The organism is Bacillus sp. ISL-39 (genome assembly GCF_018613295.1).
In the GTDB taxonomy this organism is placed as follows: Bacteria; Bacillota; Bacilli; order Bacillales; family Cytobacillaceae; genus Mesobacillus.
Genome location: NZ_JAGGQM010000003.1, coordinates 1 through 57671 on the forward strand (window position 1 = coordinate 1; position 57671 = coordinate 57671).

At 44.2% G+C, this 57671-nt stretch carries 55 protein-coding genes, 2 tRNA genes, 1 rRNA gene and 1 pseudogene (1 of these 59 running past the window's edge); 55 read left to right on the forward strand and 4 right to left on the reverse strand.

Going from position 1 to position 57671, the window contains the following annotated elements:
• The first annotated feature begins 29 nt into the window (after positions 1-29).
• The 11 genes and pseudogenes from rrf (at position 30) to rsmI (ending at position 8916) form a co-directional block, all read left to right on the forward strand.
• A 5S ribosomal RNA gene (gene rrf, locus J7E37_RS05610) occupies positions 30-145 on the forward strand.
• A gap of 1308 nt (positions 146-1453) precedes the next feature.
• A complete protein-coding gene (locus tag J7E37_RS05615) occupies positions 1454-1657 on the forward strand; it encodes a sigma factor G inhibitor Gin (RefSeq protein ID WP_214782092.1) in 204 nt (67 codons plus the stop codon).
• An 83-nt stretch (positions 1658-1740) separates the two neighbouring features.
• The gene (locus J7E37_RS05620) at positions 1741-3162 is read left to right on the forward strand and encodes an aminotransferase class I/II-fold pyridoxal phosphate-dependent enzyme (protein ID WP_214782206.1); all 1422 of its coding nucleotides are present in this window, start codon (positions 1741-1743) and stop codon (positions 3160-3162) included.
• A 2-nt stretch (positions 3163-3164) separates the two neighbouring features.
• A complete protein-coding gene (tmk, locus tag J7E37_RS05625) occupies positions 3165-3815 on the forward strand; it encodes a dTMP kinase (protein WP_214782096.1) in 651 nt (216 codons plus the stop codon).
• Between the two features lie 211 nt (positions 3816-4026).
• Positions 4027-4356, forward strand: a complete 330-nt coding sequence (locus J7E37_RS05630; RefSeq protein WP_079504170.1) for a cyclic-di-AMP receptor — start codon at positions 4027-4029, stop codon at positions 4354-4356.
• A gap of 27 nt (positions 4357-4383) precedes the next feature.
• Positions 4384-4811: pseudogene (locus J7E37_RS05635) on the forward strand (YaaR family protein).
• Between the two features lie 13 nt (positions 4812-4824).
• Positions 4825-5832, forward strand: a complete 1008-nt coding sequence (gene holB / locus J7E37_RS05640) for a DNA polymerase III subunit delta' (RefSeq protein WP_215022930.1) — start codon at positions 4825-4827, stop codon at positions 5830-5832.
• Positions 5825-6655, forward strand: a complete 831-nt coding sequence (locus tag J7E37_RS05645) for a PSP1 domain-containing protein (RefSeq protein ID WP_214782103.1) — start codon at positions 5825-5827, stop codon at positions 6653-6655. The genes holB and J7E37_RS05645 overlap by 8 nt, the downstream gene beginning before the upstream one ends.
• A 13-nt stretch (positions 6656-6668) precedes the next feature.
• The gene (gene yabA / locus J7E37_RS05650; RefSeq protein ID WP_102264786.1) at positions 6669-7040 is read left to right on the forward strand and encodes a DNA replication initiation control protein YabA; all 372 of its coding nucleotides are present in this window, start codon (positions 6669-6671) and stop codon (positions 7038-7040) included.
• 227 nt (positions 7041-7267) lie between these two features.
• On the forward strand, positions 7268-8011 hold the full coding sequence (locus tag J7E37_RS05655; RefSeq protein ID WP_214782105.1) for a tRNA1(Val) (adenine(37)-N6)-methyltransferase: 744 nt from the start codon (positions 7268-7270) through the stop codon (positions 8009-8011).
• A 23-nt stretch (positions 8012-8034) separates the two neighbouring features.
• Positions 8035-8916 carry a 16S rRNA (cytidine(1402)-2'-O)-methyltransferase gene (rsmI, locus tag J7E37_RS05660; RefSeq protein ID WP_214782107.1) on the forward strand — a complete coding sequence of 294 codons (882 nt, stop codon included), beginning with the start codon at positions 8035-8037 and terminating at the stop codon, positions 8914-8916.
• Between the two features lie 59 nt (positions 8917-8975).
• On the opposite strand, the gene J7E37_RS05665 is transcribed toward rsmI, so the two are convergent.
• Complete coding sequence (locus J7E37_RS05665) at positions 8976-9263, reverse strand: transition state genes transcriptional regulator AbrB (protein WP_102264789.1); 288 nt, start codon at positions 9261-9263, stop codon at positions 8976-8978.
• A gap of 699 nt (positions 9264-9962) precedes the next feature.
• On the opposite strand from J7E37_RS05665, the gene metG reads away from it, so the two are divergent.
• From metG to spoVT, 19 genes are all read left to right on the forward strand, one after another.
• The gene (gene metG, locus J7E37_RS05670; RefSeq protein ID WP_214782109.1) at positions 9963-11918 is read left to right on the forward strand and encodes a methionine--tRNA ligase; all 1956 of its coding nucleotides are present in this window, start codon (positions 9963-9965) and stop codon (positions 11916-11918) included.
• A gap of 348 nt (positions 11919-12266) precedes the next feature.
• Positions 12267-13034 (forward strand): TatD family hydrolase, encoded by a 768-nt coding sequence (locus J7E37_RS05675; RefSeq protein ID WP_214782111.1) that lies wholly within the window; start codon positions 12267-12269, stop codon positions 13032-13034.
• A 238-nt stretch (positions 13035-13272) separates the two neighbouring features.
• Positions 13273-14457: a resuscitation-promoting factor gene (locus J7E37_RS05680; RefSeq protein WP_214782209.1), complete on the forward strand. Its 1185-nt coding sequence runs from the start codon at positions 13273-13275 to the stop codon at positions 14455-14457.
• A gap of 411 nt (positions 14458-14868) precedes the next feature.
• Positions 14869-15429, forward strand: a complete 561-nt coding sequence (gene rnmV / locus J7E37_RS05685) for a ribonuclease M5 (protein WP_214782113.1) — start codon at positions 14869-14871, stop codon at positions 15427-15429.
• Complete coding sequence (rsmA, locus tag J7E37_RS05690; protein ID WP_215022932.1) at positions 15422-16300, forward strand: 16S rRNA (adenine(1518)-N(6)/adenine(1519)-N(6))-dimethyltransferase RsmA; 879 nt, start codon at positions 15422-15424, stop codon at positions 16298-16300. Before rnmV ends, rsmA begins: the two co-directional genes overlap by 8 nt.
• Before the next feature lie 235 nt (positions 16301-16535).
• Positions 16536-17414: a sporulation peptidase YabG gene (gene yabG / locus J7E37_RS05695; protein WP_214782212.1), complete on the forward strand. Its 879-nt coding sequence runs from the start codon at positions 16536-16538 to the stop codon at positions 17412-17414.
• 196 nt (positions 17415-17610) lie between these two features.
• Positions 17611-17874, forward strand: coding sequence for a biofilm formation stimulator Veg (gene veg, locus J7E37_RS05700; protein ID WP_023613322.1), 264 nt, complete (start codon positions 17611-17613; stop codon positions 17872-17874).
• Between the two features lie 387 nt (positions 17875-18261).
• The gene (locus J7E37_RS05705) at positions 18262-18441 is read left to right on the forward strand and encodes a small, acid-soluble spore protein, alpha/beta type (protein ID WP_041967995.1); all 180 of its coding nucleotides are present in this window, start codon (positions 18262-18264) and stop codon (positions 18439-18441) included.
• A gap of 384 nt (positions 18442-18825) precedes the next feature.
• Positions 18826-19695: a 4-(cytidine 5'-diphospho)-2-C-methyl-D-erythritol kinase gene (ispE, locus tag J7E37_RS05710; protein ID WP_483297200.1), complete on the forward strand. Its 870-nt coding sequence runs from the start codon at positions 18826-18828 to the stop codon at positions 19693-19695.
• A gap of 55 nt (positions 19696-19750) precedes the next feature.
• Positions 19751-20575, forward strand: coding sequence for a pur operon repressor (gene purR, locus J7E37_RS05715; RefSeq protein ID WP_214782122.1), 825 nt, complete (start codon positions 19751-19753; stop codon positions 20573-20575).
• Between the two features lie 32 nt (positions 20576-20607).
• Complete coding sequence (locus J7E37_RS05720) at positions 20608-20982, forward strand: RidA family protein (protein WP_214782125.1); 375 nt, start codon at positions 20608-20610, stop codon at positions 20980-20982.
• Positions 20983-21513: 531 nt separating this feature from the next.
• Complete coding sequence (gene spoVG, locus J7E37_RS05725; RefSeq protein ID WP_023613316.1) at positions 21514-21804, forward strand: septation regulator SpoVG; 291 nt, start codon at positions 21514-21516, stop codon at positions 21802-21804.
• Between the two features lie 283 nt (positions 21805-22087).
• Positions 22088-23461: a bifunctional UDP-N-acetylglucosamine diphosphorylase/glucosamine-1-phosphate N-acetyltransferase GlmU gene (gene glmU, locus J7E37_RS05730; protein ID WP_214782129.1), complete on the forward strand. Its 1374-nt coding sequence runs from the start codon at positions 22088-22090 to the stop codon at positions 23459-23461.
• An 18-nt stretch (positions 23462-23479) separates the two neighbouring features.
• Entirely contained in the window at positions 23480-24436 is a 957-nt protein-coding gene (locus tag J7E37_RS05735; protein WP_214782131.1) for a ribose-phosphate diphosphokinase, read from the forward strand.
• A gap of 456 nt (positions 24437-24892) precedes the next feature.
• Positions 24893-25525, forward strand: coding sequence for a 50S ribosomal protein L25/general stress protein Ctc (locus tag J7E37_RS05740; protein WP_214782133.1), 633 nt, complete (start codon positions 24893-24895; stop codon positions 25523-25525).
• A 123-nt stretch (positions 25526-25648) separates the two neighbouring features.
• Positions 25649-26209 (forward strand): aminoacyl-tRNA hydrolase, encoded by a 561-nt coding sequence (gene pth, locus J7E37_RS05745; protein ID WP_215022934.1) that lies wholly within the window; start codon positions 25649-25651, stop codon positions 26207-26209.
• Positions 26210-26356: 147 nt separating this feature from the next.
• Complete coding sequence (gene fin / locus J7E37_RS05750) at positions 26357-26587, forward strand: anti-sigma-F factor Fin (RefSeq protein WP_167834220.1); 231 nt, start codon at positions 26357-26359, stop codon at positions 26585-26587.
• Between the two features lie 101 nt (positions 26588-26688).
• A complete protein-coding gene (gene mfd / locus J7E37_RS05755; RefSeq protein WP_214782137.1) occupies positions 26689-30225 on the forward strand; it encodes a transcription-repair coupling factor in 3537 nt (1178 codons plus the stop codon).
• Positions 30226-30557: 332 nt separating this feature from the next.
• Positions 30558-31094: a stage V sporulation protein T gene (spoVT, locus tag J7E37_RS05760; RefSeq protein WP_214782139.1), complete on the forward strand. Its 537-nt coding sequence runs from the start codon at positions 30558-30560 to the stop codon at positions 31092-31094.
• A 210-nt stretch (positions 31095-31304) separates the two neighbouring features.
• Here spoVT and J7E37_RS05765 read toward each other — a convergent pair whose 3' ends face one another.
• The gene (locus tag J7E37_RS05765; protein ID WP_215022936.1) at positions 31305-31484 is read right to left on the reverse strand and encodes a hypothetical protein; all 180 of its coding nucleotides are present in this window, start codon (positions 31482-31484) and stop codon (positions 31305-31307) included.
• Between the two features lie 212 nt (positions 31485-31696).
• Here J7E37_RS05765 and J7E37_RS05770 point away from each other — a divergent pair, with 212 nt between their 5' ends.
• From J7E37_RS05770 to J7E37_RS05800, 7 genes are all read left to right on the forward strand, one after another.
• On the forward strand, positions 31697-33301 hold the full coding sequence (locus tag J7E37_RS05770; RefSeq protein ID WP_215022939.1) for a putative polysaccharide biosynthesis protein: 1605 nt from the start codon (positions 31697-31699) through the stop codon (positions 33299-33301).
• Positions 33302-33330: 29 nt separating this feature from the next.
• Positions 33331-34794 carry a bifunctional methyltransferase/pyrophosphohydrolase YabN gene (gene yabN / locus J7E37_RS05775; RefSeq protein WP_214782146.1) on the forward strand — a complete coding sequence of 488 codons (1464 nt, stop codon included), beginning with the start codon at positions 33331-33333 and terminating at the stop codon, positions 34792-34794.
• A gap of 204 nt (positions 34795-34998) precedes the next feature.
• Positions 34999-35271 (forward strand): RNA-binding S4 domain-containing protein, encoded by a 273-nt coding sequence (locus J7E37_RS05780; protein ID WP_214782149.1) that lies wholly within the window; start codon positions 34999-35001, stop codon positions 35269-35271.
• Positions 35272-35358: 87 nt separating this feature from the next.
• Positions 35359-35661, forward strand: a complete 303-nt coding sequence (gene yabP / locus J7E37_RS05785; protein ID WP_192473397.1) for a sporulation protein YabP — start codon at positions 35359-35361, stop codon at positions 35659-35661.
• On the forward strand, positions 35658-36293 hold the full coding sequence (gene yabQ, locus J7E37_RS05790) for a spore cortex biosynthesis protein YabQ (protein WP_215022940.1): 636 nt from the start codon (positions 35658-35660) through the stop codon (positions 36291-36293). The genes yabP and yabQ overlap by 4 nt, the downstream gene beginning before the upstream one ends.
• An 80-nt stretch (positions 36294-36373) precedes the next feature.
• Positions 36374-36772 (forward strand): FtsB family cell division protein, encoded by a 399-nt coding sequence (locus J7E37_RS05795; RefSeq protein WP_214740331.1) that lies wholly within the window; start codon positions 36374-36376, stop codon positions 36770-36772.
• A 74-nt stretch (positions 36773-36846) separates the two neighbouring features.
• On the forward strand, positions 36847-37302 hold the full coding sequence (locus tag J7E37_RS05800; protein WP_192473394.1) for a S1 domain-containing RNA-binding protein: 456 nt from the start codon (positions 36847-36849) through the stop codon (positions 37300-37302).
• Between the two features lie 793 nt (positions 37303-38095).
• Here J7E37_RS05800 and J7E37_RS05805 read toward each other — a convergent pair.
• Both J7E37_RS05805 and J7E37_RS05810 read right to left on the reverse strand, forming a co-directional pair.
• Positions 38096-38167 (reverse strand) — tRNA-Glu (locus J7E37_RS05805).
• A gap of 133 nt (positions 38168-38300) precedes the next feature.
• Positions 38301-38374 (reverse strand) — tRNA-Met (locus J7E37_RS05810).
• 276 nt (positions 38375-38650) lie between these two features.
• Here J7E37_RS05810 and spoIIE point away from each other — a divergent pair.
• The 18 genes from spoIIE to dusB form a co-directional block, all read left to right on the forward strand.
• A complete protein-coding gene (gene spoIIE, locus J7E37_RS05815) occupies positions 38651-41125 on the forward strand; it encodes a stage II sporulation protein E (RefSeq protein ID WP_215022941.1) in 2475 nt (824 codons plus the stop codon).
• Between the two features lie 383 nt (positions 41126-41508).
• Entirely contained in the window at positions 41509-42246 is a 738-nt protein-coding gene (locus tag J7E37_RS05820) for a vWA domain-containing protein (protein WP_214782162.1), read from the forward strand.
• A complete protein-coding gene (locus tag J7E37_RS05825) occupies positions 42215-43243 on the forward strand; it encodes a protein kinase domain-containing protein (RefSeq protein WP_215022950.1) in 1029 nt (342 codons plus the stop codon). Before J7E37_RS05820 ends, J7E37_RS05825 begins: the two co-directional genes overlap by 32 nt.
• Before the next feature lie 176 nt (positions 43244-43419).
• Complete coding sequence (gene tilS, locus J7E37_RS05830; protein WP_215022942.1) at positions 43420-44805, forward strand: tRNA lysidine(34) synthetase TilS; 1386 nt, start codon at positions 43420-43422, stop codon at positions 44803-44805.
• A gap of 24 nt (positions 44806-44829) precedes the next feature.
• Positions 44830-45372: a hypoxanthine phosphoribosyltransferase gene (hpt, locus tag J7E37_RS05835; RefSeq protein ID WP_214782171.1), complete on the forward strand. Its 543-nt coding sequence runs from the start codon at positions 44830-44832 to the stop codon at positions 45370-45372.
• Between the two features lie 136 nt (positions 45373-45508).
• Complete coding sequence (gene ftsH, locus J7E37_RS05840) at positions 45509-47485, forward strand: ATP-dependent zinc metalloprotease FtsH (RefSeq protein ID WP_214782174.1); 1977 nt, start codon at positions 45509-45511, stop codon at positions 47483-47485.
• A gap of 452 nt (positions 47486-47937) precedes the next feature.
• A complete protein-coding gene (locus J7E37_RS05845; protein ID WP_214782215.1) occupies positions 47938-48714 on the forward strand; it encodes a type III pantothenate kinase in 777 nt (258 codons plus the stop codon).
• Positions 48715-48764: 50 nt separating this feature from the next.
• Positions 48765-49643, forward strand: a complete 879-nt coding sequence (gene hslO / locus J7E37_RS05850) for an Hsp33 family molecular chaperone HslO (protein ID WP_215022943.1) — start codon at positions 48765-48767, stop codon at positions 49641-49643.
• Between the two features lie 21 nt (positions 49644-49664).
• A complete protein-coding gene (locus tag J7E37_RS05855; RefSeq protein ID WP_215022944.1) occupies positions 49665-50549 on the forward strand; it encodes a peptidyl-prolyl cis-trans isomerase in 885 nt (294 codons plus the stop codon).
• 257 nt (positions 50550-50806) lie between these two features.
• On the forward strand, positions 50807-51733 hold the full coding sequence (cysK, locus tag J7E37_RS05860; RefSeq protein WP_214782180.1) for a cysteine synthase A: 927 nt from the start codon (positions 50807-50809) through the stop codon (positions 51731-51733).
• 221 nt (positions 51734-51954) lie between these two features.
• A complete protein-coding gene (locus tag J7E37_RS05865; RefSeq protein WP_251009504.1) occupies positions 51955-53325 on the forward strand; it encodes an anthranilate synthase component I family protein in 1371 nt (456 codons plus the stop codon).
• Positions 53322-53912 carry an aminodeoxychorismate/anthranilate synthase component II gene (gene pabA, locus J7E37_RS05870; RefSeq protein ID WP_214782182.1) on the forward strand — a complete coding sequence of 197 codons (591 nt, stop codon included), beginning with the start codon at positions 53322-53324 and terminating at the stop codon, positions 53910-53912. The genes J7E37_RS05865 and pabA overlap by 4 nt, the downstream gene beginning before the upstream one ends.
• Entirely contained in the window at positions 53912-54787 is an 876-nt protein-coding gene (gene pabC / locus J7E37_RS05875; RefSeq protein WP_215022946.1) for an aminodeoxychorismate lyase, read from the forward strand. The genes pabA and pabC overlap by 1 nt, the downstream gene beginning before the upstream one ends.
• Entirely contained in the window at positions 54784-55617 is an 834-nt protein-coding gene (gene folP, locus J7E37_RS05880) for a dihydropteroate synthase (RefSeq protein ID WP_215022948.1), read from the forward strand. The genes pabC and folP overlap by 4 nt, the downstream gene beginning before the upstream one ends.
• The gene (gene folB / locus J7E37_RS05885; protein WP_214782191.1) at positions 55610-55969 is read left to right on the forward strand and encodes a dihydroneopterin aldolase; all 360 of its coding nucleotides are present in this window, start codon (positions 55610-55612) and stop codon (positions 55967-55969) included. Before folP ends, folB begins: the two co-directional genes overlap by 8 nt.
• Positions 55970-55971: 2 nt before the next feature.
• On the forward strand, positions 55972-56499 hold the full coding sequence (gene folK, locus J7E37_RS05890) for a 2-amino-4-hydroxy-6-hydroxymethyldihydropteridine diphosphokinase (protein WP_214782194.1): 528 nt from the start codon (positions 55972-55974) through the stop codon (positions 56497-56499).
• Entirely contained in the window at positions 56451-56654 is a 204-nt protein-coding gene (locus tag J7E37_RS05895; RefSeq protein ID WP_214782197.1) for a helix-turn-helix domain-containing protein, read from the forward strand. The genes folK and J7E37_RS05895 overlap by 49 nt, the downstream gene beginning before the upstream one ends.
• Positions 56655-56689: 35 nt before the next feature.
• Positions 56690-57671 carry the 5' portion of a tRNA dihydrouridine synthase DusB gene (gene dusB, locus J7E37_RS05900; RefSeq protein WP_214782200.1) on the forward strand. The gene runs 20 nt beyond the window's last position, so only the first 982 of its 1002 coding nucleotides appear in the window; it begins with the start codon at positions 56690-56692; its stop codon lies off the right edge, out of view.

Below are 57671 nucleotides of genomic sequence, written 5' to 3' on the forward strand. Positions count from 1 at the left end.
TTGAGGGTGCAAAAACCTCAATCAAATAGTCTGGTGGCGATGGCGAGAAGGTCACACCCGTTCCCATACCGAACACGGAAGTTAAGCTTCTCAGCGCCGATGGTAGTTGGGGGTTTCCCCCTGTGAGAGTAGGACGCCGCCGGGCACGCAAAAGAACAGCTGTAATGGCTGTTCTTTTTTTGTATGCTGATTTATAAATGATGTGTGAAATATGGCAGTAACTGAATATATTTGGCCTGACTTCGGACAAGTTTGGAGGTAATGAACGAAAAGTTGTCTGAACCTGAGTCAACTTCAGACAGGTTTGGTGGAAAAACACGAAAAGTTGTCTGAACTTGAGCCAACTTCAGACAGGTTTGGTGGAAAAACACGAAAAGTTGTCTGAACTTGATGCAACTTCAGACAGGTTTAAGGAAAAATAACGAAAAGTTATCTGAACTTGATGCAACTTCAGACAGGTCTGAAGGAAAAACACGGAAAGTTGTCTGAACTTGATGCAACTTCAGACAGGTTTGAAGGAAAAACACGAAAAGTTGTCAGAACTTGAGCCAACTTCAGACAGGTTTGATGGAAAAACACGAAAAGTTGTCAGAACTTGATGCAACTTCAGACAGGTCTGAAGGAAAAACACGAAAAGTTGTCCGAACTTGATGCAACTTCGGACAGGTTTGGAGGAAAAGCACAAAAAGTTGTCAGAACCTGAGCCAACTTCAGACAGGTTTAAGGGAAGATAACGAAAAGTTGCCTGAACTTGAGCCAACTTCAGACAGGTTTGATGGAAAAACACGAAAAGTTATCTGAACTTGATGCAACTTCAGACAGGTCTGAAGGAAAAACACGGAAAGTTGTCTGAACTTGATGCAACTTCAGACAGGTTTGAAGGAAAAACACGAAAAGTTGTCAGAACTTGAGCCAACTTCAGACAGGTTTGATGGAAAAACACGAAAAGTTGTCAGAACTTGATGCAACTTCAGACAGGTTTGGTGGAAAAGCACACAAAGTTGTCTGAACCTGAGTTAACTTCAGACAGGTTTAAGGGAAAACAACGAAAAGTTGTCAGAACCTGAGCCAATTTCAGACAGGTTTGAAGGAAAAACACGAAAAGTTGTCTGAACTTGATGCAACTTCAGCCAGGTTTGAAGGAAAAACACACAAAGTTGTCTGAACTTAATACAACTTCAGCCAGGTTTGGAGGAAAAGTCCGAAAATTTGTCCCAACCAAAACAAACCTTTCATCAATCGTAATATAATCCTAAATCCCTGATCTAAACCATCTAAAAATCAACAACCATTTCTTCTCAAATAATAAACCAACCTAAATTGTTATAAGACATACAAGGAATCCGAATGTCAATCATAAAATATAAAACAACTAAACTTTCTAAAATATTATTCGAAAAATTGTATACAAAAAAACGCTCCTGGCAACAATAGGTGTACGGAGGTGGAGAATTTGGGTTCGCTTTTAGCTAAGAATCAAATCGGGGAAACGTGTGTGATTTGCGAGCAGAAAAAAAGTGCTGGCATACACCTGTATACTTCTTTTATATGCACAGACTGTGAGAGCATCATGATCAAGACAGATACGAGTGATCCTAAATATAAATATTATGTAGAAAAGCTAAGGAAAGTAACAAAGCCTGGCATTTACAGTTAAAAGCTCATTTCGAGCTTTTATTTTTTTTGCTGAAAAACAGTGTTAGAATAGATAGGTGTGAATTTATAGATATAGGTGAGATTATGGATCAATCCAAAACACCCTTGTACTCTCAATTGGTTAACCATTCAAATGGAAACCCTCTATCGCTTCATGTACCGGGGCACAAATATGGGTCTTTTTTTTCCGTAGAGGGCCAAATCTTCTTTCAGCAGATTTTGAAATTGGATGCAACCGAAATAACAGGATTGGATGACCTTCATTCGCCCGAGGGAGTTATTTTCGAAGCTGAGGTTTTACTTAGCGATTTATATAAAACAAAAAAAAGCTTTTTTTTAATAAATGGATCAACTGTCGGGAATCTTGCGATGATCATGGCGGCAATCAATGAAGATGATTTGGTGCTTGTCCAGCGTAATTCCCATAAATCCATTATGAATGCTATAAGACTCGCAAAAGCAAAACCAGTATTCATAAGCCCGGAGTACAACGAAGAGTTCGGAGTGGCTGCCGGGTTAAGTATTGATGGTGTCAAATCAGCCATTAGCCAGTATCCGGATGCAAAGGCACTTATTTTAACCTACCCAAATTATTACGGACTGACTTATGATCTCAAAAGCATTATAGATTTGGCTCATGAGCATAGCATTCCTGTATTGGTGGATGAGGCTCATGGTGTACATTTTATCGCAGGGGATTATTTTCCGGAGTCTGCCGTTGAACTTGGGGCCGATATTGTCGTACAGTCTGCTCATAAAACATTGCCGGCGATGACAATGGGAGCCTTTCTCCATTATCAGTCGAACTCGGTATCACTCAGTAAGCTAAAGTTCTATTTACAGGCCCTACAGTCAAGCAGCCCTTCCTATCCGCTGATGGCATCCCTCGATTTGGCACGGAGCTTCCTGGGTACTTATAAACAGGAAGACTTGTCATATTTGAAAACAGAACTGCAGGAATTCAAAGAAAAACTAGAGAAATTGGCATCCATTCGGGTTTTGCCAGGGGCTGATCCATTAAAGCTGACCATTCAATCCTGGTCTGGTTTCGAGCTGCAATCCAGGCTTGAATCGAAAGGGATTTATACGGAAATGGCTGACCCTTATAATGTGCTGCTCGTTCTTCCATTGCTGAAGCATGGCATGGAGCATCGCTTGCTGGAAGCTGCTGAAAAGATTGCTGAGGTAGTAAGCACCATTCCGGATGAGAAAAATAAACCTGAGTCAAAAGTCATCCAAAAAAGTATTTCAACTTTGGAAGTCAGCTATAAAGAGATGGAGAATCAGCAGACAGAATACGTCCTGTTACAGGATTCCGCAGGCAAGGTCTGTGCGGAACAAATCATTCCTTATCCGCCAGGAATACCACTTTGTCTCCCTGGTGAAGTTGTGACGGAAGCCGATATTGAAACAATCTTTTTCTTAAAAGCAAAACAAGCAAAAATCCAGGGCGGAGAATCTTTGCATGCTGGTAAAATAAAAGTGTTTAAGAGTTGGGGGCTTTAAAAGTGGAAAAAGGAATATTTATTACGATTGAAGGTCCGGATGGTTCTGGAAAGACGACAATCCTTCAGATGCTTGCTCAAAACCTTGAAAAAGAAGGATACGCCGTGGTGGCTACTCGTGAGCCTGGAGGCATCGATATTGCTGAACAAATCAGGGAAGTGATCCTGGATCCGGAAAATACTGCAATGGACCCGCGAACAGAAGCACTTCTATATGCCGCGGCGAGAAGGCAGCATCTTGCAGAGAAGGTGAAGCCTGCTCTCGAAGAAGGAAAAATTGTCCTATGTGATCGTTTTGTTGATAGTTCTCTTGCGTACCAAGGGCATGCTCGAGGTTTAGGTATTAATGAAGTATACTCCATCAACGAATTTGCGATTGAAAATATGATGCCGGCGATGACTCTATACTTTGATGTCGCACCGGAGATTGGGCTGGAAAGAATCAATAAAAACAAAGGCCGTGAAGTCAATCGACTGGACCTGGAAAAGCTCGACTTCCACCAAAAGGTGAGAGAAGGCTATTTAATCCTGGCTGAGATGTTCCCAAAACGAATTGTTAAAGTGGATGCTTCTAAGGAACTCGATACAGTATATGGACAAGCAGAAGCTGAAATTAAAACGCTCATAAATACATTTTTTCCAAACAAGTCTTGATCAACCTGAGGCTTGTTTTTATTTAGATTGGCGAATAAAGGCTTATTTTAGCGAATGGTATCAACTGGAAGCCAATGGGATTTCACGTTTAAATCATGTCTTGACCCATGAATCCTGTTATAATGATAATACAAAAGTTACGGAGTGAAATCTTTTCGTTGAGCTTGCGCCGTGTGTAGCAAGTCTATAAAAAAGTCTAGGGGGATAATGAATGAAGTTAATATTAGCTGTGGTCCAGGACCAGGATAGCAATCGTCTATCCAATGCATTAGTAGACCATAATTTCCGCGCAACAAAAATGGCCAGTACGGGTGGATTCCTGAAGTCCGGAAATACCACTTTTATCATAGGTACAGAAGACATCAGGGTAGATAAGGCATTGGAGGTCATAAGGGATAACTGTAAGTCGCGTGATCAGCTGGTAGCACCTGTTTCCCCAATGGGAGGGAATGCAGATTCATATGTTCCTTACCCTGTGGAAGTAGAGGTTGGCGGAGCGACTGTATTCGTATTGCCTGTTGAGCAGTTTCATCAATTTTAACGGGAAATACCCGGAGGTTAGCAAGAGATGAAGATTAATCAGGATATGCGCCTTAACATAGATAAAGTCCGACAGGATCAAAAACAACAGCCTGGAGGCGGAATCAGGTTCAATGAAATGGTGGTAAAACAAGAACATAAATTGCAGTTCGGACAGATGCAGCAATTAATGAAGGAAGTCGAGTCTGCGGGTGAAAGGCTTGCGCGGTTTAGGACGTTCAAGGACCTGGCCAAATTCAAGCCACGGTTAAGCAATTCGTAAAAGAAGCGGTCAGCTTTGAAATGGAGCTAAAGCACTCGCATAGCTGGAATGAATATGGCGAAGGCAGGTCATTGAAACTTGTAGAGACTATTGATGAAAAGCTCGTCGAGTTGACAGAAGAGTTGATGGATAATAAAGATATCCTTGGCAAAGTAGGGGAAATCAAAGGTCTGTTGATCAATTTATATACGTAAGTGAGTGATCGCATTGGCAAAGACGTGGGACGAGCTGGAGAGACTTCAGCCGAATGTTTTGAAAATGATTAAAAACAGCATCCTGAAAAATCGAATAGCCCATGCGTATTTATTTGAAGGAATGAGGGGCACCGGCAAAAAGGAGATTAGTATTCTTCTTGCCAAGAGCATCAATTGCCGGGAGCCTGTTGATGGCTATAAACCTTGTGAAAGCTGCTTGAACTGCAAAAGGATCAACCATGGCAACCATCCGGATATCCATCTTGTCGAGCCCGATGGCCTGTCGATAAAGAAAGGGCAAATCCAGCAGCTGCAGGAGGAGTTTTCAAAAACAGGGGTAGAGTCAAAGAATAAGCTATACACCATTGTCCATGCTGATCGGATGACGACAAATGCGGCAAACAGTTTGCTGAAATTCCTTGAGGAGCCGCATGCGGGAACTGTTGCCGTGTTGATCACCGAGCAGGCCCAGCAAATGCTGCCGACTATTTTATCGAGATGCCAGTTGATCAATTTCACGCCGTTATCTCCTAAAAATATGGCAGAACAACTGATTGCCAATGGGATACAACCGCAACTGGCACCTCTGTTGGCACAGCTAACCAATAATTTGGAAGAAGCTTTAGAGATAAGTCATGATGATTGGTTTGCACAAGCACAAAAAATAGTGTTAAAATTATATGAAGTGCTGAAAAAGAATTCCCTTGAAGCTATGGTCGCGCTTCAAGAGAACTGGTTTATGCACTTCAAAGAGAAAGAACAAATCGATCGTGGTTTGGATTTATTACTTCTTATTTTTAAGGATTTACTATACATTCAGCTTGGCAAGAAAGACCAGGTTGTATATCTAAACGAAAGCTCACGTTTAGAACAATTTGCATTACAGACATCCGGACGGCGTCTTACCGAACAAATGGCAGCCATTCTGGAGGCGAAGAGGAAGCTGCATGCCAATATGAATCCCCAGCTGCTCATGGAAGAGCTGGTGTTAAAATTGCAGGAGGGATCTACACTTGTATGATGTAGTAGGTGTCCGCTTCAAGAAAGCGGGAAAGATTTATTATTTTGATCCCGGCGATCTCTCAATTCAAAAGGACGAATTCGTCATTGTCGAAACTGTAAGGGGCGTTGAGTACGGAAGAGTCGTAACTCCCCGTAAACAGGTCGGCGAAAAGGATGTAGTCCTGCCTCTGAAAAAGGTAGTCAGAATTGCAGATCAGAAGGATCGCCTTATTGTCGAGGAGAACAAAACAGCTGCAAAGGAAGCGTACGATGTTTGCAGTGAAAAAGTGAGTGAGCATCAACTGGATATGAAACTGGTTGATGTTGAATATACATTTGACCGCAATAAAGTCATTTTCTACTTCACGGCTGACGGCCGCGTCGATTTCCGGGAACTGGTCAAGGATTTGGCCTCGATTTTCCGGACAAGGATTGAACTGCGCCAGATTGGCGTAAGGGATGAAGCGAAAATGCTTGGCGGGATAGGACCATGCGGCAGAATGCTTTGCTGCTCCACGTTCCTGGGGGACTTTGATCCAGTTTCAATCAAGATGGCCAAGGATCAAAACCTCTCGCTTAACCCAACAAAGATTTCCGGCCTTTGCGGCAGGCTCATGTGCTGTTTGAAATATGAGAACGACCAATATGAAACAGCGAAAGAGCAGCTGCCTGATCTGGGTGAAATGATTGTTACACCTGATGGTACAGGAAAGGTTGTGGGGTTGAACATCCTGGAACGAGTCATGCAAGTCGATATACCTGGCCAGGAACGCGTGCTGGAATATACACTTGAGGAAATACAGGAAGCAGGAGCTGTATCGTTGCAATCATCCACAGATTAATGAGGTGGAACAGGTGGATAAAAAAGATATCTTTGACTCAGTAAGTAATATGGAATCGCAGATTGGTGATTTATACCGTCAGCTTGGTGAGTTAAAACAGCATTTGGCAGAGGTTCTGGAAGAGAACAATGCATTAAAGCTGGAAAATGAGCATATAAGACGCCGTCTGGATCAAACCATTGGTAAAAAAGATCCAACCATTAAGAAGAGCGGTAAGGGAAACAGCAATCAGGCACAGGGTGATAAAAATGTGGTCGACATCGGTGAAGGCTACGATAACCTTGCCCGCCTGTATCAGGAAGGCTTCCATATCTGCAACCTGCATTTCGGAAGCCCCCGCAAAGAGGATTGCTTATTCTGCCTATCCTTTCTTAATAAAAAATAATTGGCAGCCTTCCTTAATTGGGAAGGCTATTTTTATAATGCTCTTTCGTAAAGTTATAAGCATTTACACACTATTTAACACATGTTCGATTTGGCATCTTCGAAAGGAGCCCAAAACCCCTAAGAATGCTAATACCTATATATACTCGAAAAGCAACAATCAATTTTTAATTAGCAGTTCACAGGTTCACAGCCATTGAACATATATGTATGGAGGAACTATCTATAATGGTTAATTTACGGGAAGATGAACGATTGGATTATTTGCTGGCAGAGGATTTAAGGATTATCCAGAGCCCGAATGTATTTTCGTTTTCATTGGACGCTGTTTTGCTTGCAAGGTTTGTCTGGGTGCCAATCCAAAAAGGCAAGATTGTCGACCTGTGCAGCGGCAATGGGGTAATTCCATTGTTTTTAAGCGCAAGGACAAAGGGGACAATTACCGGGGTGGAGATCCAGGAGCGGTTGTACGATATGGCAGTCCGCAGTATTGAATATAATAATCTAGACGATCGGTTACATATGATTCATGGTGATCTCAAGGATGCGGCTAAAGAGCTCGGCTACGAGAAGTATGATGTCGTAACATGCAATCCTCCTTATTTCCTTACACCTTCAAAGGAAGAAATAAATATGAATGAACACCTTGCGATTGCGCGTCATGAGATCCTCTGCACACTCGAGGATGCGATTAAATCATCAAGCCAGCTTGTGAAGCAGGGCGGTAAGGTTGCCTTTGTCCACCGTCCTGGCAGATTGATCGATATCATCGAAATGATGAGGAAATACCGGCTTGAGCCTAAGCGGATCCAGTTTGTTTATCCTAAGGCCGGGAAGGAAGCGAATACGCTTTTGGTAGAGGCAATCAAGGATGGAAGTCCTGACCTTAAAATTCTTGAGCCATTGACGGTATATGATGAAAATAATGAGTATACCCCGGTGATCAAAGAAATGTTATATGGAAGCAAATAAGTACAGAGAAACGGGTGATTTACATGCAACGGCAGAAAAGCTTTGAACGGGAATATGAAAAAGGGATTCTTTACCTCGTACCGACTCCTATCGGGAACCTTGAAGACATGACATTCAGGGCGATCAGGATCATGAAGGAAGCCGATTGGATTGCGGCGGAGGATACGAGGAATACGAAAAAGCTATGTAATTATTTTGAGATTGAAACGCCCGTTACCAGCTATCATGAACATAATAAGGAAAGCAGCGGATTTAAATTGATTGAAAGGATCAAAGAGGGAGCAAAAGTCGCACTTGTCAGTGATGCGGGAATGCCAACTATCTCTGATCCAGGCACGGAGCTGGTGGTCGAGGCGATCGCCGAGGGACTGACTGTCGTACCGTTACCAGGGGCGAACGCGGCTTTGACAGCTTTGATTGCCTCTGGCATTCTTCCTCAGCCATTCTACTATTATGGGTTTCTCCAAAGGGGCAAAAAGGATAAGAAAAAGGAACTTGAGCTGCTGGCAAAGCAGACGGCAACCATCGTTCTCTATGAATCCCCCCATCGTTTGAAGGAAACGCTGTCCTTGATGCTTGAGGGACTAGGCGATCGGAAAATGGTCCTTTGTCGTGAACTGACGAAGAAATACGAGGAGTTCCTAAGGGGAACAGTTGCTGAAGCATTGGCATGGGCAGAGGAAGAAGAAGTCCGCGGGGAATTTGTATTGATCATCGAAGGGGCATCTCCTGATTCAATTTCCGAAGAAGAAAACCAATGGTGGGAAAGATTAAGCATTGAAGAACATGTTGAACATTATATTGCCAAAGAACAAATGAACTCTAAGGAAGCAATCAAGCAAGCAGCAAAAGATAGAGGTATGCAAAAGAGAGAGGTTTACCAGGCGTATCATATTAAAGAATAGTGCGGAAACAGCACATATAAAAAAGGCCGTGGATTCATCCACGGCCTTGAGTATTAGATTTATGCTTTTACAGGCTCGAAGCTTCCCTGGATTTCTTGAAGAAGCTGTTCAGCACCTTCACGGCTAAGGATCAGCTTGCCGCCTGCCAATGTGATGTTATTGTCAGAAACTTCACCAGTGATGTGGCAAGTCATGTTAGGCTTGTACTTCTTAAGGATGATGCGGTCATCATCAACATAAATCTCCAAAGCATCCTTTTCTGCGATGCCAAGAGTCCTTCTAAGTTCGATTGGAATTACCACACGGCCAAGCTCATCAACTTTACGAACAATTCCAGTAGATTTCATTTTTTTAATCTCCTCTCATTTTCCCCATCTATTAAGTTCGTCATTTTTCGACATTTTTCTCTTATTGGTTTTATAATACCAAGGATTCCAATAACCGTCAATTATTTTATTTTTCTTCTATTAGTAAATTTTTACACAGAACGAAAACCTTTTCATATCAAGGGTTATGGATGAGAAAGGTAATAAGGAATAAGGAATGGTGCGGTTATCTCGAATTGAGGATAATGAAAAAATATTATTGAGGTAATAGTATTCGACGCATAATTCGACAAAATTCTACAATATCATTCGACAAAATGTCACAATTTCGACAAACCCTAGATGGATTGTATATTATTTTAGTAACAGGTATATTCTATTTGTGGATTTGGTTATGATTTTATTATGCAGAATATCAACCTTTCAGGACACTAAAGCTCATGCCAACGAACTGAGGCGGGGCTTTTTTTATAAAAATATATTAGGGGCATAGCCCATAATGAATCTCTACTGACAAAGTTCGTAAGCTCTATAGAGAGAATGTCCGTAGCGGAACTTTTTCAGGAAATTCTGTTTTTACCATTTGATAAAATAAGAATATCTTAACCCTGGATAATGGCTCATAGTTTTGGGTTTTAAAGTGTTAGGAATCCCGGTGCATAAACTGGTATAATAACTACTATTAGAATGAACTAGCAGTTTTAGTTAAGGAGGATCTTCATGGAAGAGAAATTGAAAACCTTTTATCTTACAACCCCGATTTATTATCCTAGCGGCAATTTACATATTGGCCATGCTTATACGACAGTAGCAGGCGATGCAATGGCGCGCTATAAAAGACTGCGCGGCTATGATGTCATGTATTTGACAGGTACGGATGAGCACGGTCAAAAAATCCAGCGCAATGCCGAGGCAAAAGGCATCACTCCGCAGCAATATGTCGATGAAATCGTCGAAGGGATCCAGGAGCTCTGGGGCAAGCTGGATATTTCCTACAATGATTTTATCCGTACGACCCAGGATCGTCACAAGCAGATTGTCGAAAAGATTTTCGCTCAGCTTCTGGAGCAAGGGGATATCTACCTCGATCAATACGAAGGCTGGTACTGCACTCCTTGCGAATCCTTCTATACAGACAGACAGCTTGAAGATGGAAACTGCCCGGATTGCGGCCGTTCTGTCGAAAAGGTAAAAGAAGAATCGTATTTCTTCAAAATGAGCAAATACGCAGACAGGCTGCTGAAATATTATGAAGAGAATCCTGACTTCATCCAGCCGGAATCCCGTAAAAATGAAATGATTAATAACTTCATTAAACCCGGACTTGAAGATTTGGCCGTTTCACGGACAACGTTTGATTGGGGTGTGAAGGTCCCTGGCGACGCGAAGCATGTCATTTATGTGTGGATTGATGCGTTGTCAAACTATATCACAGCTCTTGGCTATGGAACAGATGATGACTCCAAGTACTTGAATTACTGGCCGGCAGATGTCCACCTGGTCGGCAAGGAAATTGTCCGTTTCCATACCATTTACTGGCCAATCATGCTGATGGCGCTTGACCTGCCGCTTCCTAAAAAGGTTTTTGCCCATGGCTGGCTTTTGATGAAGGATGGAAAAATGTCGAAATCCAAGGGGAATGTAGTCGACCCAGTGACACTGATTGACCGCTACGGTCTTGATGCGCTTCGCTACTATCTGCTTCGAGAAGTTCCATTTGGTTCTGATGGAGTGTTCACGCCTGAAGGCTTTGTCGAAAGGATCAACTTTGACCTTGCGAATGACCTTGGAAACCTGTTGAACAGAACAGTTGCGATGATCAATAAGTATTTTGACGGCGAGATTCCTTCCTACAATGGCTCTGAAGGAGAATTTGAGAAACAGCTGCTTGAAGTGAATAAGGTAACAGTCCAGAAGTATGAAGAAGCTATGGAAAAAATGGAGTTTTCCGTGGCGCTTACTTCCATATGGCAATTGATCAGCCGCTGCAATAAATTCATCGATGAAACACAGCCTTGGGTACTGGCGAAGGATGAAGAAAAGAAGGCTGAACTTTCTGATGTAATGGTCCACCTTGCTGAGTCATTGAGAAGAGTGGCTGTACTATTGAAGCCATTCCTGACAAGGACTCCGGATAAAATCTTCGCCCAGCTGAATGTCGCCACTGAAACGCTTCAATCTTGGGAAAGCCTGGAGGAATTTGGCCAGATTCCAGCAGGAACGAAGGTCGTTCAGGGTGAACCGATTTTCCCTCGCCTTGAATTGAAGGATGAAGTGGAATTCATCAAGGAAAAAATGCAGGGTTCTGCTCCTGCCGCGGCGCCTGTTGAAGAAGAGAAACCGGAACCTCAGGATGAAATCACCATTGATGACTTCATGAAGGTTGAGCTTCGGGTAGCAAAGGTGGTTCATGCGGAGCCTGTTAAAAAGGCGGATAAACTGCTGAAGCTTCAACTGGATCTTGGTTATGAAAAGCGCCAGGTTGTTTCCGGCATAGCGAAATATTATAAACCGGAAGACCTTGTCGGTAAAAAGGTAATCTGCGTGACAAACCTGAAGCCGGTCAAACTTCGCGGGGAGCTTTCTGAGGGAATGATCCTTGCAGGTGAAAAGGATGGTGTCATGTCATTAGCAACAGTGGATGACTCACTGTCAGTAGGTGCGAAAGTAAAATAAAACCATTTAGACCTGAAAATGTTTCATGTGTAACATTTTCAGGTTTTTTGTGTTAAAAAGGCAATTTTTTTAAAAGAGTGATTTATGATAGTAAGAGAGTCAGATAGCAAGCAAAGCGCGAGCGCCCTTGCTCAGCCCTGACAAGCGCTTTTAATAACGCAAGCATTCCCGACACTTGTCGGGTTTTTATGAAACCGAATTCAAAAATTTGACCTGGACATTGAAAAAAAGTTATGATATCGACACAACTTTATCACAATAATAAGAACACCACAGTGATTCTATTCTACTTAATGTCAGGAATCACTAGAATGAAACTGCAGGGCAATGCTGCAAAGGAGTTTTAACATGCTTTTTGATACACATGTACACTTAAATGCAGAACAATTCAATGATGATCTCCAGGAGGTTATTGACCGGGCGCTTGCTGAGGGTGTGACGAACATGGTTGTTGTCGGGTTCGATGAGGCGACGATCAAGAAAGCGATAGAACTTGCTGAAGGCTATGATTTTATCTATGCAAGTGTAGGCTGGCATCCAGTCGATGCGATTGATATGACGCAAGAGCATCTGGACTGGCTTAGAGAACTGGCCAGCCATCCGAAAGTAGTCGCACTCGGGGAAATGGGCCTTGATTATTATTGGGACAAGTCACCAAAGGACATCCAGAAAGAGGTCTTCCGCAAACAAATCAGGCTGGCAAAAGAAGTGAATCTTCCTATTATCATACATAATCGTGATGCAACAGCAGACATAGTTGAAATTTTAAAGGAAGAGAACGCCGGGGAAGTAGGCGGAATCATGCATTGCTATAGCGGCAGTGTGGAAACCGCGCTAGAATGTATCGATATGAACTTCTATATTTCGCTTGGCGGACCGGTTACATTCAAAAACGCGAAGAAACCGAAAGAAGTGGCAGAATCGATTCCAATGGATCGACTGTTGGTCGAAACAGATTGCCCTTACCTGACGCCCCATCCATATCGCGGAAAAAGAAATGAACCAGCGTATGTAAAATTGGTGGCCGAACAAATTGCAGAACTGAAAGGGTTAACACTCGAAGAAGTTGCAGGCGAAACAGCCAAAAATGCAAAAAAATTATTCGGCATAAAGTGATAAAGAATGTTGTCGATTTTTCAACAAGGTTGTCCAAACTTTTTCTGTTTCTAAAAAGTTCTACATGTCTCACTGGCGACATAGGATAACCGTGTCGATAACTCTTGCTTTTCTTTTTATGGAGCATCTTGCATAATAGGGACTACGTTTGGGCAAGGGTGTCTGGGTTGACAAGTCGGCAACAATATCTTTATAATCACTCCGAGAAGAGGAGGCGTTTTTCATCGTGATTAATAGTATGAAAAACCTGTTTTCCAAGACTTTGAGTAAAAAGAAACTGGTGATTTTTTCTGCTAGTTTCCTAGTTTTTGCTGCTGCTCTTGGGTTCTTCATGTATGAAGGGACCAAAAAGACAGTTGCATTGACGCTGGATGGCGAAGAAAGAGTCATTAAAACACATGCAAATACTATCCAAGATCTATTTAATGATCTCAAAATCTCACTACGCTCAGAGGATTATTTATCACTGGCGGCAAACACAGAGGTGAAGAACAACCTTTCGATTGTGTGGAAGCCGGCAAAACAGGTAGAGCTAATTCAAGATCAGGAAAAGAAAACGTATTGGACAGCAGCTGATACGGTTGAGGGCTTCCTGAAAGAACAGAATATCGTCATAAATGAACACGACAAATTAAACCTAAACCCAGACGCTAAGTTAAAGCAAGATTTGAAGATTGCCATTCAGAGAGCTTTCCCGCTTAAGATTGTAGTTGGCGGAAAAGAGCGAGATGTATGGTCGACTTCGACTACGGTCGCTGACTTTTTATCACAGCAAGGAATCACACTGAACGAAATGGACCGTGTTGAGCCTGCTTTAAAGCAGACAGTCACAAAAGATGCCGTGATTAATGTTATTCGAGTTGAAAAAGTCACCGATGTAGTGGAAGAACCAATTAGCTATGCAGTCGTTACGAAAAATGACAGCAAACTGGAAAAAGGGAAACAGAAAGTCGTAACAGAAGGCCAGGAAGGCTTGCTTTCCAAGGAGTATGAAGTCATCCTTGAAAATGGCAAGGAAGTATCAAGAAAACTGGTCAGTGAAAAGAAACTGAAAGAGAAACAGGATAAAGTCGTGGCAATGGGAACGAAGGTCATCGTAGCTCAAGTTTCCCGCGGCTCAAGTGAACCGGCAGGCAAGGAGTTTTATGTTACTTCCACAGCGTACACTGCAAACTGTAACGGCTGCTCCGGCTACACGGCTACAGGGATCAACCTGAGGGCAAACCCTAACATCAAGGTCATTGCAGTAGATCCAAGAGTTATTCCTTTAGGTACCAAAGTTTATGTAGAGGGCTATGGCTATGCAATAGCTGCCGATAAAGGCTCAGCTATCAAAGGCAATAAAATCGATGTCTTTTTCGCGTCAAAAGCAGATGCATACCGTTGGGGCCGTAAAACCGTCAAAATCAAAATCCTGAATTAATTATGAATGCAGGGGATTCTTCCTCTGCATTTTTGTTTTTTCATTTTACGTTTAAGGTATAATAAGAAAAGCGTAATCGCTTAAAAACTTTACACCTATATAGACGATTATATTTCAAAAATGTTTCATTTATTTCAAAGAAAATTTATTTCTTTTTTAATTTTGGCTCTGTTAATGCTAAATGTTGATTATTACATCCTGTTGATTGTAGTGGAAGGCGCGTAGACTCCTGGGGGATGAGAAAGTCATGGGGAGACCCCGCAGGCGCATAAAGCGCCGAGGAGGCTCCCCGACTTCCCGCGGAAAGCGAAGCGCCTGGAACGAAAATCAACAGCCGTGTTTAACAGAGCCTAGACTATAAAGAAAAATCATATCCATTTGAAGATGAATGAGTTCGAGTACGGAGGAATCATGAAAATAAAAGAAATCATAGTAGTTGAGGGCAAGGATGATACGACGGCGATCAGGCGTGCTGTTGACGCGGATACAATCGAAACGAATGGATCGGCGATCAATGCCGAAACGATTGAACGAATCCGGAATGCGCATGAAAAGCGGGGTGTGATTGTTTTTACCGATCCTGATTATCCGGGCGAAAAGATCCGCAAGACCATTTCAGAGCAGGTTGCAGGGTGCAAGCACGCATTTATCCCAAAGGAATTGGCTAAGCCAAAATCCGGGAGAGGACTTGGTGTTGAACATGCTTCTCCTGAGGTGATCCGCGAAGCCCTGAAGGATGCTCAGGTAATGGATGCAGAGGCAGTCGAAGAGATTACCCAGGAGGACTTGATTGTTGCGGGTCTGATTGGCGGTCCTGGTTCCAGGGAGAGGCGTGAAAAGCTCGGCAGGCTTCTGAAGATCGGATATACAAATGGCAAGCAGCTGCACAAGCGCCTGATGATGTTTCAGGTAAAAAGACAGGATTTCGCCGATGCGCTGGCAGAAATCCTTAAGGAGGAACAAAATGCATAAAGATATCGCCACCCCGATGAGAACGAAGGAAATACTTGATAAATACGGCTTTTCATTTAAAAAGAGCCTGGGACAGAACTTTTTGATCGATACGAATATCCTGAACCGCATCGTCGATCATGCGGAATTAACCGACCATAGCGGCACAATCGAAATCGGTCCTGGAATCGGCGCATTGACAGAACAGCTGGCGAAAAGAGCTGAAAAGGTGGTTGCTTTTGAAATCGACCAGCGTTTGCTGCCGATTTTGGAGGATACACTATCTCCTTATCCAAACGTAAAAGTCATTCATAGTGATGTACTTAAAGCAGATGTCCGAGCAGTGATGCAAGAGGAATTTGAGGAACAAAGCGACGTTATGGTCGTGGCCAACCTGCCATATTACGTGACAACACCTATCCTGATGAAGCTGCTTGAGGAAAGGCTGCCGATCAGGGGCATCGTCTGTATGCTTCAAAAGGAAGTGGGCGACAGGATTTCGGCCAAGCCTGGAACGAAGGAATATGGTTCACTTTCCATTGCCGTCCAGTATTATACGAAGGCTGAAACAGTGATGATTGTTCCGAAAACGGTCTTTATGCCACAGCCTAACGTAGACTCAGCGGTCATAAGATTAACATTACATGATGAACCGCCTGTGAAGGTGAAGGACGAAAAGTTCTTTTTCCATGTTACCAGATCAAGTTTTGCCCAGCGCCGTAAAACCATCCTGAATAACTTGACCAGCCAGCTGCCGAATGGCAAGGAGAAGAAAGAAAGTATACAAGCAGCGCTCCAGCAGGCAGGAGTGCAAGAGTCACGCAGGGGAGAAACTCTGTCGATAGAAGAATTCGCACAATTGAGCAATGCGCTGTATCCATATTTTCACTAAAGTCCGGAGATTTCGGGCTTTTTTTGATGTTCGGAATAAAACCCGAAATTGAGGAATATAATCTATTTTTTTAGGAAAAAAGCTCTGCGATTCAGGAATATATTAGCCGAACTCAGGAATATCCTTCCCGAATGATCCACTCCGTCCAGAAAGCACATGTCTATAGGTATTTGCATATTTTATGAAAGAATACCACTTAGCGCAGCCTGTGTGCGGGGCAATTGGAGTGAGGATGATGAATATTAACCTCATGGATATCGTCGGCAGGGTTTCGCATCAATGCGATATTATGTTCCGGGTTATCGATATCAGAGAGAAACATGGCAAAAAAATCGCGATATTATATGGTGAGGATTTCCGGTTAATTGCGGATGCGCCCTATGAAGATCTAATTAAAATCGATCCGAGTATGCGCATGAGGCTGACAAAGGAATTCCGTTCACTTGAAGAACAGTCATATAAGCTATTCAGGCAGGATGTTGATCTATTACAGCAAAAGCAGGAGTATGAGGCAACCGAGGGCTACAGCAAGTCTTACAACTACTTTCAGATGCCTGGGAAGGTGCTCCACGTTGATGGAGATCCGAATTATTTAAAAAAGTGCCTGACTCTTTATGAGAAAGTAGGGGTCCCGGTGTATGGATTCCATTGCAATGAAAAAGAAATGCCGGACAAAGTCGGAATGCTGATTGATTATTATAGACCTGATATTCTGGTCATCACCGGGCATGATGCCTATTCAAAGTCTAAAGGATCTATGGATGATATCAACGCTTATCGACACTCCAAGCATTTTGTTCGGACAGTAAGAGAGGCTCGAAAGAAAGTTCCTCATTTGGACCAGCTGGTCATATTCGCTGGCGCTTGCCAGTCTCATTTTGAGTCGTTGATACATGCTGGTGCCAATTTTGCAAGTTCCCCTTCAAGAGTTAATATCCATGCGCTTGATCCGGTTTATATCGTCGCTAAAATCAGCTTCACACCGTTCATGGAGCGCATTAATGTGTGGGATGTACTTCGCAATACCTTGACTGGTGATAAGGGTCTGGGCGGCATCGAAACAAAGGGGGTATTAAGGACAGGAATGCCATATAAAAAAAAATCGTCGGACTGAAGAAAACACGTCCGGCGTTTTTTATTATTTTGGTACATATTTTATCGCATTAAAGGCTACGCTAAAATTGTTGAAATTTAGAAGAAAAAGAAGTCCGAAATATATTGACTTTTAAATTTAAGTACTGTTATAATTTATGTTTTTGTTTGACTAAATAGTGTCAGCGTGTTATACTTTACACAGTGAGGTGGACCGAATGCCAAAAACATTATCGGATATCAAAAAAGCGCTTGATTCAAACTTAGGAAAAAGACTCATGCTAAAGGCCAACGGAGGACGGAGAAAGACGATTGAACGTTCTGGCGTGTTAGCGGAAACTTATCCTTCTGTTTTCGTCATCGAGCTTGACCAGGATGAAAATGCTTTTGAACGTGTTTCGTACAGCTACGCAGATGTTCTAACTGAAACAGTGGAAATTACCTTCTTTGAAGATACAACAGGATCAATAGCATTGAGCTGATTTTTGGCTCAATGCAGTACAGGCAGTCAACTTTCGGGTTAGCTGCTTTTTATTTTGCCTTTTTTAAAAAAGGCTCTTTTCTCAAACTTTGTTGCTATTGATTGCAAGGCCCTTTTCTCAAACTTTGTTGCTATTGACTGCAAAATAGGATTGAATGACCTGTTTTTTTTCGCACACTTGCCTCTTTTGTGAGAAAAGAGCATGCAAAACTTAATACCGACCAGCAAAATGGCCTTATATTACGTCATGTTAAAATCGGCTTTAGGGTTTTAACAACAATCTTTACGAAAACAGGCTTAAAAAAAGACAGGATAAATAAGGTGCACATGAAAATCTCTTTTTTCAAAAATACTAAGGACACCGCGGTGGTGAAAGGAGATGGTAGTAATGGGCAGAAGAAGAGGGATTATGTCTGAAAGGTTGAAGGAAGAGCTTGCGAAAGAACTTGGCTTCTATGATGTCGTCCAGAATGAAGGATGGGGCGGCATAAAGGCCAAGGATGCAGGTAATATGGTGAAGCGAGCGATTGAGCTGGCCGAACAGCAGCTTGCGAACCAAAACCGCTGACCCAGATGAAGATTCTTTAGAGACTGCCAAACAGCTGTTTTCACAGTTGCCAATAAAATTCAGATCCATCGCGGCGCCGGGGCTTATGCTCCGGCTTTATTTATGGATAAAAAGGTGTGCAGCTTCCATGTATCCTCCTGCCATTCTAATTCTTTGTGAATTTACTGTATTCGCCATAATGCAAATGATAAAATAAAGGAATGTTTCTTGCAGGGGAGTCTTACTTAATTTACACGAAGGAATGGATTGATAGTGACGATCGTCCAACTCCAGTGCCAAGCCCTCGAGTCGCTTGTCGGGGCTGATCAAGGCGCTTGCGCTTTTCTTTTCTTTTTGTGGTAAAATAGGACAAAATGTGGAATTCGTTTAAAGTAGGTGGAAGTTGTGAAGGTTTTAGTGAAGGCGCCGGCAAAAATCAATTTGTCACTGGATGTTTTGCACAAACGTCCGGACGGTTACCATGAGGTGGAAATGGTCATGACGACGATTGATTTGGCTGATCGCATCGAACTTAGTTTACTAGAAGAAGAGAGGATCGTGATCCATTCCCATAATCGGTTTGTGCCGGATGATCAGCGGAATCTTGCTTACCAGGCAGCGCATCTGTTGAAGGAGAGGTTCCAGGTGAAGCAAGGTGTTCTCATTGGCATTGAGAAGACCATTCCGGTGGCAGCTGGGCTTGCTGGCGGCAGCAGTGATGCAGCGGCGACATTAAGAGGCTTGAATAAACTATGGAAGCTTGGTCTGTCTTTGGACGAGCTGGCAGTGCTGGGTGCGGAAATTGGCTCAGATGTTTCTTTCTGTGTGTACGGAGGAACAGCGCTTGCGACAGGCAGAGGGGAAATTATCGAGGAACTGCCGGCACCGCCGACGTGCTGGATTGTATTGGCGAAACCGTTTATCGGTGTATCGACTGCGGAGGTATATCGCCGCCTTAATGTAGAGAAAATTCAGCATCCGCCTACGAATCAAATGATCACCGCTATTGAAAATGGAGATTTCCATGGAGTCTGCAATAGTGTCGGAAATGTTTTGGAAGATGTGACGCTTTCGCTTTATCCCGAGGTAGCACAGATTAAAGATCAAATGAAGCGGTTCGGTGCTGATGCTGTTTTGATGAGCGGAAGCGGCCCGACAGTATTCAGCCTTGTGGCACATGATTCGCGAATGCATCGTATTTATAACGGTCTGCGAGGGTTTTGTGACCAGGTATTTGCAGTAAGAATGCTTGGAGAGCGTCATACCCTTGATTAAATCCGTATAATGGTGGTATATTAACCTTAAATATTCGGATTTTGGAGGTTCTTGAATGAAATTTCGACGCAGCGAGCGTTTGATCGATATGACGACTTATTTACTGGAACATCCGCGCCAATTGGTACCGTTAACCTATTTTGCCGAAAAGTATGGTTCAGCAAAGTCCTCGATCAGTGAAGATCTCGGAATCATCAAAGAAACATTTGAACAGCGGGGAATCGGTGTCCTCCAGACTGTGCCAGGCGCTGCCGGCGGAGTCAAGTTCCATGTCCATGTCAGTGAGGAAAAAGCCCGAAAGGTAATCGATGAACTTTGTAACATAATGGCAAGTCCCGATCGATTGCTGCCAGGCGGTTACCTTTACATGAATGATATTCTTGGAAATCCAGCAATTGTGCAGGAAGTCGGAAGGCTGCTCGCATCTGCTTTTGCCGATAAGGATATTGAGGTTGTCATGACTGTGGCGACAAAGGGGATTCCGATCGCTTACGCAGTCGCAAGCCACTTGAATGTCCCGGTCGTGATTGTCAGAAGGGATAGTAAAGTGACTGAAGGATCGACAGTAAGCATCAACTACGTTTCAGGTTCTTCAAAAAGGATCCAGACGATGGTGCTATCAAAGCGCAGCCTTGCAGAGGGCTCGAAGGTTCTGATTGTCGATGACTTCATGAAAGCGGGCGGCACCGTTAATGGCATGATTAATTTGCTTGAAGAGTTCAATGCGGAGTTAGCGGGAATAGCGGTACTGGTTGAGTCGGAGAATATAGAAGAAAGACTTGTCGATGAGTATCTCTCACTCGTACGCCTTTCAGGTGTAGACGTAAAAGAACGTAAAATTACCGTGAGTGAAGGAAATTACTTCGCTCGCAGAGAATAGTTGTTCATATAAAAAGAATGGGGTGACAATGAATGAATATTGTACAGACTTCAAATGCGCCTGCCGCAATTGGTCCATATTCGCAAGGTGTGGTTGTGAACAATCTCTTCTACAGCTCAGGCCAAATTCCCTTGACTCCTGAGGGTGTAATGGTTGAAGGAGACATCCAGGCCCAGACGCATCAGGTATTCAGTAACCTGAAAGCAGTTCTTGAGGCTGCAGGTGCTTCACTTGAAACAGTCGTAAAAGCAACTGTCTTCATCAAAAATATGGATGAATTCGCTCAATTGAATGAAGTATATGCAGAGTATTTCAATGTGCATAAGCCAGCACGCTCAACAGTAGAAGTGGCAAGACTTCCCAAGGATGCACTGGTGGAAATCGAAGTAGTAGCGCTCGTTAAATAACGGGCGTTTTTTTATTATTGAAAGAGTGAAGCGTGGAATGGGAGCTGAATACATCACAAGAGGAATTAACATGTGCCCGTGAAAAGAGAAAAAACAATTTGACGGTCACAAAAAGGGCAAACATGTGCCTGGGAAAGGAAAAACCAATTTGACGGTCACAAGAAAGGCACAGCTCCCGTTATAGGTACCCTTATATTTAGAAACCACACATATGGCTTATATACAAAACCGGATACCTGATAGCAGCTTTCAACTTTTGCTTGAATGAATATTTTTAATCCAAAAATTTTTTGGGATAAATGAATAATAAAGGAGTCAATTCAGAAGGTTTATTAGAATTTTTCCGCATCGTCAATAGCTCCAAAAGCCTATTTTTAAAAGATAAATCAGCATGCAAAGGCTTTCTCCATGAAAAAGTTCACAAATTCGCCCTATTTTTTCAAAAAAATTTTCTTGTAAAAGAAGGAGATTTGATTTCAATGTGGAATTATTTAACTAGAATTTTATCTATTTGTAAAGGTGGTGAACAGAATGGAAGTAACTGACGTAAGATTACGCCGCGTTAATACAGATGGACGGATGAGAGCGATCGCTTCCATCACGCTTGACAACGAGTTTGTTGTCCATGATATCAGGGTGATTGATGGAAACAACGGCCTATTTGTTGCAATGCCTAGTAAGCGCACTCCTGATGGCGAGTTCCGTGATATCGCGCATCCGATCAATTCGGGTACACGCGGAAAAATCCAGGATGCTGTACTGGCAGAGTACCACCGCTTAGGTGAATTGGAAGTTGAATTCGAAGAAGCTGGAGCTTCCTAGAATATATAATTGCATAACATCAAGAGCCTGCTTCATAAGTTAGGCTCTTTTTTATTTCCCCAGTTTGTCCGCTGGCTAAACCTATTCTTATAAAAATCACTTCGGAACTTGTTCAGCTCTGCTCCTAACTCCTCGAGATGTTTGTCTAGTGTCGCCTCCGCTTTTCGGTTAATACCTTCCCCCCTAAACTGACAAATAATTGTACTTATTCTTCTATTCTTGAAATGGCTGGCTATTTAAGATATATTCGTAATGGATAAAAAGGTAAATTGGAGGCCTGCTAATGTCTAATCGTAATGCAATCATTTTAGCTGCCGGTCAGGGAACAAGAATGAAGTCTAAATTGTATAAAGTTCTTCACCCTGTATGCGGCAAGCCAATGGTACAGCATGTAATTGACCAGGTGAAAAGTCTTGATATAAACGAAATCGTGACCATTGTCGGTCATGGAGCAGAAAAAGTGAAAGATCAGCTAGGTGAGGACAGCCAGTATGCCCTTCAGGCTGAACAGCTGGGGACAGCCCATGCTGTGCAGCAGGCAGGGGATATGCTAGCAGACAAAGAGGGAGTCACAATCGTCGTTTGCGGTGATACTCCGCTGATCAAGGCTGAAACGATGGAAGCTCTTTTCAAGCATCATGAAGAGACAAATGCTAAAGCAACCATCTTGACGGCGAGGGCGGAAGATCCGACTGGCTACGGCCGTATCGTTCGAAATGCAGAGGGCTTTGTCGAGAAAATCGTTGAGCATAAGGATGCAAATGAGCAGGAAAGAAGCATCAATGAAATCAATACGGGTACATATTGCTTCGACAATAAAATGCTATTCGAGGCGATCCAGAATGTATCAAACGATAATGTCCAGGGAGAATATTATCTTCCGGATGTCATCGAAATCCTGAAAAACGACGGCGAAATCGTATCTGCCTATGTGACGGATAACTTCGCGGAGACGCTCGGTGTCAATGACCGCGTCGCTCTAGCTGAAGCCGAACGCACGATGAAAAAGCGGATCAATGAGTATCATATGCGCAATGGCGTATCGATTATTGATCCGAATAACACATATATTGGACCAGATGTGAAAATTGGACAGGATACGGTTATTTTCCCGGGAACCATGCTTTCTGGAGGAACAGTCATCGGTTCAGAGTGCCAGATAGGACCTAATACTGAAATCAACTGCTGCGAAATTGGAAATAATACAGTTATCCGCCAATCAGCCGCCTTTGACAGCAGGATTGGCTCCGAAGTCAATATTGGGCCTTTCGCGCATATCAGGCCTGAATCTGATATCCATGATGAAGTCAAGATCGGCAATTTTGTCGAAATTAAAAAAGCGGTATTTGGCAAAGGAAGTAAAGCTTCCCACCTTAGCTATATCGGTGATGCAGAAGTCGGTGCTGATGTGAATATCGGCTGCGGCTCGATCACAGTGAATTATGATGGCAAAAACAAGTTCCTGACCAAGATTGAAGACGGCGTATTCATCGGCTGTAACTCCAATCTTGTTGCACCAGTGACGATTGGAAAAGGCGCATATGTAGCAGCCGGTTCCACGATCACTCAAGATGTTCCAGGTGAAGCACTGGCGCTTGCACGTGCTCGTCAAGTCAACAAAGAAGATTATGTAGGGAAAATGAACGTAAAGAAATAAGAGTCTTGGAGGTCCATAATGTCAAACCAGTATCTTGACCCAAATTTGAAGGTTTTTTCACTGAACTCAAATGTTGAACTTGCCCAGGAAATCGCGAAGGTAATCGGGGTAGAGCTAGGGAAATGCTCTGTATCCCAATTCAGCGATGGAGAAATCCAGATCAACATTGAAGAAAGCATCCGTGGCTGCGATGTTTATGTCATCCAGTCAACAAGCTCTCCAGTAAATGAGAACATCATGGAATTGCTGATCATGATTGATGCATTGAAGCGTGCATCAGCAAAAACAATCAATATTGTTATGCCTTATTACGGCTATGCAAGACAGGACCGTAAAGCGCGCGCACGTGAACCAATCACTGCTAAGCTTGTGGCAAACCTGCTTGAGACTGCTGGCGCTACACGTGTGATCACGCTTGACCTTCACGCTCCGCAAATTCAAGGCTTCTTTGATATTCCAATCGATCACTTGATGGGTGTGCCGATTCTTGCGGATCACTTCAACAGCAAGGAATTGAACGGTGACGTTGTCATTGTATCTCCTGACCATGGCGGTGTTACTCGTGCAAGGAAGATGGCTGAAAGACTGAAAGCGCCGATTGCGATCATTGATAAGCGCCGTCCAAAGCCAAATGTTGCTGAAGTCATGAATATTGTTGGTAATATCGAAGGCAAGATTGCGATCTTGATTGATGATATCATCGATACAGCTGGGACGATTACATTAGCTGCAAATGCCCTGGTTGAAAATGGGGCACTTGAAGTTTACGCGTGCTGTACGCACCCTGTATTATCAGGTCCTGCGATTGAGCGTATCGAAAACTCCAAGATCAAAGAACTGGTTGTGACAAATACAATCGCGCTTCCAGAAGAAAAGCGCATTGAAAAAATCGATCAGCTGTCTGTTGCTCCATTGATCGGGGAAGCGATTATCCGCGTCCACGAAGAGCAATCTGTCAGCACGCTTTTTGATTGATTTTATAAGGGACTACAGGCTTGCCAAGCGGCAAGCCTACTCTTGTTTATGAGTGCTTTAAAATACGGCTTGGTCTGACCAAGGCGGCTTGCGTTTTTCATGTTTTTCAGGTAAAGAGGAGTCAAGCTGTCAAGAAAAGCTTGTAATTATGACAGCTTCAGGAGAAGAGGTCAAAGCTGTCAAGAAAAGCTCGTAATTATGACAGCTTTTGTGGAGAAGAGCTCAAAGCTGTCAATAACCCTAGCAATTCAGACACTTGTGTAATCAGAAAGAAATGGATGATTACGTGACATGGAGCGTGGCAAACTCATGGGAGACCCGGCAGGCAATGAAGCGCCTGGAACGAAAATCAACAGCCTTGTTGAAAGGGCTCAAAAAGTATAACGTTTAGACCTTCCTGTTTTGGGGCATTTTTTATATAGACAAGAACTTACGAAATAGGAAGGGGACAAAACCATGAGTGCAGTATTGAAAGCAAATGAGCGCACAAGTACTCAACGTTCTAGCCTGAGGAAGTTACGCCAGGAGGGCAATATTCCGGCAGTGGTCTATGGAAGGACTACAGATAGCAAGTCCATTTATGTGGACAGCATCGAGTTTGTGAAGACCATCCGTGAAAATGGCCGAAATGGTGTCATTTCGCTTGATGTAGGCGGCAGCCAGCAAAGTGTCATGTTGACGGATTATCAAGAAGATCATATCAAGAATGAAATTCTTCATGCTGATTTCCTTGTGGTCGATAAAAGCTCCAAGGTACATGCAAGCGTCAGGGTGAATCTCATTGGCCAAGCTGCAGGTGTCAAGGATGGCGGCGTCATTCAGCAGCCGATCCACGAAGTGAACATCACAGCGACTCCAGGCAATATCCCTGAGACTATTGATGTGGATGTCACAAACCTGCAGGTTAATGAAAACTTGACACTTGCTGATATCAAAACTGGAAATTATGAAATTAATGATGATGAAAATACGGTAGTCGTTTCAATCCTTCCTCCTAAAGTGGAAGAAGAAATCAACTCCGGCGAAGAACAAGAACCGGGAGAGCCTGAAAATGAAGAAGGAAGAGAAACAGAAGCGAGCGAAGAATAAAGCAGTAATAGACGTAGCCTGAAAAGGGTTACGTCTTTTGCGGTTTTCATGTACATTAGAAACAGAGGTTCTTTCTGGTTTCCCTGAAAGAATAAGATAAGCGTTTGGTTAGGGGTGTGGAAAGTGAAGTTGTTTGTTGGACTTGGGAATCCGGGGAGGCAATATGACAAAACAAGGCACAATATTGGCTTTGAGGTCATAGATGAATTATCAAAACGGTGGAATATCCCATTGGATCAGGCAAAGCATAAAGGCTTATATGGAAAGGGATTCGTTGGCGGTGAAAAGGTCATCTTGCTTAAGCCTTTAACTTATATGAACCTTTCTGGTGAATCGATCAGGGCCGTTATGGATTTTTACGATATCGACTTGGAAGATCTGGTCGTAATTTATGACGATCTCGATATGCCAACAGGCAGGATCAGATTGCGCCAAAAAGGCAGCGCAGGCGGCCATAATGGAATCAAGTCGACGATTGCCCATACAGGGACACAGGAGTTCAAGCGAATCAGGGTAGGCATCAGCCGCCCGACAAATGGAATGGCGATCACCGATTGGGTGCTTGGCCGTTTTACAGCCGAAGAAAATGAACAAATGGCAGAGGCTGTCTTGAAATCTGCCGATGCTTGTGAGGAATGGATGAAAAAGCCATTCTTAGAAGTTATGAATACATTTAATCAATAGTGGGAGTCTGAAAAGATGGCAATCCAAACGTGCCAATCTTTTGATCAAGTAATATAATGTAAAAAAAGCATCATACAATAGGCTAAGTGCATAAGTTCCTGCCAAAGGGTCAATAATGAGTAATGACTTAAATTGGGAGGGACGGGCATGGCTATACATTATCAATGCCGTCATTGCGGCACGAATATCGGCTCATTGGACAGATTGTCTGTCCACAGTGAAAGTTTAGGGCTGCATAAGCTGACCGAGGAAGAGCGCCAGGAGATGGTATCTTACGCAGGGAACGGTGACATCCATATAAAATCGATCTGTGAAGACTGTCAGGAAGCCCTGGAGCGCAACCCAGACTTCCACCAGCATGACTACCTGATTCACTGAAAAGCTTTGGATTCTACATCCAAAGCATTTTTCTGTTTGTATATTGGTCGTATATTTAAAAAGGAAAGATTAGCATTTTTTATAGAGAGGGAGAGGTTTGGATGCAGGGGCTGAAAGCTCTATTTAGTCATCAGGATGATGTCCAATCTGTTATTTCCGGAATGGATGAAGGACTCAGGGAACAGCTCGTCGCAGGCCTGTCCGGTTCGGCAAGGACGGTCTTTTTAGCCGCCATCTACGAACAGACGAAGCGCCCCGTCCTGATCGTGACACATAATTTATTGCAAGCGCAAAAACTATATGATGATCTTGCGAATTTAATAGGGGAAAATGATGTCTATCTTTACCCGGCAAATGAATTGATTGCCGCAGAAATAAGTATTTCAAGTCCAGAGCTGAAGGCACAGAGAATAGAAGCTCTGAACCATTGGAGCAAAAAGAATACGGGTATTGTGATTGTCCCGATGGCTGGCTTGAGGAAGCTGCTTCCACCAAAGGATCTGTGGGCAAAATTCCAGCTGACATTCAAGCTAGGCGAAGAAATCGATCTCGAATCGGTCCTTAACCGGTTTGTCAGCATGGGATATGTCAGGGCGGGAATGGTTGCGGCTCCCGGAGAATTCAGCGTCCGCGGCGGAATTATTGATATTTACCCGCTGACATCCGCAGATCCGATCAGGATTGAGCTGTTTGATGCAGAGGTTGATTCAATCAGGACATTCTCGCTTGAGGACCAGCGTTCGAAGGAAAAAATGAAAACAGTAGCAATCGGGCCGGCGACAGAAAATCCGATTGAGAGTGAACAGCTGGACCGTCTGATCACAGGATTGGAAGACGGGCTCTCAAGCAGTTTAAAGAAGCTTAAGGATGATAAGGCAAAGACTTTGATGGCGCAAAATATTGGCTATGAATTGGAACAGCTCCGCAATGGGCAAATACCTGATCAACTATTCAAGTACTTGTCCATAGCTTATGAAAGGCCTCAAAGTTTAATAGATTACTTGCCGTCAAAGGGTTTCCTGTTCATTGATGAAATAAGCAGGGTTCAGGAAATGAATGAGTCCCTTGGCAAGGAAGAAGCGGAATGGTATACAAGTCTCCTGGGAGAAGGCCAGATCATCCATGACCTGAAAATTTCACACCAGCTTCCTGACTTGATGAGTAAAGCTGGAAAGCCGATTGTGTATTTATCATTATTTTTAAGGCATGTACCAAACACAAGTCCGCAGAACATCATTAATATATCCTGCAAGCAGATGCAGAATTTCCACGGACAGATGCATGTGCTGAAAGGTGAAGTGGATCGCTGGCGGAAAGGAAACTATGCAGTTATTTTCCTCGGGCCGGATGCCGAAAGAGTCAAAAAACTCGAACGGGTTCTGGAAGACTATGAAATCGATGCGGTAAAAATGGGCAGCAAGCAGGAGCTGCTTCCAGGAAAAGTCCAGATTATCCAGGGCAGCCTGAATACGGGCTTTGAATTCCCAATCCAAAAGATTGCCGTAATTACAGAAGAGGAACTTTTCAATAAAAAAACAAAGAAACCTGCCAGAAGACAAAAGTTGTCTAATGCAGAGCGAATTAAGAGCTATTCGGAACTTAAGATCGGCGATTATGTCGTTCACGTAAACCATGGAATCGGTAAATACCTGGGCATTGAAACGCTCGTAATCAATGGTATCCATAAAGATTATCTCCATATCCGCTACCAGGGAACAGATAAGCTTTATGTCCCAGTCGAGCAGATTGACCTTGTCCAAAAGTACGTTGGCTCAGAAGGAAAAGAACCTAAGGTCTATAAGCTCGGCGGAAGCGACTGGAAACGTGTCAAGAGCAAGGTTCAGTCCTCTGTCCAGGATATTGCGGATGATTTGATCAAGCTTTACGCAGAGCGTGAGGCTAGCGTCGGGCATGCGTTCTCTCCTGATGGCGAGATGCAGCGCGATTTTGAATCTTCATTTCCTTATCAGGAAACGGAAGACCAGGTACGTTCCATCCATGAAATCAAGCTTGATATGGAACGTGAACGCCCAATGGACCGTCTGCTGTGCGGAGATGTCGGCTATGGTAAAACCGAGGTGGCAATCAGGGCGGCCTTCAAGGCGATAGCCGATGGTAAACAGGTTGCTTTCCTTGTGCCAACAACCATCCTTGCCCAGCAGCATTATGAGACACTCAGGGAAAGGTTTCAGGATTTCCCAATCAATATCGGATTGTTGAGCAGATTCCGTACCCGCAAGCAGCAAACCGAGACGATCAAAGGTCTTAAAGCAGGAAGTGTGGATATTGTCGTTGGAACCCACAGGCTTTTATCCAAAGAAATCGTCTACAGGGACCTAGGCCTTCTGATCATAGATGAAGAGCAGCGTTTTGGGGTTACGCATAAGGAGAAGATCAAGAAACTAAAAACAAATGTGGATGTCCTGACTTTGACAGCGACACCGATTCCAAGGACGCTGCATATGTCAATGCTAGGCGTCAGAGATTTATCAGTCATCGAGACACCGCCCGAGAACCGCTTCCCTGTCCAGACATATGTCATGGAATACAATGGGGGGCTTGTCCGCGAGGCGATTGAACGCGAGCTAGCAAGGGACGGACAAGTGTATTTTCTTTATAACCGTGTTGAGGACATCGAGCGGAAGGCTGAAGAAATATCCATGCTTGTGCCTGATGCGCGTGTCACCTTTGCCCATGGCCGCATGACCGAAAATGAACTGGAGTCCGTCATGCTTGGCTTCCTTGAAGGTGAATATGATGTGCTTGTAAGTACAACAATCATCGAGACAGGTGTGGACATTCCAAACGTCAATACACTGATTGTTTATGATGCAGATAAAATGGGCCTTTCTCAGCTGTACCAGCTTAGAGGAAGGGTAGGCCGCTCCAACAGGGTTGCCTATGCTTATTTTACTTACCGAAAAGACAAAGTCCTCACTGAAGTGGCTGAAAAGCGTCTCCAGGCAATCAAGGAATTCACGGAGCTTGGCTCTGGTTTCAAAATTGCAATGCGCGACTTATCAATCCGTGGTGCCGGCAACCTGCTAGGCGCCCAGCAGCATGGGTTTATCGATTCGGTCGGTTTCGATCTGTATTCCCAGATGCTGAAGGAAGCGATTGAAGAACGAAAGCCGGAAAAAGACCAAATCCGCAAGCCTTCGATTGAAATTGATCTTGAGCTCGATGCCTATATACCTGATGGCTATATTTCTGATGGACACCAGAAAATCGAGATGTATAAGCGGTTCCGCGGTATCGAGTCATTGAAGGATATTGATGAATTAAAAGAAGAGATCATTGATCGATTTGGGGATTATCCAGAAGAAGTGGAAACGTTATTTAAAGTTGCAGAATTAAAGGTATATGCCATTACCGCTGGAGTGGAATCCATTAAAATGGCTAAGCAGGATGTGACGATCCTTTTAACAGAGGATGGAAGCAGCCGGATTGACGGACAAAAGGTGTTCAAGCTAAGCAGCCAGTACAGGAATGCGGTGGGTCTCGGTATGGAAGGCAATAAGCTCAAGATGGTTGTCCATACTAAAGGAATTAAAAATGACCGCTGGTTCGAAATTACTTTCGAGATGATTAAGGGACTTCATGACTCCCAAAAAGAGCAGGAAAATACAGTATCGTAACCATATGGAAATATTTTGTAATCTAAATGTAAAATGATAAGGTGTTTCAAAAAAGATAGACAAGGGTAATTTCTGTGTGTACGCAAATATTAGCTGGAAGGTTTATCCGTTTTTGGCACCTTTATCACTTCAAAGAAAATAATAATGAGAAGTGTATAGAACTTTCCATATGAAAGATACTAAGTTCAAATCTTGGTAAGGTTGATTAATAAAGGCATTATTATTTCCAATGCTGTTTTCGTAAATTGGATTGATTTTAAACGAAAGCAGTAATTATAGCAAAACAACCTTATCTAAAAAATAATCATCAGATGAAAGTGAGGCAACGTTGGATGAAAGCAACTGGTATTGTTCGTCGAATCGATGATTTAGGTCGTGTCGTAATTCCAAAAGAAATCAGAAGAACACTTCGTATTCGTGAAGGGGATCCACTTGAAATCTTTGTGGACCGTGATGGTGAAGTCATTTTAAAAAAGTATTCACCAATCAGTGAGCTGAGTGATTTTGCGAAGGAATATGCAGAAGCTCTGTACGACAGCTTAGGAAACCCGGTATTGATCTGCGATAGAGATACTTATATCGCATTGGCAGGAGGTTCCAAGAAGGACTACTTGAATAAAAACATCAGTGAACTTGTTGAAAAGACGATGGAAGACCGTACTTCGTCCCTAGTGAACCAGCAGACAAGCATTTCGCTTGTAGAGGGGAATGAAGAGCCTGTTTCTGCTTATACAATTGGACCAATCATTGCAAACGGGGATCCAATCGGGGCAGTAATTATCTTCTCTAAAGAAGGATCATTGGGTGACGTGGAACAAAAAGCTGTTGAAACAGCTGCAGGCTTCCTGGCAAGACAGATGGAGCAATAATCATCACCGATTTATAATCTTACCTGAAAGGGCAGCTGACGAGGCTGCCTCTTTTCGTGCTTGGAAGTATAAACTTGTTGCACAATTAGGGTGTCCAACTCCGCGCTTGTCGGGGCTGACCAAGGCGCTAGCGCTTTTCTATTTGTCTAGCTTCAGCGCCTAGCCAGTTTCATCCCGGAGATGTCTTCCCTGAGTATCTTGCGATAAGCGTTAGCTTTGAGCAGCTCGAGTCGCTTGTCTAGTGTCGCCTCCTAGAAACTCCGAAACTTCAACTCCGCCGGCAGAAGCAAAAAGCGCTTCTTTGTCGGAGTCTCCAGTTTCTGTGTTTCTGGACAGTCGGTTATACTTTTCGATTTCGGTCCTGCCAATGAAGTCAAAGAACGACTTCACTGTCAAGCCCTCCGAGGAACAGGATGTGCTAGACCCGCCAGCCACAGGACGTGGCGCTTTAAGGCGCTTGCGCTTGTCGGGCTGACCAAGGCGCTTGCGCTTTTCTATGTTACAGCTGTCTAACAAATTAATGTTGTCTGTTTCGCTTGCGGCCGCCGCTTTTTCCCTTGTGATATAATACGTTTGAAACTGAAATTGGAAGGAGATGGGCGATGAAGCCCGTTGCAGATTCAAAGGAATTGATGAAGGGAGCTATGATCCTTACTCTGGCTGCCCTGGTTACGAAAATTTTAAGCGCCCTATACCGTGTCCCTTTTCAAAATATCGTCGGGGACATTGGTTTTTATATTTATCAGCAGGTGTATCCCTTTTTTGGCATTGTCATGGTTTTATCTACATATGGATTTCCGGTTGTCATTTCAAAGCTTTATACGGAGCAGCAGGCGACCGGTAATAGTGGCAGGGCTGATCGCCTATTGGCCATTTCGCTCGTATTTCTCGGTATCATTGGGTTGTTCCTTTTTTCCTTTTTCTATATTGGTGCTGGATGGATTGCCAATAAAATCGGTGATCCTGAACTGAAGCCCTTATTTAAGGTTGTATCTGTGCCATTTCTGATCTTCCCCTTCACCGCAGTGTTCAGGGGATATTTCCAGGGGAAGGGTAACATGGTGCCGACAGCGATTTCTCAGGTTTCAGAACAGTTTATCCGGGTCGCGACCATTCTTACCTTGTCAGCGGTGCTTGTACAGCAGGGTTTCTCTCTATATGTCACTGGGGCCGGAGCTGTATTCGGATCGATAACAGGCGGGGTTATCTCCGTTTTGATACTCGGATTTTTTTATCTGAAAAATGGAGGAGCCAATCCCTTCACCTATTTTCACTTCAAGGATTTATTTAAGGACGCAGCCTGGGTCGTAAAAGCATTGATCATTCAGGGATTTGCGATCAGCATCAGTGGCATGCTGTTAATATTGCTGCAGCTTGCGGATTCCTTGAATATGTATTCTTCATTGCTGGCAAGGGGGCTGACAGCCGAGGAAGCAAAGTCGGCAAAAGGCATTTTTGACAGAGGGCAGCCGCTGATCCAGCTTGGGACAGTTGTCGCCACTTCGATGTCCTTAAGCCTTGTTCCGGCAATTTCAGGTGACAAATCAAGTAATCGCCGCGATAGAATCCTGCCCAAAGTGAGACTCGCCCTTCAGACAAGCTTGATTTTTGGAGCTGCCGCTGCGGTTGGGTTATATAGCATCATCGTTCCAGCTAATATCATGCTGTTTGAGAATGCTGATGGATCTAATGTGCTTGGAGTGCTCAGCTTGATGATTTTATTTGGATCTGTCATCCTGACGATAATGAGCATTTTGCAGGGTCTTGATAAGTCAATTTTTCCGGCTGCAGTCATACTTGCCGGATTTGGCTTGAAATACATATTGAACCTGATACTGATCCCGGATATTGGGACAATGGGGGCAGCTTATGCCACATTGGCGGCGATGCTGGCAGTCATGTTCATCCTCATTTTTAAGCTGAGACATGAACTCGGCCAACCAGTTCTATCACTTGTTTTCATTGGAAAAATCCTGTTTTCCTCGGCAGTGATGGTTATAGTTTTACGTTTATTTCTATATATAACGGATTTCGGTTATGACTATATTGAACCCGACAGGCTCGGAGCTGTATTCCAAGCATTAAGCTCTATAGTTATCGGAGCACTTGTTTATTTTTTCATATTAATCAAAACGAAGGCTTTGACTGAAGATGAATTAGTGACTTTGCCATTCGGCAGCAGGATGGTCCAGTTATTCTTTAAATAGGGTTTTACACGAAGGAGGAAAAAAGGGAAATGACAAACAAGATTTTGATCATCGGACTGGGAGCGGGCGACCTCGACCAGCTTCCGCTTGGTGTATATAAAAAATTGAAGCAGGAGAAAAACCTGTTTTTGCGGACAAAAGAGCATCCGGTCGTTGCTGAGCTTGAGAAGGAAGGGCTGCAGTTTCAATCGTTCGATGGAATTTATGAGAAGCATGACCAGTTTGAGGATGTTTATGAGGAAATCACCGAGTTTTTGCTTGCTGAAAGTGCCGAGGCTCCTGTAATCTATGCCGTTCCAGGACATCCCTTGATTGCGGAGCGGACGGTGCAGCTCCTGCTCGAACGAGGACCAGGGCGGAATACGGAAATTGAGATCGGCGGCGGCCAGAGTTTCCTGGACGCCATGTTCCAGTCCCTGGCGATCGATCCGATCGAAGGTTTTCAGCTGCTAGATGGCACAGCATTGTCAAAGGAAGATTTGCTGCTGAAGAACCACACAATCATCGGACAGGTGTATGATGCGTTCGTAGCATCTGAGGTCAAGCTGACACTTATGGAAAGATTGCCCGATGATTATGAGGTATGGATCGTGACAGCGGCGGGAAGCAGTGATGAGGTCATCAAAAAGGTCCCATTATACGAATTGGACAGGGAGATGGAGCTAAGCAATCTGACATCGGTTTATGTTCCGCCGGTTGAAGATGAACAAATTTTATACAAGGATTTTCTGAAGCTGCGTGGAATTATATCAGAACTGCGCGGTCCGAATGGCTGTCCTTGGGATAAGAAGCAGACCCACCAGTCTCTCAAGAAATACTTGATTGAAGAATCATATGAATTGCTGGAGGCAATCGATCATGATGATATCGATCATATGATTGAAGAGCTGGGCGATGTGCTGCTTCAAGTCATGCTTCATGCGCAGATAGGTGAGGACGACGGCTACTTTACCATCGATGATGTAATTGAAGGCATATCTGCAAAAATGGTCCGCAGGCACCCCCATGTTTTCGGGGACAAAACGGCGGAGAACGAAGAAGATGTCATGAAAAACTGGCAGGAAATCAAGGAGCAGGAAAAAGGCGGTGCGACAAAGTCTATGCTGGAGGGAGCCGGAAAAGGGCTTCCGAATCTGCTAAAGGCATATGAGCTGCAGAAGGAAGCGGCTAAAGTTGGATTTGACTGGAAGACGGCGGCACCCATCCTTGATAAGGTAAAGGAAGAAATTGAAGAGCTATCCGAGGAAATCACCGAAAAAGGCATTCAGGAAGATATCGAGCTGGAATACGGAGATCTTTTGTTTGCGCTTGTCAATTTCGCAAGGCATTACGATATCAATCCGGAAATGGCACTGAACAAGACCAACAGGAAGTTCATGCGCCGCTTTGCCTATATCGAACAAAAAGCAGCAGACAGTGGGCGAAGTGTCGAGGACTACACGCTGGATGAATTGGATGCTTTTTGGGAGGAAGCTAAGACACAAGGTTTATAGGTAAAGGGTATTTCGCATTGTTTGTTGCTTTTCGAACAACACTTACAGTTATGCGCATTTTAGAGTTTCGGGCTCTTTTCGAAGATGCTGCCGAAATGAATATGCGTGCATAATCGTAAAAATCCAGATGGGTGTGGAAGCAACAAAGCTTATGAAAAGAGCGCAGGTAAAACAAACCAATAATGAAAAAGGGGTTTAAATACGATGAGGCTGGATAAATTTTTAAAAGTATCAAGATTAATCAAAAGAAGGACATTGGCGAAAGAAGTATCCGATCAAGGGAGGATTTCCGTCAACGGTGTGCCGGCGAAAGCAAGTACGAATGTAAAAGTGGGCGATGAATTGGCGATCCGCTTTGGACAAAAAGTCGTCTCTGCAAAAATCGAGAGAATACAGGAAACATCCCGTAAAGATGAAGCTGCCGGAATGTATACCCTTCTCGGGGAAGAACGTATCCCAGGGGACGATGAAGAGTAAGCTGAGCTTCGTGTGAAGGCTTGTTCTATTCTCCCTTATTCAATCATAAACATGTACAAAAGTGCATTATGATTGTGAGGGATATTAATGAGCCAATATTATGAAACGAATCAGACAAAAAGCAATGTGCCAGACCACGATTTAGTGATGAGAGGCAGACGGACACTGGATATCACCGGAGTAAAGCAGGTTGAAAGCTTCGATAATGAAGAGTTTTTATTAGAGACAGTCATGGGATTCCTTGCGATCAAGGGACAGAATCTTCAAATGAAGAATCTGGACGTCGACAAAGGGATTGTGTCGATCAAAGGGAAAATCTTTGACCTGGTCTATCTTGATGACCAGCATGGGGAGAAGGCTAAAGGCTTCTTTAGCAAGTTATTCCGATGACGCTTTCGACCCAATTTTTGACCATGCTCGCCATGATTTGGATGGGCAGTCTATTCGGTGCTTCACTTGATACGCATAATCGGTTTCTGAAAAGATCTAAGCGAAAATCCTGGATCGTCTTCATCAATGACATCCTGTTCTGGGTATTCCAGGGCCTGTCGATTTTCTATGTATTATTTTCAGTGAATATGGGAGAATTGCGTTTTTATATCTTCCTTGCCTTATTATGCGGTTTTGCGGCCTATCAGAGCCTGTTCAAGAAACTTTATCTGAAGATGCTGGAACGGGCTATCACCTATACGATCAATGTATATGTATTCATGGTGAAGGCTGTCAGGATGCTTGTGGTCAGGCCTCTCCAGTTTTTGGCCGCCACCGCACTGTCACTATTGCTTTTGACGGGAAGAGGCCTTTATTCTCTTTTAAAATGGCTTCTTGCCGTTTTGCTATGGCTGCTCAATAACTTAATTTGGAAGCCAGTTAAGATGATTCTCCTGCTTTTTTGGAAACTTTTGCCGAAAACAGTTAAAAAAAGCGTCGAGAAATTATATAATAAATTGGCAGGATTTCTAATTATAGTAAAGAATTATTTTACTAAGCCGATAAAATGGATAAAGAAGTTAAAAAAATAGGCTGTATGAAAGCAATTGTTAGTCAATGTCTTGTTGAACGGAATCAACAGCAAAAAAATATATAAGGAGGACTGCGGGGAATGAGTGCCATCAGGAAAAAAAGCATAGCCAAGATTGAAAATCAATATGTACAACAGCGTGAAAAAGCCGGGATTGCAGAAAGCAGGAAGCGAAAACTGCTTTTCAGGCGCCTCGCAGTCTTTGCCCTATTCGCATCGGTCATTTCTTATTTGATGATCTCAACCTACATTTCCCAGTCTGCAGCCCTCGAAAAGAAGCAGTCGGAAAAGGAACAGCTAGAGCAAAAATTAGCAAGCCTTCAAAAGCAGCAGGAAATCCTGGATGAGGAAATCGTCAAATTGAACGATGATGAATACATAGCAAAGCTTGCCCGCAAGGAATATTTCCTGTCCGAAAAGAATGAAATCATCTTCAACCTTCCTAAAGAGAAAAAGGACTCCCAAGATTCGCCTTATTGACACTCTTTTTTCATATTCTGTATAATATAATGTAAGTTTGATTTTTTATATCTTTAAGGAGGCAAAACTTTTTTATGTCAATCGAAGTAGGCAGCAAGTTACAGGGAAAGGTAACAGGTATTACAAATTTCGGGGCGTTCGTCGAGCTGCCGGGTGGCTCAACAGGACTTGTTCACATCAGTGAGGTTGCAGACAACTATGTCAAGGATATCAATGACCACCTGAAAGTTGGCGACCAGGTTGAAGTAAAGGTTATCAATGTTGAGAAAGACGGTAAAATCGGTTTATCTATCAAGAAGGCAGTTGATAGGCCTGAACGACCTGCAAGACCAGAAAGATCTGAATCAAGACCTTACTCACAGCGTCCACGCGGCGGCGGGGGCGGCAGAGGAAACGACAACCGCAATGCCCGTCCTGAAAATTTCGAATCAAAAATGGCGAAATTCTTGAAGGACAGTGAAGACCGCCTGTCCACTCTAAAACGTGCTACTGAATCCAAGCGCGGAGGAAGAGGAGCTAGAAGAGGGTAACTTGCTGCTAAGTGAATATATATAATAGCAGGAATCATGCTATACCAAGACAAGTCTCTTACAGGGCTTGTCTTTTTGTTTTTTTTCGAGGCCTGATTGCAGGAAAAATGGCGCTGGAGTGTATTAGGTTAAGAGGCGAGGCATTGTCCGAAAATCAGGTTGCAGGAGAGAATTTGGTGCTGTTTTTTCACTGATTAATAGGATAAAAGCCAATGAAAGATGATTCTTCGTATTAATTGCTCATTCAATATGGAAAATCGGGCAGAAGCACGCCTGATTTTAATGAATAATGGTAACTGGAAAAATTATTCTCTTAATGAACATCGATAATTGCCCAGTCATTCTGCGTAATCTCCCGATCAAAAGGAATAATCTCCCGAAAAAGGACCGTAATTGCCCAAACAAACGCAATAATCATGCCGTCATCCAAATTAAGGGAAATTATACTAATGTGGAAATGGAATCAAGACTAAAAGCACACCAAGTCTGGAATTAAAAGGTAATTGGAGAGATTAATCTTTTGACTGATTGAAGAATTGGGCGATGTGTACTGCTTTTAACATAAGGCACTGCCTGAATAATAGTGTTTGAGCGAATTTGGGTAAAAGAAAAAGCGCCGCATTGCCCGAAAAGTGCTGCCGAAGCGAATTTGGATAAAAGCAAAGTGTCTGGATTTCCCGAAAAACAGTGCAGGAGTGAATAAAGGTAAAAGCAGGAGTGCTGATGCATTCCACAGCCCGAAAATAAACAAAAAAAACCTCGCTCCCAAAGGAACGAGGTTTTCGTACGCGGATGACCCCTACGGGATTCGAACCCGTGTTACCGCCGTGAAAGGGCGGTGTCTTAACCGCTTGACCAAGGGGCCATATATTGTTGTCCAGCTTCGGCTCCTAGCTCCTCGAGTCGCTTCGGTCCGTCCGATGAAGTCAAAGAACGACTTCACCTGCCGGCCCTCCAGCGCTTGTCGGAGCTAAGCAGTCGCCTACGCTTTTAGTTAGTAGCGGCGGAGGGGATCGAACCCCCGACCTTACGGGTATGAACCGTACGCTCTAGCCAGCTGAGCTACACCGCCATATTGTTAATGTGTTTTGAGGCACAAGAAATATAATACATAGATATTAAAATAGTGTCAATGCATTTTAAAAAGAAAAGAGAAAAATATTATCAGGTAAATTTTAGTGGCGTTTGGCGTGAAGGTTAAAATAATCCGTGGTATTTCGAGGAATTGCATTATTTTCGGGGAAATGCGTCGAACGAAACTTTCATGCTTGTCCTTATTTTTGACAAACTTCTGGATGACTCCCTTTTATAATAATCAGCAACGATAAAAAAACGGGGAGTGTATTAAATGCAAAAGGTAGAAAGGAACATGATGGAACCGATCGGTGAAGTTCATCTCGAGGAATCACGATTCAGGTTTGCAAAAGGCATGTCGAAGCTGCAATCCAAAATTGAAAACCTTTTCCTGAAAAAAGGCTATATTTTCTTGATCATTGGATTTTTGCTTGGCCGTGCCTTGATACTGGCAAAGTTGACCCCTTTTAGCCTTCCATTTTTTGCGGCTGTGTATCTTATCCGGAAAGACCGTGCGCCTATTGCGCTGTTTGGTTTGGTTGCCGGGGCTGCAACCTTGTCATTTACTGACGCCGTCTTCACCTTCGCTTCTGTATTTTTATTTTTACTGCTATATAAGCTTACGGAAAAATGGGTCAAGAATTCTATGAAAGTCCTTCCGCTTTATATATTTTTCACTATTTTAATAGCCAAAATGTTAAAAGCTCTTATTTTGTCAGGAAATATCACTATGTATGAGGGAATGATGACTGGAGTCGAAGCCGGGTTAGGTCTTGTGTTGACATTCATCTTCATGCAAAGCATTCCATTGATGACAGCCAGCAAGCGAAAGCAGTCATTGAAAACGGAGGAAATAGTCTGTTTGATCATCATGCTTGCTTCGGTGATGACAGGAACCATTGGGTGGACAATCTATGATTTGTCGGTAGAACACATAATGTCCCGGTATTTAGTCCTCATTTTTTCATTTGTCGCTGGAGCCACAGTAGGTTCTACAGTCGGGGTCGTTACTGGACTGATCTTCAGTCTCGCAAATGTGTCTAGTTTTTACCATATGAGCCTTCTGGCTTTCTCAGGATTGCTTGGCGGCTTGCTAAAAGAAGGAAAGAAGCCAGGGGTTGCACTTGGCCTTTTCATCGCCACCCTGTTGATTGGAATGTATGGTGAAGGCGGAGGTGCGCTTAGCCAGACGCTGACCGAATCGGCAGCAGCCGTCCTGTTATTTTTCCTGACGCCGCAATCACTTACATCAAAAATCGCCAAACATATTCCGGGAACGCCGGAGTATTCAGCCGAACAGCAGCAATATATGAGAAAAATGAGAGATGTGACAGCGCAGCGTGTCGTCCAGTTCTCAAATGTATTTGAAGCTCTGTCGAAAAGCTTTACTACTCTGCAGGTGCAGGATGAAACACTTGAAACCGACCGCGATATGGATTATTTCTTGAGCAATGTCACAGAAAAAACATGCCAGACATGCTTCAAGAAGGATCATTGCTGGACAAGGAACTTTAATACAACCTATGACTATATGAGCGAGATTATGCAGGAGATGGATCAAAATTCTGGCGCCGTATCGCAAAAACTTTCGCGCGAATGGGACAAACATTGCACCAGGTCGAAAAAGGTCATGGAAATCATGCAGCAGCAGCTAACCTATTATCAAGCAAACAAAAAACTCAAGAAACAGGTCCAGGAAAGCAGGCGTCTCGTGGCAGACCAATTGCTTGGTGTTTCGGAAGTCATGGGGGATTTCGCCAAGGAAATCCAGCGTGAGCGTGAAAACCACTCAAAGCAGGAAGAACAAATTCTGGAGGCCCTCCAGGACTTCGGCATCCATATCGAGCATGTGGAAATCTACAGTCTGGAACAAGGAAATGTGGATATTGACATGACGATTCCATATTGCCAGGGGCATGGCGAATGCGAAAAGTTAATCGCACCGATGCTTTCGGATATCCTGAAAGAAAATATCGTGGTCAATTCAGAAGAATGCTCGACGTTCCCGAATGGTTATTGCCATGTGACATTCCGATCTGCCAAGGCCTATGCTGTATCTACAGGGGTCGCCCATGCGGCCAAGGATGGAGACCTTATATCAGGAGATAGTTATTCCACCATTGAGCTGAGCGGCGGAAAGTATGCAATCGCCATCAGTGATGGAATGGGTAATGGGGAAAGGGCTCATTCCGAAAGCCGTGACACTTTATTGTTGCTGCAGCAAATCCTGCAATCTGGAATTGAGGAAAAAGTAGCGATTAAGTCCGTGAACTCGATTTTATCACTAAGAACCACGGATGAAATGTTCTCTACCCTGGATTTGGTCATGGTGGACCTTCAAAACGCATCTGCCCGTTTCTTGAAAATCGGTTCGACGCCGAGCTTCATCAAACGCGGAGGAAAGGTAATGAAAGTCCAGGCGAGCAATCTGCCGATGGGAATATTGCAGGAATTTGAGGTGGATGTAGTTAGTGAACAGCTTAAAGCGGGCGACTTGCTGGTCATGATGAGCGATGGCGTATTCGAAGGGCCAAAGCATGTCGAGAATTATGATTTATGGATGAAGCGGAAAATCAATGAGCTCCAGACAGAAGATCCGCAGGCGATCGCCGACTTGATCATGGAGGAAGTCATCCGTTCCCGCGATGGCTCAATTGAAGATGACATGACAGTAGTAGTCGCAAAAATCGATCACAATATCCCGAAATGGGCATCCATACCGGTGACTAATTATCAAAAGAGAGCTTAACTGATTAATTTGAGCATAGAGTCTTGACTTTGAGAAATGTCTAGCTCCAGCGCCTAGCCCCTCGAGACGCTTGTCTAGTGTCGCCTCCTAGAAACTCCGAAACTTCAACTCCGTCGGCAGAAGCAAAAAGCGCTTCTTTGTCGGAGTCTCCAGTTTCTGCGTTTCTGGACAGTCGGCTATACATTTCAATTTCGGGCCTGCCAATGAAGTCAAAGAACGACTTCACTGTCAGGCCCTCCAGCGCTTGTCGGGGCTGACCAAGGCGCTTTCGCTTTTCTTATGTATATTTCCCCTCTACTTCGTCGAAAATGGTAACAAATTTATTATAGGCTTCTTTCTTTTACTAGATTGTAAAAAATAGAGCCTGGAAGTGAGGGGATTGCATGAAAACAGGTACAATCAGGCAAATATTGCTCATTACGGATGGCTGCTCGAACCAGGGGGAAGATCCAATTGCAATGGCTGCGCTGGCCAAGGAGCAGGGGATTACGGTCAATGTCATCGGTGTGATGGAACAGGATGTAATAGATGAACAGGGCATGACAGAAATCGAGGGAATCGCTATGTCTGGCGGCGGTGTCAGCCAGATTGTGTACGCGCAGCAATTATCGCAAACTGTCCAGATGGTGACAAGGAAAGCGATGACCCAGACACTTCAGGGGGTAGTGAACAAGGAACTGCAGCAAATCCTTGGGGGCAGCCGGACAGTGGAAGACCTTCCGCCAGAGCAGCGCGGCGAGGTTATGGAGGTTGTGGATGAGCTCGGGGAGACGGTCGAGCTCGATGTGTTGATTCTTGTCGATACCAGTGCAAGCATGAAGCACAAGCTGCCCACAGTAAAAGAAGCCTTGCTGGACTTGAGCTTAAGTTTGAATGCAAGGTCAGGGGATAACCGCTTTTCTGTATTTGTATTTCCCGGGAAACGAAAAGATGTCGAAAAGTTGTTGGATTGGACTCCGAAACTTGAGTCACTCACGAGCATTTTTGCCAAGCTGACAACCGGAGGAATTACGCCAACAGGCCCTGCCATTCGCGAGGCACTTTCCCATTTTAATAAAAAACGATCTTTAAGGAGCCTATTGTCCGGTGATGATGAATCCTTCTTTGAAGAATCTGTGTAAAGTCATTCCTGGTACGATCATCGAAGGGAAATGGCATCACAACCGATATACAATCATAAAAGAGCTTGGTTTTGGAGCGAATGGAATTGTCTATCTGGCAAGGTACGATAACAGACAAGTCGCATTGAAAATGAGTGACAATGGAATGTCGATCACCTCTGAGGTCAATGTGTTGAAATCTTTTGCCAAGGTCCAGGGATCTGCCCTCGGACCTTCTTTACTGGATGTGGATGATTGGGAACGTCCGGGTAAAAAAGTGAGCTTTTATGTAATGGAATTCATTAAGGGACCTGATTTCCTGGCTTTCCTGCAGCAAAAAGGGCCGGACTGGACCGGTGTGATAATCCTGCAACTGCTTGCTGATTTGCAGCTGCTCCATGAAAACGGCTGGGTATTTGGCGATCTGAAGCCGGAAAATATGATAGTGACCGGCCCCCCGGCAAGGATTCGCTGCATAGATGTCGGCGGTACGACAATAAAAGGGAGGGCGATAAAAGAGTTCACAGAATTCTATGACCGGGGCTATTGGGGTCTTGGCAGCAGGAAAGCAGATCCGGGCTATGATTTATTCGCTGTCGGGATGATCATGGTGAACACGGCCTATCCGAAAAGATTTACGAAGAAGTCTGGCGGAATGAACGAAATTATGGATAAAGTAAAACAAAGCCGGGAACTGAAAATCTATGAAAAGATAATCTATAACGCGCTTGCAGGTAAATATCATTCTGCCAGAGAGATGAGGACAGAGCTTCTGCAAGTCCATCAGCCTGCTCCGGAACCGAAAAAAAGTACCCGGCATCATAAGGCACCGCCGCAACCAAAAGCACAACCGCAAAAAAAAGCAAATATATCGAGGGCGAATTCAAACCCAGCTGGCCGGCAAACACGGATGGGATACAGCAAGAAAAAGAAAAAATCCTCGGCGCTTGAAACAGTCACCATCATTTTGGTGATCTCTTTGTTATATTTTTTCTATATTTATAGCCAAATTACCTGAGATTTTTTGAAACCTTTGCCCGTCTCGTCCGTACATAAGGGATTAAGCTCTGACTTTTGAAAAAAGATGGCTGAAAGTGTTAAGCTGAAAAATAATAAACCTGTGTTATTAGAAGATTAATGGTTTGCCGGCATGGGTATAGTCTTAAACCGGCAATACTAGTAAGGAAGAACAAGATGATTGATACAAAGGTAAATGACTTTCTTGAAAAGCATGGTTTTCAGCTGAATAACAAGTCAATTGCAGTGGGGGTTTCTGGTGGTCCGGACTCGCTCGCGCTGCTCCACTTTTTATCCGGGCAGCGGGAAAGGAACTCCCTGAAGATCGTAGCTGTCCATGTGGACCATATGTTCCGAGGCGAAGAGTCTTACCAGGATGCCTTATTTGTGAAAGATTTTTGTGAAAAAAGGGGTATCCCCTTTGAGATGAAAAGAATCGATGTACCTTCCTATATGCGCGAGACAGGGCTAAGCTCCCAGCAGGCTGCCCGTGCATGCCGATACGGCTTTTTTGAGCAAGTAATGGAAAAGCATCATCTTCAATATCTTGCATTGGGCCATCATGGCGATGACCAGGTAGAGACGGTACTAATGAGGCTCACCAGGGGAAGTTCCGGAAAAGCCAGGGCAGGAATGCCTTTTATGCGGGAATTCGGTCCGTTCACCGTTTTCAGGCCATTTTTATGCCTGGCAAAAGAGGAATTGGAAGAATATTGCTCTGTGAATTTATTGGAGCCAAGGATCGATCCCAGCAATGAAAAGACATACTATAGCAGGAATCGATTCAGGATAACAGTTCTCCCTTTTTTAAAAGAAGAGAATCCGGCGGTCCATGAGCACTTCCAGCGTTTTGCCGAGGAACTTCAGATGGATGAAGAGTATCTTATTGAATTAACAAGCGAAGAATTGAATAAAGTAATGAAGAAAGAGGACAAAAAGATAAGTATTAGTATCCGTTCTTTTCAGGAAATGCCAATGCCTTTACAAAGAAGAGGGATTAAACTAATATTAAATTATCTTTACAATGATCGACCTGCTTCTCTTTCCGCTATACATATTGAAAAGATTTTTTCAATAATTCGCAACCCCCATCCATCTGGTACTCTTGATTTCCCCGGCGGTTTAAGAATTATACGATCGTATGGAAATTGCCACTTTGAATTGAATCCGCCAGAAAGGCAAAGCTATCGTTTCGAATTATCAGGTCCTGATCAGCTGGTTTTGCCAAATGGTAATGCCATTGATGCTCAATTGCTCAATGGTGCTCATGACAAAGAGTTTTCCAATAATGATCGCTTTACCGTTGACCTGGAGCAAACAGGAACTCCGCTGATCATCCGGACAAGGCAAAATGGCGACCGGATGTCATTGAAGGGGATGGATGGTTCAAGGAAGGTAAAGGATATTTTCATCGATATGAAAACTCCATTAGCCCAAAGAGATGAATGGCCGATTGTGACAGACAGTGAGGGCAGGATCCTTTGGCTTCCAGGGCTTAAAAAATCGAACAGTGAAGCAACAGAAGGAAACAGGTTATTACTATTAACTTATATAAAGTATTGATATCTTCCAGGGGGCACAAGGATCATGATGAAAAATGATATTGAAAAGGTATTATTTACAGAAGAGGAAATTCAGGAAAAGACAAGGCAGCTGGCGGCTCAATTAACAGATGAGTACAAGGACCGCTTCCCACTGGCAATTGGTGTTTTAAAAGGTGCCATGCCATTCATGGGAGACCTGCTAAAGCGCATGGATGCGTATCTTGAGATGGATTTCATGGATGTTTCCAGCTATGGAAATGCCATGGTATCTTCCGGAGAGGTGAAAATCCTAAAAGACCTCGATACTTCCGTAGAAGGAAGGGATATCCTGATCATTGAGGACATCATCGACAGCGGTTTGACTCTCAGTTATCTAGTTGAGCTATTCAGATACCGCAAGGCAAAATCAATTAAAATCGTCACTCTGCTTGATAAACCAACAGGAAGAAAGGCTGATATAACTGCTGACTATGTTGGATTCATTGTTCCTGACGAGTTTGTTGTCGGATATGGTCTTGATTACGCGGAAAAATATCGCAATCTGCCGTATATCGGCGTCCTGAAGCCAGAAGTTTATTCAAAATAAAAACGGTTGCGTTTTAGTGAATGAAATTCAACATTTCGATTAAGAAGCAAATATTCTGAATGTTAATTTCTTGTATTAGCATAATTTGCTATGATACTATTTAGTATAGTTTGTCTACCGTGGGAGGAGGTAAGGGATGAATCGGATCTTCCGTAATACCATCTTTTATTTATTGATATTTTTAGTCATTATCGGAGTTGTGAGTTTCTTTAATGGCAATAACCAGCCAACTGAACCAATCTCTTACGATAAATTCATGCAGGAACTAGAGGCAGGCAATGTTGACGGTGAACTGACGCTTCAGCCTGAACGTGGTGTGTATGAAGTAAGAGGCCAGATGAAAGGCCAAGAGGAAGGCAAAGGCTTCATCACCTATGTCTGGAACAATCCTGAAACGCTTAACAGAATCGAACAGGCGGCAGCCGACGCAGATGTCGAAATCCTGCCTGCTAAAGAAACAAGCGGATGGGTGACCTTCTTTACGTCGATCATTCCATTTATCATCATTTTCATTTTGTTCTTCTTCTTGCTGAACCAGGCTCAGGGCGGCGGAAGCCGTGTCATGAACTTCGGCAAGAGCAAAGCGAAGCTTTATAACGAAGAAAAGAAGAAAGTCCGCTTCAAGGATGTCGCGGGCGCAGACGAAGAAAAGCAAGAGCTTGTCGAGGTTGTTGAATTCTTGAAGGATCCTCGCAAATTTGCTGATCTTGGGGCTCGTATTCCAAAGGGTATCCTTTTGGTAGGACCTCCGGGTACTGGTAAGACATTGCTTGCCCGTGCAGTTGCAGGGGAAGCTGGAGTGCCATTTTTCTCAATCAGTGGCTCAGACTTCGTAGAAATGTTTGTTGGTGTCGGTGCATCACGTGTACGTGATTTATTCGAAACAGCTAAAAAGAATGCTCCATGTATCATATTCATAGATGAAATTGATGCAGTCGGCCGCCAGCGTGGCGCTGGTCTCGGCGGAGGACATGATGAGCGAGAACAGACGCTTAACCAATTGCTAGTGGAAATGGATGGATTCGGTGCCAACGAAGGGATCATCATCGTAGCCGCTACCAACCGCCCTGATATCCTTGACCCAGCATTACTGCGTCCAGGACGTTTTGACCGCCAGATCACAGTAGACCGTCCTGATGTTGCAGGCCGTGAAGCTGTATTGAAGGTACATGCTAGAAATAAGCCACTTGATGAGTCCGTTAACTTGAAAAGTATTGCGTCTCGTACTCCAGGTTTCTCTGGAGCGGATCTTGAAAACTTATTGAACGAAGCTGCGCTTGTTGCAGCCAGGAGAGATAAGAAGAAGATAGACATGGAAGATCTTGATGAAGCAACAGACCGCATCATAGCCGGTCCTGCCAAGAAAAATCGTGTCATCTCCAAAAAGGAAAGAAATATCGTTGCGTTCCATGAAGCTGGCCATACCGTCATCGGGGTTGTCCTTGATGAAGCTGAAATGGTCCACAAGGTAACGATTGTTCCTCGCGGACAGGCAGGCGGTTATGCTGTCATGCTTCCAAAGGAAGACCGTTACTTCATGACTAAACCAGAGCTTTTGGATAAAATCACTGGACTCCTTGGCGGCCGTGTAGCTGAAGAAATCGTCTTTGGTGAAGTAAGCACAGGTGCACACAATGACTTCCAGCGTGCCACAGGCATTGCGAGAAGAATGGTTACTGAATTCGGTATGAGTGATAAGCTCGGACCAATGCAGTTTGGCCAGGCGCAGGGCCAAGTATTCTTAGGCCGTGACCTGAACAATGAGCAGAATTACTCTGACAAGATCGCATATGAAATCGACCTTGAAATCCAGGCAATCATTAAGGAAAGTTATGCAAGAGCGAAAAAGCTGCTGACAGAGAATCGTGATAAGCTTGATATAATTGCGAACACGTTATTAGAGGTTGAAACTCTTGATGCAGAACAAATCAAGTATTTGATCGACCATGGCCGTCTACCTGACCGCAAAGTCAGTGTTGAGAATGACGACATGAAAGTAACGATCAATAAGAAAAAAGATGAGATGCCTGCAATCGAAGAGACTGATAAGAATGTTGACACAGTTATCGAAGATCCAAAGGCTATTGACGAAAATCCAAAACCAAAAGAATAGAATTCATGAAGCAGGTGTTCTTAACGGAGCATTTGCTTTTTTTGTTTTGGTTGTATTAAAGCCTATCGGTGTTTTAAGCCCTGTTGATTGGAGTGGAAGGCGCGTAGACTCCTCCGAAAATGCTAACGCATTTCCCTCGTGCGTGGGCTGATTCAAGGAAGCTAATCAAAGTCCTGCGGGATCAACTGGACAGGTGAGACCCCGCAGGAGCTTGCGACGAGGAGGCTCAGCGCCAGCAAGGAAGAATTTGATCTTGAAAAAGCCGGTAGTTGGGCTTTTTCATAATTCTTCCCCGCGCAAAGCGAAGCGTCTGGAACGGAAATCAACAGCCAAGTTTTTTTAAAAAGCCTTTGTTTTAAAAGGATGTTTACTTTACTTAGTGAATTCCTGGCGATTATGATATGATATTTTCAGTATTGATTAAGAAAACTATTAATAAGTTGGTGAATAGCTTGATTTTTGTTTTTGACGTCGGGAATACAAATATCGTGTTAGGTGTATATGATAAAGAAGAGTTGAAGCACCATTGGAGAATAGAGACAAACCGTCATCGAACGGAAGATGAATTTGGCATGATCGTCAAAAATCTGTTTGACCATGTCAACCTTTCTTTTTCAGATATAGATGGAATTATTATATCGTCTGTCGTGCCGCCGATCATGTTCTCGCTTGAGCGGATGTGCCAGAAATACTTCCACCTTAAGCCATTGGTCGTTGGTCCTGGCATTAAGACAGGGCTGGACATTAAATATGAAAATCCGAGGGAAGTTGGAGCGGACCGGATTGTCAATGCGGTCGCAGCCATACATGAATATGGAAGCCCGCTGGTCATTGTCGACTTTGGGACTGCTACAACCTACTGCTACATCAATGAGCATAATCAATATATGGGCGGAGCGATTGCACCGGGGATAGGCATCTCCACTGAGGCCCTCTATTCAAGGGCAGCGAAGCTCCCGCGAATTGAGATCAGCAGACCTGACGACGTGGTTGGAAAGAACACCGTTTCGGCCATGCAAGCTGGCATTCTATATGGATATGTTGGACAAGTAGAGGGAATAGTTAAACGGATGAAAGATAAGAGTAAAGTCCCTCCAAAAGTCATCGCGACAGGCGGCCTGGCAAACTTGATCGCCCAGGAATCGAATATGATCGATGCTGTCGATCCATTTTTGACGTTAAAGGGACTTCAGCTTATCTATAAGCGCAATATCGAAAAAAACAATTAAGCTTCCTTAAGAGGACGCATACAACTTTACAGCACGAAGGGAGTAAAAAAATGAGCGATTATTTAGTAAGAGCACTTGCTTTTGACGGGCAGGTAAGAGCATATGCAGCAAAAACAACGGAAACAGTTGGGGAGGCACAGCGCCGCCATTATACATGGCCGGTAGCCTCTGCCGCACTTGGCCGGACAATGACAGCTGGGGTTATGATGGGTGCCATGCTCAAGGGCGATGATAAAATGACAATCAAAATCGAAGGCGGAGGTCCGCTTGGACTCATTCTTGTGGACATCAATGCCAAAGGGCAGGTAAGGGGCTATGTATCAAACCCTCATGTCCACTTCGAATTGAATGAACACGGCAAGCTTGATGTAAGACAAGGTGTCGGTACAGATGGAACGCTTACGGTCGTGAAGGATTTAGGCTTGCGCGACTATTTTACAGGACAGGTGCCGATTGTCTCTGGTGAGCTAGGAGAGGACTTCACTTATTATTTCGCAACTTCCGAACAGGTCAATTCTTCAGTTGGTGTCGGGGTACTGGTTAATCCCGATAACTCCATTAAAGCAGCGGGAGGATTCATCATCCAGCTGATGCCTGGGACAACAGAAGAAACGATCACAGCAATCGAACAACGTTTGCAGTCTATTCCGCCAGTTTCAAAGCTGATTGAAAAAGGATTATCTCCTGAAGAGTTGCTGGAAGAATTGCTTGGAAAAGAGAATGTAAAAGTCCTTGATACAATGCCGGTGAATTTTGAATGCAATTGCTCCAAGGACCGATTCAGCAATGCCATGATCAGCCTTGGTTCAGATGAAATCCGTGATATGATCGAGACAGAGGGACAGGCAGAAGCACACTGCCATTTCTGCAATGAGAAATACATGTTTACAAAAGAAGAACTGGAAGAGATAGAGAAAGAAGCAAAATAAGCGATATCTGGGGGAAAAGAAGTGGAAAAGAAGCAGCTTTGGTACATTATTGCCGGGTTAGCCATTTTGAACGCAATAACTCTTGTGATGCTGCTAGCCAAGCCTGCAATCCTTGAAGGAAACAAAGAATCAGTTGCGGAAATTGGCAATGAGTCGATTTCCCGCCAGGAATGGCTCACTGAGCTTGAAGAACGATACGGCCAAGATACGTTAAGGGACATGATCGACCAGGAAGTAGTCAAACAAATGGCTGAGAAGTATGATGTCAAGTTGTCTGATGAGGCTGTCGAACGCGAATTGACTATTTATAAGGCACTGTATTCCACCACAGGTAACGAACCAAAAACAGAGGAGAAATGGAAACAGCAGATTAAATACAGCCTGCTGCTCGAAGAAATTTTAACAAGGGATGTTAAAGTATCGGAAAAGGATATGAAGTCCTTTTACGAACAGAATAACAGTCTTTTTGATATCCCTGGATCCTATCACCTGTCACAAATAGTCGTTGAAACAAAAGAAGAGGCTGATTCAGCGGTGAAGGAGCTGAAGAATGGCTCCAGCTTCGCTGCTCTCGCGATGGAGCGGTCTGTCGATGAGTTTTCGGCTAATGCAGGTGGTGATATTGGCTTTGTTACTGCAGAAGATGAGCTTGTTTCCCCGGAGATAATAGATGCAGCAAAAATGCTGAAATCCGGAGAGTGGACAGGCCCTGTTAAAGTGGAGAATGGTTATGTTATCGTTTATCTTCATGAGAAGCTTGAAGGAAAGAAATACGCATACAATGAAGTTGAAAACCAGATTCGCAGGCAAATAGCCCTCGAACAAATGGATATCCCTGTTTCTGCCCGGGCTTTCTGGAATGATGCAGAAGTCAGCTGGTTTTATGGAGACAGTGAGAAGAAATAATGAAGGAAGCACCGGGTTTTGTCACCGGTGCTTTTTTTGTTTAGGGATATTCAAAAAAGGTTAGTTTAAAAAGGATGGGGCTCTTTTCGGTGATGCTTTTGAACAGGCTAGGCTGTTCAGCAGCAAAGTCTACGATAAGAGCCTAGGCAAAAGAATGATTTCAGTTTTTGTCGAAGCATACTGATTGACATATACTTAAAGTACTGGTAAATTTTAATAAAACCAATTAAAATAGTCGGATTAAAGGGGTGGGTAATTTGGTACGTATTGCAAATTCAATTACAGAGTTGATCGGCCAGACACCAATTGTGAAGCTGAACGGACTTGGCGATGACCAAAGTGCAGAGGTATATTTGAAGCTTGAATACATGAATCCGGGGAGCAGTGTTAAGGATCGTATCGCATTGGCAATGATTGAGGATGCTGAAGCAAAGGGAGCCCTGAAGCAAGGGGATACGATCATCGAGCCAACGAGCGGCAACACAGGGATCGGGCTTGCGATGGTGGCTGCAGCCAAAGGTTACAAAGCAATCCTTGTCATGCCAGAAACGATGAGCATGGAGCGCAGGAATCTCCTCCGTGCTTATGGAGCGGAACTTGTGTTGACTCCTGGACCAGAAGGTATGGGCGGTGCTATCCGCAAAGCGGATGAACTGGCAAAGGAAAATGGTTACTTCATGCCGCAACAGTTCGAGAATGAAGCAAACCCATCCATCCATGAAAGAACGACTGGACCGGAAATTGTCGAGCAGATGGGTGACCAGCTGGATGCTTTCATCTCTGGTATCGGCACAGGCGGAACAATTACAGGAGCAGGAAAAGTCCTTCGCGAAAAATACAAGAATATCAAGATAATTGCAGTCGAGCCAACGGATTCTCCGGTATTATCCGGCGGAAAACCTGGACCACACAAGATTCAGGGAATCGGTGCAGGGTTCGTTCCTGGAGTACTTGATACAAACGTATATGATGAGATCATCAAGGTTGAAAATGAGCAGGCATTTGACTATGCCCGCCGTGCGGCAAAAGAAGCAGGCATCCTCGGCGGAATCTCATCAGGTGCAGCCATCTATGCAGCACTTGAAACAGCGAAAAAGCTGGGCAAAGGCAAAAAGGTATTGGCAGTGATCCCAAGTAACGGAGAACGCTATCTAAGTACCCCGCTATACCAATTTGAAGAATAGTTTTTGAAGAGGCAGGCTTTTATAAGCTTGTCTCTTTTTTGTCTATGAAATAGGGTTATTCTTATAAATCAACAGACTAGTTTAAGATGACCAAAAAAATAGCCAAGTTTTCATGAAAAACCATCATTTTAAAAATGAAAGCGCGCCCTTCATCATGTATGATGGATAAAGAGAAAAAAATTGAGGTGAAAAACTTGCCGAACTATAGCATTCAATCAAAGATGATTCCATATACAGCTTCACGTTTTTTTCATCAATACGACCATATTGCACAACAATATAAAGAGCATGTCATCCTCGAAAGCGGGAGGGGCGGGCGATACAGTATTGCAGCGTTTAATCCCTGGATTGTATTTTCGGGTAAAAATAATCAACTGACGATCACCCAGGATGGTTCTTCAAACATTTTTGAAGGAAATCCTCTTGAAATTATGAAAAATCAAATGGAAATATATCATGTGCCTGAAGAAGAAGGCTTGCCGGATTTCCAGGGCGGCGCGATCGGCTATTTGAGCTATGATTATGCCCGCTATATCGAAAAGCTTCCCGTACTTGCCAAGGATGATTCCGGGATCCCAGAGGTCTACTTCCAGCTATTCAAGGAGTGGTTTGTTTTTGACCATAAGACTGAAAATCTCTGGCTGATGGCCCTGACGAAAAAAGGCCAGGAAAAGCAGGCAGAGGACAGGCTTTTAGGGTGGTTAGCGAACTGGCAGGCTGATGTGCCAGCAGCTGCCGCCGAAAAAAAGCCTGCTGCAGATGAACTGCAAGTATCCATGGATGAAGCTGAATTCATCGCGGCGGTTGAGAAGGTGCAGCAATACATTGCCCAGGGGGACGTCTTCCAGGTGAATCTATCCGTCAGGCAGTCCAAGCCAATCGAAACGGAAGCGCTGGAAGTGTACCGGCAGCTGCGCAAGCTAAACCCGTCTCCTTATATGGGTTATTTGCATACGGAGGACTTCCAGCTCGTCAGCGGTTCGCCTGAACTTTTGGCAAAAATAAAAGGGTCGGAGGTCAGTACAAGGCCGATTGCCGGTACAAGATCAAGGGGCATAACTGACGAAGAAGATTTACAGCTTGCCAATGAACTGATCAATAATGAAAAAGAGCGTGCCGAACACGTCATGCTTGTCGACCTGGAAAGGAACGACCTTGGCAGGGTGTGCAAGTACGGTACGGTAGAGGTCAATGAGTTCATGGTCATTGAAAAGTACTCGCATGTCATGCATATTGTCTCCAATGTCAGGGGGGAGCTGGCAGAGGGTGAAACATGGTTCGATGTTGTCAATGCGACCTTCCCTGGCGGCACGATTACAGGAGCACCGAAGGTAAGGACAATGGAAATCATTGAGGAACTCGAGCCGGTGAGGCGCGGACCGTATACCGGCTCGCTAGGCTGGTTCGGTTTTAACGGCAATATGGAACTGAACATCATCATCCGGACAATGCTCATCAAGGATGGGATGGCGCATGTCCAGGCAGGAGCAGGTGTTGTTATCGACTCTATCCCTGCCAATGAATACAAAGAATCCTTAAAGAAAGCTATTGCTCTTTGGAAGGCGAAAGAGCTTGCGGAGGGTAAAGTATGATTTTGATGATCGATAATTATGATTCATTCACATATAATCTTGTTCAGTATTTAGGTGAAATGGGCGAAGAGCTTAAAGTCATCCGCAATGACCAGACGTCCATCAGGGGAATTGCAGAGCTCGATCCGCAGTTCTTGATGATTTCACCTGGGCCATGCAGCCCGAATGAAGCGGGCATTAGCCTGGAGGCAATCAAGAATTTTTCAGGCAAGACGCCAATCTTTGGTGTCTGTCTGGGCCATCAGTCCATTGCCCAGGTATTTGGCGGTGACGTGGTCCGTGCGGAGCGTCTCATGCATGGAAAAACGTCCATGGTCTATCATGACGGCAAGACGATTTTTGAAGGACTTGAAAATCCGTTTCCTGCAGCACGCTACCATTCGCTTATTGTAAAAAAAGAAACCCTTCCTGACTGTCTGGAGGTTTCAGCTTGGACGGAGGAAGGCGAAATCATGGCAATCCGCCATAAAAAACTGCCAGTCGAAGGCGTCCAATTCCACCCGGAATCCATTCTAACGACGCCAGGAAAGCAGCTGCTGCGCAATTTCGTAGCTCATTACAAGACTGCAAAGGAAGTTAGTTTATAATGTTCGTATATATGAATGGCAGTTTCGTTAAAAAAGATGAGGCCACCATTTCTCCTTTTGACCATGGGTTTTTATATGGGTTAGGTGTCTTTGAAACGTTCAGGATCTACAATGGCCACCCTTTTTTGCTGGATGACCATCTGGAGCGGCTGAATGCCAGTCTTCGAATTTTGGATATTGAAGCAGAATTTAACCGGGAGGAAAGTGTAAAGATCCTTGAAGGTTTATTAGCTAAAAATAAACTCAAGGATTCCTATATCCGCTTCAATGTTTCGGCAGGTAATGGCGAAATAGGCTTGCAGACAGAAAGCTACCTGGAGCCGAACGTGATTGTTTTTGCGAAGCCGCTGCCGCAAGCGGGGAGTATGAGTGAGAAAAAAGCTGTGCTGTTGGAATTGAGGCGCAACACACCCGAGGGAACAGAGCGGCTGAAGTCACACCATTATCTAAACAATGTACTGGCCAAGCGTGAGGCAGGCCCTGAAATGGATACGGAAGGGATTTTTCTGACACGTGATGGCTTTTTAGCCGAAGGAATTGTCTCTAATATTTTCTGGTACAGGGATGGCCATCTTTTCACGCCTGCAATCGAGACCGGGATTTTAAATGGAGTCACCCGCAGGTTCGTCATTGCGCTTGCCCGCAATGCAGGCATCGAGGTTCGTGAAGGCTTTTACAAAAAGGAAGAAGCGGAAAAAGCTGAGGAAATATTCCTGACTAACTCGATTCAGGAAATCGTTCCGGTCACAGATTTTTCAGGTAAAAGCTTTCCCGGGAAATCAGGGGTGTTGGCGAACAGCCTGTTCGGCAAATATGAAGCTTGCCGGGAAACGTTATGGAGCAGAACAAAATTGGATGGAGGACCTCGAAAATGAATACCGTGATAAAAGCCGGTCCATATGCACTGGACTTTACACATAAAACATTGATCATGGGAATATTGAACGTCACGCCTGATTCCTTTTCAGACGGCGGTAAATACAATCACCTTGAAAATGCTGTTGCACATGCCAGGCAGATGATTGCCGATGGAGCGGATATTCTTGATATCGGCGGCGAATCGACAAGGCCGGGGCATGAGCGGATTTCCGATGAAGAGGAGATCAGCAGGGTGGTGCCTGCGATCGGAGCCATTTCGAAGGAAGTCCAGGTACCGATTTCCATAGACACTTATAAATCGAAGGTTGCCAAAAGTGCTGTCGATGCTGGTGCGGCCATTATCAATGATATCTGGGGAGCGAAGGAAGACCCGGAAATTGCCGATGTCGCGGCAGAAACCGGAGTTCCAATCATCCTGATGCACAATCGGAAAGAACGCAATTATTCAAACTTCATCCGAGATGTATTGAACGACTTATATGAAAGCATCACAATCGCGAAAAAAGCAGGGGTAAGCGATGAGCAAATCATCCTGGACCCGGGCATCGGCTTTGCGAAAGACCTCCGGGAAAACCTTGAGATGATGCGTCACCTTGATACGCTTGTGTCCTTGGGATATCCCATACTGCTTGGCACATCGAAAAAGTCGATGATCGGCGGTGTGCTCGATCTTCCTGTATCTGAACGGACAGAGGGTACGGGAGCGACCATTTGTTATGGAATCCAGAAAGGATGCCAAATCGTCAGGATCCATGATGTGAAAGAGATGTCGCGCATGGCAAAAATGATGGACGCGATGATAGGAAAGGGTGAATATTGTGGATAAAATACATGTCAATCATATGGAGTTTTACGGATACCACGGTGTTTTTCCTGAAGAAACAAGATTAGGCCAGCGGTTTGCAGTGGACCTGACGGTAGATCTGGACCTATCGAAAGCGGGAAAAAGCGATGAACTGGAGCATTCGATCAACTATGCGGAGTTATATCAGGCTTGCAAGGAAATAGTGGAAGGCAAACCATTCAAGCTAGTGGAAGCCATTGCTGAGAAAATCGCAGGCACTATTCTGGAGCGCTTTTCACTTGTAGAGGCATGCCATGTAAAGGTCATCAAGCCAGACCCGCCGATCCCTGGACACTACAAATCCGTCGCAGTCGAAATCACAAGGAGTAGATGACAGTGGAAAACAAAGCATATATTGCGCTAGGCTCCAATATGGGGGACCGGTTCGGATATTTGACACAGGCCATCATCCTCCTGGAAAGCCATGAGAAAATCTCGGTGGTAAATACTTCTTCCGTCTATGAGACAGACCCGGTAGGCTACACGGACCAGGACCAATTTTTAAACATGGCAATCCAAGTAGAGACAAGCCTTGCGCCTGTCGAACTACTCGATACATGCCTTGAGATCGAATTGAAACTTGGGAGAAAAAGGGAAGTGAAATGGGGCCCAAGAACTTTGGACCTTGACATTTTGCTGTTCAATCACGAAAATATTGTAACAGAGAAGCTTACAATTCCGCACCCTCGGATGAGCGAACGCGCATTTGTAATCCTTCCATTGCTTGATATGGACCCAAATATCACGCTCCCGACCATGAAGGAGCCGCTGAAAAACAGTCTACTAAGTATACCGGATAGAGAAGGAGTACGGATATGGAAGCAGAAAAATGGGGAAGACGTATTCGCGCTTATCGAAAGCTGAAGGGTTTTACACAGGAAAGCTTCGCTAAAGAGCTGGGTGTATCGGTTTCCATCCTTGGAGAAATCGAACGCGGCAACAGGATGCCTGATGAAAGGTTGATTGTCAAAATCGCAGAATTCCTGGGTGTCGGCATAGATGAATTAACACCGCAATAGGTTTGATATATGGATAAATTAAAAGGAGGCAGAGTATGCTCAAGATTGGCGATATCGAAATGAAAAACCAGGTTGTCCTTGCGCCAATGGCTGGCATCTGCAACTCAGCGTTCCGTTTGACGGTAAAAGAATTCGGCGCCGGCCTTGTCTGTGCCGAAATGGTCAGCGACAAAGGGATTGTTTCTCAAAACAATAGAACACTCGACATGTTATATATAGATGAACGGGAAAAGCCGCTCAGCCTGCAGATTTTTGGCGGTGAAAAGGAAACGCTTGTCCAGGCTGCGCAATACGTGGATAAAAATACGAATGCCGATATCATTGATATCAACATGGGCTGTCCGGTACCAAAGATCACGAAATGTGATGCAGGTGCGAAATGGCTGCTTGACCCAAATAAAATCTATGAAATGGTATCAGCTGTGGTAGATGCAGTAGAAAAGCCAGTTACGGTAAAAATGCGCATGGGCTGGGATGACGAACATATTTTCGCAATCGAGAATGCCCGAGCTGTAGAACGTGCAGGCGGAAATGCCGTAGCCCTTCACGGCCGTACACGTTTACAGATGTATGAAGGAACAGCAAACTGGGATATCATCCGTGACGTGAAGCAGGCTGTAAACATTCCGGTAATCGGCAACGGGGATGTACAGACTCCACAGGATGCCCGGAGAATGCTTGACGAGACAGGCGCAGATGGAGTCATGATTGGCCGTGCTGCTCTCGGAAACCCATGGATGATCTACCGTACGGTAAAATTCCTCGAAACAGGGGAATTAATGGGGGAACCAGGTGCGCGCGAAAAAATCGACGTCAGCATCCTGCACCTTGACCGCCTGATTGCTTTAAAGAACGAACATATTGCCGTCCGTGAAATGCGCAAGCATGCAGCGTGGTACCTAAAGGGTATCCGCGGGAACGCAACTGTCCGTAACGGTATCAATGAATGCTCAACAAGAGACGAGCTTGTCAGCTTGCTGAAAACCTTCGCGGATGAAGCGGAAGCAAAAGAGCAAA

Excerpts from the sequence above, each read along its gene's own strand:
- J7E37_RS05620 (WP_214782206.1), top strand. The coding sequence starts at position 1,741 with ATGGATCAATCCAAAACACCCTTGTACTCTCAATTGGTTAACCATTCA.
- J7E37_RS05630 (WP_079504170.1), top strand. The coding sequence starts at position 4,027 with ATGAAGTTAATATTAGCTGTGGTCCAGGACCAGGATAGCAATCGTCTA.
- J7E37_RS05655 (WP_214782105.1), top strand. The coding sequence starts at position 7,268 with ATGGTTAATTTACGGGAAGATGAACGATTGGATTATTTGCTGGCAGAG.
- rsmI (WP_214782107.1), top strand. The coding sequence starts at position 8,035 with ATGCAACGGCAGAAAAGCTTTGAACGGGAATATGAAAAAGGGATTCTT.
- J7E37_RS05665 (WP_102264789.1), bottom strand. The coding sequence starts at position 9,263 with ATGAAATCTACTGGAATTGTTCGTAAAGTTGATGAGCTTGGCCGTGTG.
- metG (WP_214782109.1), top strand. The coding sequence starts at position 9,963 with ATGGAAGAGAAATTGAAAACCTTTTATCTTACAACCCCGATTTATTAT.
- J7E37_RS05675 (WP_214782111.1), top strand. The coding sequence starts at position 12,267 with ATGCTTTTTGATACACATGTACACTTAAATGCAGAACAATTCAATGAT.
- J7E37_RS05680 (WP_214782209.1), top strand. The coding sequence starts at position 13,273 with ATGAAAAACCTGTTTTCCAAGACTTTGAGTAAAAAGAAACTGGTGATT.
- rnmV (WP_214782113.1), top strand. The coding sequence starts at position 14,869 with ATGAAAATAAAAGAAATCATAGTAGTTGAGGGCAAGGATGATACGACG.
- rsmA (WP_215022932.1), top strand. The coding sequence starts at position 15,422 with ATGCATAAAGATATCGCCACCCCGATGAGAACGAAGGAAATACTTGAT.
- yabG (WP_214782212.1), top strand. The coding sequence starts at position 16,536 with ATGAATATTAACCTCATGGATATCGTCGGCAGGGTTTCGCATCAATGC.
- veg (WP_023613322.1), top strand. The coding sequence starts at position 17,611 with ATGCCAAAAACATTATCGGATATCAAAAAAGCGCTTGATTCAAACTTA.
- J7E37_RS05705 (WP_041967995.1), top strand. The coding sequence starts at position 18,262 with ATGGGCAGAAGAAGAGGGATTATGTCTGAAAGGTTGAAGGAAGAGCTT.
- purR (WP_214782122.1), top strand. The coding sequence starts at position 19,751 with ATGAAATTTCGACGCAGCGAGCGTTTGATCGATATGACGACTTATTTA.
- J7E37_RS05720 (WP_214782125.1), top strand. The coding sequence starts at position 20,608 with ATGAATATTGTACAGACTTCAAATGCGCCTGCCGCAATTGGTCCATAT.
- spoVG (WP_023613316.1), top strand. The coding sequence starts at position 21,514 with ATGGAAGTAACTGACGTAAGATTACGCCGCGTTAATACAGATGGACGG.
- glmU (WP_214782129.1), top strand. The coding sequence starts at position 22,088 with ATGTCTAATCGTAATGCAATCATTTTAGCTGCCGGTCAGGGAACAAGA.
- J7E37_RS05735 (WP_214782131.1), top strand. The coding sequence starts at position 23,480 with ATGTCAAACCAGTATCTTGACCCAAATTTGAAGGTTTTTTCACTGAAC.
- J7E37_RS05740 (WP_214782133.1), top strand. The coding sequence starts at position 24,893 with ATGAGTGCAGTATTGAAAGCAAATGAGCGCACAAGTACTCAACGTTCT.
- fin (WP_167834220.1), top strand. The coding sequence starts at position 26,357 with ATGGCTATACATTATCAATGCCGTCATTGCGGCACGAATATCGGCTCA.
- mfd (WP_214782137.1), top strand. The coding sequence starts at position 26,689 with ATGCAGGGGCTGAAAGCTCTATTTAGTCATCAGGATGATGTCCAATCT.
- spoVT (WP_214782139.1), top strand. The coding sequence starts at position 30,558 with ATGAAAGCAACTGGTATTGTTCGTCGAATCGATGATTTAGGTCGTGTC.
- J7E37_RS05770 (WP_215022939.1), top strand. The coding sequence starts at position 31,697 with ATGAAGCCCGTTGCAGATTCAAAGGAATTGATGAAGGGAGCTATGATC.
- yabN (WP_214782146.1), top strand. The coding sequence starts at position 33,331 with ATGACAAACAAGATTTTGATCATCGGACTGGGAGCGGGCGACCTCGAC.
- J7E37_RS05780 (WP_214782149.1), top strand. The coding sequence starts at position 34,999 with ATGAGGCTGGATAAATTTTTAAAAGTATCAAGATTAATCAAAAGAAGG.
- yabP (WP_192473397.1), top strand. The coding sequence starts at position 35,359 with ATGAGCCAATATTATGAAACGAATCAGACAAAAAGCAATGTGCCAGAC.
- yabQ (WP_215022940.1), top strand. The coding sequence starts at position 35,658 with ATGACGCTTTCGACCCAATTTTTGACCATGCTCGCCATGATTTGGATG.
- J7E37_RS05795 (WP_214740331.1), top strand. The coding sequence starts at position 36,374 with ATGAGTGCCATCAGGAAAAAAAGCATAGCCAAGATTGAAAATCAATAT.
- J7E37_RS05800 (WP_192473394.1), top strand. The coding sequence starts at position 36,847 with ATGTCAATCGAAGTAGGCAGCAAGTTACAGGGAAAGGTAACAGGTATT.
- spoIIE (WP_215022941.1), top strand. The coding sequence starts at position 38,651 with ATGCAAAAGGTAGAAAGGAACATGATGGAACCGATCGGTGAAGTTCAT.
- J7E37_RS05820 (WP_214782162.1), top strand. The coding sequence starts at position 41,509 with ATGAAAACAGGTACAATCAGGCAAATATTGCTCATTACGGATGGCTGC.
- J7E37_RS05825 (WP_215022950.1), top strand. The coding sequence starts at position 42,215 with ATGATGAATCCTTCTTTGAAGAATCTGTGTAAAGTCATTCCTGGTACG.
- tilS (WP_215022942.1), top strand. The coding sequence starts at position 43,420 with ATGATTGATACAAAGGTAAATGACTTTCTTGAAAAGCATGGTTTTCAG.
- hpt (WP_214782171.1), top strand. The coding sequence starts at position 44,830 with ATGATGAAAAATGATATTGAAAAGGTATTATTTACAGAAGAGGAAATT.
- ftsH (WP_214782174.1), top strand. The coding sequence starts at position 45,509 with ATGAATCGGATCTTCCGTAATACCATCTTTTATTTATTGATATTTTTA.
- hslO (WP_215022943.1), top strand. The coding sequence starts at position 48,765 with ATGAGCGATTATTTAGTAAGAGCACTTGCTTTTGACGGGCAGGTAAGA.
- J7E37_RS05865 (WP_251009504.1), top strand. The coding sequence starts at position 51,955 with ATGATTCCATATACAGCTTCACGTTTTTTTCATCAATACGACCATATT.
- pabA (WP_214782182.1), top strand. The coding sequence starts at position 53,322 with ATGATTTTGATGATCGATAATTATGATTCATTCACATATAATCTTGTT.
- pabC (WP_215022946.1), top strand. The coding sequence starts at position 53,912 with ATGTTCGTATATATGAATGGCAGTTTCGTTAAAAAAGATGAGGCCACC.
- folP (WP_215022948.1), top strand. The coding sequence starts at position 54,784 with ATGAATACCGTGATAAAAGCCGGTCCATATGCACTGGACTTTACACAT.
- J7E37_RS05895 (WP_214782197.1), top strand. The coding sequence starts at position 56,451 with ATGGAAGCAGAAAAATGGGGAAGACGTATTCGCGCTTATCGAAAGCTG.